General features: G+C 56.6%; 47 protein-coding genes, 1 tRNA gene, 1 other RNA gene and 1 pseudogene (1 of these 50 only partly in view). 35 read left to right on the top strand and 15 right to left on the bottom strand.

Annotation, left to right across the window (positions count from 1 at the left end; genetic code table 11):
- Positions 1-601: 601 nt before the first annotated feature.
- The gene (locus B5F90_RS07680) at positions 602-1,372 is read right to left on the bottom strand and encodes a metallophosphoesterase (protein WP_087362210.1); all 771 of its coding nucleotides are present in this window, start codon (positions 1,370-1,372) and stop codon (positions 602-604) included.
- A 198-nt stretch (positions 1,373-1,570) separates the two neighbouring features.
- On the opposite strand from B5F90_RS07680, the gene B5F90_RS07675 reads away from it, so the two are divergent.
- From B5F90_RS07675 to B5F90_RS07650, 7 genes and pseudogenes are all read left to right on the top strand, one after another.
- On the top strand, positions 1,571-3,100 hold the full coding sequence (locus B5F90_RS07675) for a hypothetical protein (RefSeq protein WP_087362209.1): 1,530 nt from the start codon (positions 1,571-1,573) through the stop codon (positions 3,098-3,100).
- Complete coding sequence (locus tag B5F90_RS07670; RefSeq protein ID WP_087362208.1) at positions 3,097-4,071, top strand: DnaB-like helicase C-terminal domain-containing protein; 975 nt, start codon at positions 3,097-3,099, stop codon at positions 4,069-4,071. The genes B5F90_RS07675 and B5F90_RS07670 overlap by 4 nt, the downstream gene beginning before the upstream one ends.
- Before the next feature lie 27 nt (positions 4,072-4,098).
- The gene (locus tag B5F90_RS10840) at positions 4,099-4,890 is read left to right on the top strand and encodes a hypothetical protein (protein WP_143256135.1); all 792 of its coding nucleotides are present in this window, start codon (positions 4,099-4,101) and stop codon (positions 4,888-4,890) included.
- 73 nt (positions 4,891-4,963) lie between these two features.
- Complete coding sequence (locus tag B5F90_RS07665) at positions 4,964-5,854, top strand: DUF6557 family protein (protein ID WP_143256134.1); 891 nt, start codon at positions 4,964-4,966, stop codon at positions 5,852-5,854.
- Between the two features lie 150 nt (positions 5,855-6,004).
- Complete coding sequence (locus tag B5F90_RS07660; RefSeq protein ID WP_087362241.1) at positions 6,005-6,556, top strand: hypothetical protein; 552 nt, start codon at positions 6,005-6,007, stop codon at positions 6,554-6,556.
- Between the two features lie 68 nt (positions 6,557-6,624).
- Positions 6,625-7,452, top strand: a complete 828-nt coding sequence (locus tag B5F90_RS07655) for a hypothetical protein (RefSeq protein WP_143256133.1) — start codon at positions 6,625-6,627, stop codon at positions 7,450-7,452.
- 23 nt (positions 7,453-7,475) lie between these two features.
- A pseudogene (locus B5F90_RS07650) lies at positions 7,476-7,709 on the top strand (hypothetical protein); the annotation flags it as partial.
- A gap of 80 nt (positions 7,710-7,789) precedes the next feature.
- On the opposite strand, the gene B5F90_RS07645 reads toward B5F90_RS07650, so the two are convergent.
- Both B5F90_RS07645 and B5F90_RS07640 read right to left on the bottom strand, forming a co-directional pair.
- Entirely contained in the window at positions 7,790-8,878 is a 1,089-nt protein-coding gene (locus B5F90_RS07645; protein WP_087362204.1) for a leucine-rich repeat domain-containing protein, read from the bottom strand.
- Positions 8,879-9,025: 147 nt separating this feature from the next.
- The gene (locus tag B5F90_RS07640; RefSeq protein WP_087362203.1) at positions 9,026-9,466 is read right to left on the bottom strand and encodes a hypothetical protein; all 441 of its coding nucleotides are present in this window, start codon (positions 9,464-9,466) and stop codon (positions 9,026-9,028) included.
- Positions 9,467-9,793: 327 nt separating this feature from the next.
- Between B5F90_RS07640 and B5F90_RS07635 the strand changes: the two genes are divergently transcribed.
- The 6 genes from B5F90_RS07635 (at position 9,794) to B5F90_RS07610 (ending at position 18,205) form a co-directional block, all read left to right on the top strand.
- Positions 9,794-10,756, top strand: a complete 963-nt coding sequence (locus B5F90_RS07635; protein WP_087362202.1) for a WYL domain-containing protein — start codon at positions 9,794-9,796, stop codon at positions 10,754-10,756.
- A gap of 5 nt (positions 10,757-10,761) precedes the next feature.
- On the top strand, positions 10,762-11,982 hold the full coding sequence (locus B5F90_RS07630; protein ID WP_143256131.1) for a WG repeat-containing protein: 1,221 nt from the start codon (positions 10,762-10,764) through the stop codon (positions 11,980-11,982).
- Positions 11,983-12,264: 282 nt separating this feature from the next.
- Positions 12,265-12,813 (top strand): hypothetical protein, encoded by a 549-nt coding sequence (locus tag B5F90_RS07625; RefSeq protein WP_087362200.1) that lies wholly within the window; start codon positions 12,265-12,267, stop codon positions 12,811-12,813.
- 314 nt (positions 12,814-13,127) lie between these two features.
- Complete coding sequence (locus B5F90_RS07620) at positions 13,128-13,664, top strand: HAD domain-containing protein (protein ID WP_087362199.1); 537 nt, start codon at positions 13,128-13,130, stop codon at positions 13,662-13,664.
- Positions 13,665-13,706: 42 nt separating this feature from the next.
- Entirely contained in the window at positions 13,707-15,641 is a 1,935-nt protein-coding gene (locus B5F90_RS07615; protein ID WP_087362198.1) for a DUF262 domain-containing protein, read from the top strand.
- Positions 15,638-18,205, top strand: coding sequence for a DUF262 domain-containing protein (locus B5F90_RS07610; protein ID WP_087362197.1), 2,568 nt, complete (start codon positions 15,638-15,640; stop codon positions 18,203-18,205). Before B5F90_RS07615 ends, B5F90_RS07610 begins: the two co-directional genes overlap by 4 nt.
- A 362-nt stretch (positions 18,206-18,567) precedes the next feature.
- Here B5F90_RS07610 and B5F90_RS07600 read toward each other — a convergent pair whose 3' ends face one another.
- From B5F90_RS07600 to B5F90_RS07590, 3 genes are all read right to left on the bottom strand, one after another.
- A complete protein-coding gene (locus B5F90_RS07600) occupies positions 18,568-19,059 on the bottom strand; it encodes a 3'-5' exonuclease (protein WP_087362195.1) in 492 nt (163 codons plus the stop codon).
- Positions 19,060-19,068: 9 nt separating this feature from the next.
- Entirely contained in the window at positions 19,069-19,404 is a 336-nt protein-coding gene (locus B5F90_RS07595) for a hypothetical protein (protein WP_087362194.1), read from the bottom strand.
- Positions 19,405-19,725: 321 nt separating this feature from the next.
- Entirely contained in the window at positions 19,726-20,637 is a 912-nt protein-coding gene (locus B5F90_RS07590) for a DNA-processing protein DprA (RefSeq protein WP_087362240.1), read from the bottom strand.
- A gap of 185 nt (positions 20,638-20,822) precedes the next feature.
- On the opposite strand from B5F90_RS07590, the gene B5F90_RS07585 reads away from it, so the two are divergent.
- Positions 20,823-21,278, top strand: a complete 456-nt coding sequence (locus tag B5F90_RS07585; RefSeq protein ID WP_087362193.1) for a DUF6557 family protein — start codon at positions 20,823-20,825, stop codon at positions 21,276-21,278.
- A gap of 98 nt (positions 21,279-21,376) precedes the next feature.
- Entirely contained in the window at positions 21,377-22,720 is a 1,344-nt protein-coding gene (locus B5F90_RS07580) for a DNA-processing protein DprA (protein WP_087362192.1), read from the top strand.
- 122 nt (positions 22,721-22,842) lie between these two features.
- Here B5F90_RS07580 and B5F90_RS07575 read toward each other — a convergent pair whose 3' ends face one another.
- The 3 genes from B5F90_RS07575 to B5F90_RS07565 all read right to left on the bottom strand — a co-directional run bounded on the left by B5F90_RS07575 (position 22,843) and on the right by B5F90_RS07565 (position 26,132).
- The gene (locus tag B5F90_RS07575) at positions 22,843-23,985 is read right to left on the bottom strand and encodes an ATP-binding protein (RefSeq protein WP_087362191.1); all 1,143 of its coding nucleotides are present in this window, start codon (positions 23,983-23,985) and stop codon (positions 22,843-22,845) included.
- A gap of 474 nt (positions 23,986-24,459) precedes the next feature.
- On the bottom strand, positions 24,460-24,786 hold the full coding sequence (locus B5F90_RS10995) for a hypothetical protein (protein WP_087362190.1): 327 nt from the start codon (positions 24,784-24,786) through the stop codon (positions 24,460-24,462).
- A gap of 119 nt (positions 24,787-24,905) precedes the next feature.
- The gene (locus tag B5F90_RS07565) at positions 24,906-26,132 is read right to left on the bottom strand and encodes a site-specific integrase (protein ID WP_087362189.1); all 1,227 of its coding nucleotides are present in this window, start codon (positions 26,130-26,132) and stop codon (positions 24,906-24,908) included.
- 155 nt (positions 26,133-26,287) lie between these two features.
- Here B5F90_RS07565 and B5F90_RS07560 point away from each other — a divergent pair, with 155 nt between their 5' ends.
- A complete protein-coding gene (locus tag B5F90_RS07560) occupies positions 26,288-26,686 on the top strand; it encodes a DUF2958 domain-containing protein (RefSeq protein WP_087362188.1) in 399 nt (132 codons plus the stop codon).
- A gap of 37 nt (positions 26,687-26,723) precedes the next feature.
- Here B5F90_RS07560 and B5F90_RS07555 read toward each other — a convergent pair whose 3' ends face one another.
- The 4 genes from B5F90_RS07555 to B5F90_RS07540 all read right to left on the bottom strand — a co-directional run bounded on the left by B5F90_RS07555 (position 26,724) and on the right by B5F90_RS07540 (position 28,977).
- On the bottom strand, positions 26,724-27,020 hold the full coding sequence (locus B5F90_RS07555; RefSeq protein WP_087362187.1) for a helix-turn-helix domain-containing protein: 297 nt from the start codon (positions 27,018-27,020) through the stop codon (positions 26,724-26,726).
- Positions 27,020-27,307: a helix-turn-helix domain-containing protein gene (locus B5F90_RS07550; protein ID WP_087362186.1), complete on the bottom strand. Its 288-nt coding sequence runs from the start codon at positions 27,305-27,307 to the stop codon at positions 27,020-27,022. Before B5F90_RS07550 ends, B5F90_RS07555 begins: the two co-directional genes overlap by 1 nt.
- A gap of 114 nt (positions 27,308-27,421) precedes the next feature.
- A complete protein-coding gene (locus tag B5F90_RS07545) occupies positions 27,422-28,639 on the bottom strand; it encodes a site-specific integrase (RefSeq protein ID WP_087362185.1) in 1,218 nt (405 codons plus the stop codon).
- Between the two features lie 247 nt (positions 28,640-28,886).
- A tRNA-Ser gene (locus B5F90_RS07540) sits at positions 28,887-28,977 on the bottom strand.
- A gap of 284 nt (positions 28,978-29,261) precedes the next feature.
- On the opposite strand from B5F90_RS07540, the gene sufB reads away from it, so the two are divergent.
- From sufB to B5F90_RS07495, 9 genes are all read left to right on the top strand, one after another.
- Entirely contained in the window at positions 29,262-30,707 is a 1,446-nt protein-coding gene (gene sufB / locus B5F90_RS07535; protein ID WP_087362184.1) for a Fe-S cluster assembly protein SufB, read from the top strand.
- Between the two features lie 112 nt (positions 30,708-30,819).
- Complete coding sequence (sufC, locus tag B5F90_RS07530; RefSeq protein WP_087362183.1) at positions 30,820-31,575, top strand: Fe-S cluster assembly ATPase SufC; 756 nt, start codon at positions 30,820-30,822, stop codon at positions 31,573-31,575.
- Positions 31,572-32,399, top strand: a complete 828-nt coding sequence (locus tag B5F90_RS07525) for a SufD family Fe-S cluster assembly protein (RefSeq protein WP_087362182.1) — start codon at positions 31,572-31,574, stop codon at positions 32,397-32,399. The genes sufC and B5F90_RS07525 overlap by 4 nt, the downstream gene beginning before the upstream one ends.
- Positions 32,400-32,472: 73 nt before the next feature.
- A complete protein-coding gene (locus B5F90_RS07520) occupies positions 32,473-33,690 on the top strand; it encodes a SufS family cysteine desulfurase (protein ID WP_087362181.1) in 1,218 nt (405 codons plus the stop codon).
- Positions 33,691-33,942: 252 nt separating this feature from the next.
- A complete protein-coding gene (gene tmk, locus B5F90_RS07515) occupies positions 33,943-34,620 on the top strand; it encodes a dTMP kinase (protein ID WP_087362180.1) in 678 nt (225 codons plus the stop codon).
- A gap of 99 nt (positions 34,621-34,719) precedes the next feature.
- Positions 34,720-35,829, top strand: a complete 1,110-nt coding sequence (locus B5F90_RS07510) for a BT_3928 family protein (RefSeq protein WP_087362179.1) — start codon at positions 34,720-34,722, stop codon at positions 35,827-35,829.
- 59 nt (positions 35,830-35,888) lie between these two features.
- Positions 35,889-36,920, top strand: a complete 1,032-nt coding sequence (locus B5F90_RS07505) for an efflux RND transporter periplasmic adaptor subunit (RefSeq protein WP_087362178.1) — start codon at positions 35,889-35,891, stop codon at positions 36,918-36,920.
- A gap of 31 nt (positions 36,921-36,951) precedes the next feature.
- Positions 36,952-39,981: an efflux RND transporter permease subunit gene (locus tag B5F90_RS07500; RefSeq protein WP_087362239.1), complete on the top strand. Its 3,030-nt coding sequence runs from the start codon at positions 36,952-36,954 to the stop codon at positions 39,979-39,981.
- The gene (locus B5F90_RS07495; protein ID WP_204229537.1) at positions 39,978-41,249 is read left to right on the top strand and encodes a TolC family protein; all 1,272 of its coding nucleotides are present in this window, start codon (positions 39,978-39,980) and stop codon (positions 41,247-41,249) included. The genes B5F90_RS07500 and B5F90_RS07495 overlap by 4 nt, the downstream gene beginning before the upstream one ends.
- A 332-nt stretch (positions 41,250-41,581) precedes the next feature.
- On the opposite strand, the gene B5F90_RS07490 is transcribed toward B5F90_RS07495, so the two are convergent.
- Positions 41,582-41,899 (bottom strand): hypothetical protein, encoded by a 318-nt coding sequence (locus B5F90_RS07490; RefSeq protein WP_087362177.1) that lies wholly within the window; start codon positions 41,897-41,899, stop codon positions 41,582-41,584.
- A 257-nt stretch (positions 41,900-42,156) separates the two neighbouring features.
- On the opposite strand from B5F90_RS07490, the gene B5F90_RS07485 reads away from it, so the two are divergent.
- The 3 genes from B5F90_RS07485 to B5F90_RS07470 all read left to right on the top strand — a co-directional run bounded on the left by B5F90_RS07485 (position 42,157) and on the right by B5F90_RS07470 (position 49,708).
- The gene (locus B5F90_RS07485) at positions 42,157-45,144 is read left to right on the top strand and encodes a tetratricopeptide repeat protein (protein WP_087362176.1); all 2,988 of its coding nucleotides are present in this window, start codon (positions 42,157-42,159) and stop codon (positions 45,142-45,144) included.
- A gap of 11 nt (positions 45,145-45,155) precedes the next feature.
- Complete coding sequence (locus B5F90_RS07480) at positions 45,156-47,006, top strand: hypothetical protein (RefSeq protein WP_087362237.1); 1,851 nt, start codon at positions 45,156-45,158, stop codon at positions 47,004-47,006.
- Between the two features lie 311 nt (positions 47,007-47,317).
- Positions 47,318-49,708, top strand: a complete 2,391-nt coding sequence (locus B5F90_RS07470) for a TonB-dependent receptor (protein ID WP_087362174.1) — start codon at positions 47,318-47,320, stop codon at positions 49,706-49,708.
- A 231-nt stretch (positions 49,709-49,939) separates the two neighbouring features.
- Here the strand turns inward: B5F90_RS07470 and ffs are convergent.
- Positions 49,940-50,038: signal recognition particle sRNA small type (gene ffs / locus B5F90_RS07465), an RNA gene on the bottom strand.
- 49 nt (positions 50,039-50,087) lie between these two features.
- Here ffs and mltG point away from each other — a divergent pair.
- From mltG to B5F90_RS07430, 7 genes are all read left to right on the top strand, one after another.
- Positions 50,088-51,104: an endolytic transglycosylase MltG gene (gene mltG, locus B5F90_RS07460; RefSeq protein ID WP_087362173.1), complete on the top strand. Its 1,017-nt coding sequence runs from the start codon at positions 50,088-50,090 to the stop codon at positions 51,102-51,104.
- A 67-nt stretch (positions 51,105-51,171) separates the two neighbouring features.
- Positions 51,172-51,774, top strand: coding sequence for an L-threonylcarbamoyladenylate synthase (locus tag B5F90_RS07455; protein WP_087362172.1), 603 nt, complete (start codon positions 51,172-51,174; stop codon positions 51,772-51,774).
- A 278-nt stretch (positions 51,775-52,052) separates the two neighbouring features.
- Complete coding sequence (locus B5F90_RS07450; RefSeq protein ID WP_087362171.1) at positions 52,053-52,634, top strand: DUF4199 domain-containing protein; 582 nt, start codon at positions 52,053-52,055, stop codon at positions 52,632-52,634.
- A gap of 4 nt (positions 52,635-52,638) precedes the next feature.
- Positions 52,639-53,595, top strand: coding sequence for a glycosyltransferase family 2 protein (locus B5F90_RS07445; protein ID WP_087362170.1), 957 nt, complete (start codon positions 52,639-52,641; stop codon positions 53,593-53,595).
- An 8-nt stretch (positions 53,596-53,603) separates the two neighbouring features.
- A complete protein-coding gene (locus tag B5F90_RS07440) occupies positions 53,604-54,068 on the top strand; it encodes a DUF4293 domain-containing protein (protein WP_204229536.1) in 465 nt (154 codons plus the stop codon).
- A 261-nt stretch (positions 54,069-54,329) separates the two neighbouring features.
- Positions 54,330-56,735, top strand: coding sequence for a DUF5689 domain-containing protein (locus B5F90_RS07435; protein ID WP_143256130.1), 2,406 nt, complete (start codon positions 54,330-54,332; stop codon positions 56,733-56,735).
- A gap of 131 nt (positions 56,736-56,866) precedes the next feature.
- Positions 56,867-57,671 carry the 5' portion of a DNA/RNA non-specific endonuclease gene (locus tag B5F90_RS07430; RefSeq protein WP_239307764.1) on the top strand. The gene runs 470 nt beyond the window's last position, so the window shows 805 of its 1,275 coding nt (coding positions 1-805); it begins with the start codon at positions 56,867-56,869; its stop codon lies beyond the right edge, outside the window.

Here is a 57,671-nt window from a genome sequence, read left to right as displayed (position 1 = left end):
ACTCCACCAATGAGTGTTTGTTTGTGCGCGAATTATTTTCTACTTTTACAACGTCTTGTGTAGCAATGCACTCGGCAGACATATTGAAAGTGTTTTCGCACTGTTCTTACCAAGAAATCTGACAAATGCCGGATTCTAACTCACAATACAATTAAATAATCAAATACAAAATTATATCCGTTTTTAAGGGACAAAACGGAAACAAAACTATATTTTTTTTGCAGTTCTGCATTTGTTTGTTTTCATTAGATTTCATTCTTTGCACTTGGTGACATCTTGGAGTATTCCAACAAACTGATTTTCTACTCATTCAACCCTTTGTAGAAATTCCGATTCCACCAAGATATCATGCAGCCAAAAGAAAAAAACATTACATAAATCAATATCTACATCGCTACATATACAATACTACTTTTTACCAATAGGCAGTCATCCTCTCCCGCCTAAATGCAGTTTAGTTTAATTTAGCCTATATATAGCTAATAAACCAAACTAAACTGGTTTTCCCTTTATAACTTCAATATACAGCCCAAAGAGAAAAATTCTTATTTTCCTTTTTTCTTTTCGCTGTACAATTTCTGTAGGAGTTCCTGTAATCGACTCATACGCCTTTCATCTCCATGATGTCGAGCAGGTGGAATATTGTGCCGTCATGGACGGTGGTCGCCGAAGCGTGGTAATGGCCGTAATACCATGCATGCAGCGGATATCCGTGCACGGTGAGCCAACGGTAAAGCCGTTCCAGATCACGGCGTTCGTGCCTGATGTCGTCGGCAAGCCACTCGTCGCCTGCGCAGAAGTGTTCCAGATTGCGTTTCGCCGCGGGCGGACAGAACGACGGGGCGCTGTGGGTAACGACAGTATCGATCCGCACATCCTCATCGATCAGAATGACGAGTTCCCGCTCGTCGTATCGGAACGCCTCGTCGCGCCAATAAAGCGGCAGACACCTCTTGCCCTGCATACGGTGCATGTCCATCATCGAGAGGCGGAAGTTGCGGTCAACCGATACTGCACCACCGATGCAGAGGATGTTGTGCGAACGGGTATGCACCACCGTATAGTCGGGGAGCGTCTTCATGCAGGGATAGTCGATCATCTCTCCATCGAAATACCGCGGGTCGTCATGGTTGCCCCGTACCATCAGCAGCAGGACATTCGCCTGTTCCAAGCGGGTGTGCAGTCTTTCCCGATAGAGCCGGTCGTAAAAGCGCCACGGTTCGAATCCGAAACCGCAATCCCCGGCCACGACAACCGTCGCGTCGGAAATGCCGTATTCGGTAATCTTCTCGGCAAGTGCTTCGAATTCGCCGTGGACGTCGCCGCAGGCGATGATGTTGTCGGGGCGCTCGCTCAAATCCAACCATTGCATGGCATTCGTTTTTCAGTTTCGACAATCATTACAAAGATACAAAATAACGGTTTCCTTATGCCTCATCGCGACATAAACCATGAAATGGCAGATGACATCATCCCCCGGGGACAATTATTTCGGCCATAAAAAAACCTGCGTCGTGATTTGGCTTATCCTCCGGTTATTTTTGTCGCGTAACCGATACGAAGAAAAACTATGACACTTTGCGAACTCATGCATAAGGTCGAATGGGCGGATTTGAAACCTTATATTGAACAGCATCTGCCGGAGCGACCCGAAACAAAACTCGCCGACTACGAGCGGTTGTTCGAGCAGTTGCAGAATACGGCCCCTGCCAGGTGGATTTTCCCGGTTACTTTCCGCTTCTTTCCGAATCCGGATGAGATTTATGCGAAAGATTGGGGCAACATTACCCATGATACGGTCGACTATCGGGACTTTTATGTTGCCGATCATGCATTCGGAGCCAGCCTGCCGGCCTGTCTGGCATCTAACGTCGAAAAGTATCGGCTGTCGTTCCGAGATGCGGAGTGGGCGGCTTACTGTGTCTGGGAGTTGATGCGGATCAACGGTTCACGGGACAAGGAGGATGAGCAACCCGTATACGTAGGCGGATTTCGGAACCGCCGACAGTCGTGGTTTCATCGGATTGCGCTGCGTCTAAACGCCCGAGGTTGCACCCGGAGGGTAAAGCGTCTGGCCCGGCGTCTGCGATACGAGCAGGAATCCGAGCAACCCGACAACAGGGCCATGTGCCGCCTGCGTCGGCGGGTGTGCCGCATCGAGGCTGCCATACTGAAAATCACGGGAACGGACATGGACAGGCTGGTAACCAAGCCTGTCTCGGAGAAAAAGATGGAGCGAGTCGGCGATCTGATTTTTCGACGGATGGTGTTGCTCAACCGAATGTTCACGGGCACGCCGGAAGAGGTAGAGCGAATGGAGCAGGTAAACGACCGGCTGCTGGAACTCACCCGGCAAATGTATAGCCGCAGCGCCGCGCTTTATCGCAAGGTGCTGACCGACACCCGGGACGAGGCATTCGACGACGACATAGTGGTAGAAGGTTCCTTAAAATACGACTGCGGCGACGAGACCTCCGTGTTGCCCATGCCGAATGACGGATATTACGGTTCGGACTTCTACCGGATGTTGCAGGTCATCGACTGGCTCTACATGCGCGAGGCCGAGGGCTTCAAGCTGGAAGCCATCGAGGAGACCGGGTACAAGAGCTGGGAACCGAAAGATGTTCCGGAGCAGAGCGATACCGAACTGGGATTCGAGGATTCGCTCAACGACGGTACGACCTGGGCCGAGGGGGCCTTGAGGCACCCTGCGCTCGAATCCATCTGCCTTTGCCATGCCGTGCACGACATCTGCACGCACAAATATTACTCCATTCCGGACCTGCTGCGAATGAATGATTTCTGGTGCGAGGTAAAGGTAACGCATCAGCACATTGTCGATCAGAGCGGCAGCCGGTGGAAATGGTGGGAGCACTGTTCGTTCGAGGAGTTCCGCGACAAACTGCGCACCGAGGCGGCACACCGCCCGGAACAGCTCCGCCTCGGCCAATACATCATGGCCCGTACCTCTCAACTGTTTCCCGACACGGTGCATCCTACGCTTTGGGGCGGAGCGGACGACTGCTTCAACGACGACGATCGGGTCGACGCCTATCTGCGCAGACTGTATGACACTCTCCAAAAACAGTTAGAATCATGAAACTGAGAGAACTGATTGTCCGCTTCCTGAGGAGCCTTACCTCCTACGGGGCCTGTCCCGACAAAAGCGACTATTTCGATAAAGCTTCGCGGAATCCCTATGAAGAGAATGCCAGAAACAAAAGCGCATTCAATGGCGTACCTTCTGGTTTTATGGCCCTCGATCGCGTAGCGATGGGCTGGCAGCCATCTGACCTGATCATCATTGCCGCACGGCCCAGTATGGGTAAAACAGCCTTCGCGCTTTCCATGACCCGTAACATAACAATAGACTACAACAAGCCCGTTGGTTACTTCTCGCTCGAAATGAGCGCACAACAATTGAAGATGCGTTTGTTAGCTGCCGAATCGGGACTCAATTTTCGCAATCTGTGCAACGGCCAACTGACTCCAGATCAAAGGAAGCATCTGGAAACCTCGCCCCTGACCAACGCCCCGCTCTTCATCGACGACACCCCTGCGCTGAGCATCACCGAGTTCCGATCTAAAGTCGAGAAACTCACGACCCAGCACGACATCCAATTGATCGTAATCGACTATCTGCAGCTTATGAACCTTGGCTGCCACGACAACAAAAGGAACCGCGAGCAAGAGATCGCTGTCATCTTGTGTTCGCTCAAGGCCGTCGCCAAAGAGTTCGATCTGCCGATCATCGTCCTATCCATGGTCAGCAGATCTTGTAGTTCAGCCAACAAACGCCCGCAGTTGAGCGACTTGGACTATTTGAAAGCCATCGACATTGAGCAGAATGTCGACCTCGTCATCTTTATCCACCGTCCCGAATATTACGGCATAACCGTCGATGAAAACGGCATGGCCACAGCAGGTGTGGCCGAGTTGATCATTGCCAAGCACCGTAACGGTGCCGTTACTGATATTAAACTTCGTTATCTAAAAGACCTGATGAGTTTTACCGAGATCGACGGTACCGATCAGCTGCCAGACGGATGTACCGCCACAACACTTGTTTAATTCAATGATAATTTGAGCCTGTGTAGCATGAAAATTTTCAAATATTTAGCTGCTTTAGTCTATAAGTATATATGGCGCAAAACTCAAAAAAGAAGCGATGCCCAGAAAAGCAACTCCGACATAACTGTAATTGCCGTAGGTAATGGCGGATATAATATTGCATATAACCTAATTCAAATGGGATGCTTCGATGATACAAGTTTTTTTGTTTGTGATACCAAGCCAAGCGACCTGACAAGACATGCGAGCAATGCCGATGAGACGTTTCTGCTGGACAGAATAAATGGTGATGTAAAATCTGCAGATACTACCCATGTTGATCATATCATCAAGAAAACCTCACAAAATGTCATTTTAGTAGGGGCATTCGGTGGTTTAACCGGCAGTAAGTATGTTCCACTTCTGGCGCTCGAGGCTGTTATGCAAGGCCGATTTGTATATTCAATTGTCACTTGGCCATTAAATACAGAAGGCCCTTCTTCCATCACTTTAACTAATAAGGCCATAAAACAGCTTGCAGCATCCAGTCGTGTAACCGTTATTCAAAACAACAATATATTGGTAGAATTAAAGGATCTTACGATCAGTCAAATTAATCAGCCGATTACTAATACGTTATCGGCCATATTGAAGAGATACTCTTTAGAAGAACTTGTTGACAATAATACCATAGACTTGCAGAGACTGATTCCAATCAAATACCAGGTCTTTACTGAAAATACAGATGATCAGGATACAGTTAAAAATACGTTGTTGGCAATCATCAACACCTTCCGTATAATGCCAAACGAAGAGCGGAAACGAATTTTTAATTCATAAACAATTCTGATGTAATGTAATTTGTGCGCCTACCTGTGCAGACTGTATGACACCTTTCAAAACAAATAGAATCATGAAACTGAAAGAACTGCTTGCCCGCTGCGATTTCGACAGCATCGTTCCGCACCTGCTGCGCATCTACCCCCGACACGCTACCCAGCTTCCCTGGTACAAGGAGGCCTATGACATTCTGCGCCATACGGAGAGCGTGGACAACGACGGCACCATCCGGATCGCATGGTGCAATGATGATGTCAAATACGGGGGCGAACCCTATATTCATATTAACAATTGCGAAGGGCAATCTTGGGAGGGCTGCCTCGGGGCGCAATTGGATGTGGCGGACGACGTACACATCGCTGATGCGGAGCTTGCGGCCCGTTGCCTGTGGAGCCTTACCTTCTACGGGTTCCGCCCCGACGAATGCGACTATTTCGATTGCTACAGGGCTCCGCGAAATCCCTATGAAGAGCAGGCCAAACGGCTGGAAGACGCACAATTCCGAAACTATGCACGCAAACGTCCCGGACGCTTCCATGCCCTTTCGACGGAAGAGTGGAAAATATACGACCGTCGCCAGAGTCGCCGCAACCGGCCGAAACGGATGCGCGACCACCGGCAGGAGGTGCGGATCAAACAGTTGAAACGCATGGGCTGCGTAGAGAACACAATCCGGCAAATCCTGGCACGTACGACGGAGATCAGCCGCGAGCAGCTCGCCTATCTGCCCGACACGCAACTGGTCCACGAGCCGGACTACCACTCGAGGGCCTATGATCCTTCACGTCGGATGGCTTATCTGCATGAAATTCTGGCCCGCTTGCTACGGTGGATGAAAACCGCGACCGCTACACGCGGATCGTGGCCGTATTGTCCGTCGCTCCGGAACATCCGCTGCAGCCCGATGAACGGGAGGCGTTCCGTCGCCTCATTGCGCTGCTTCCGCCCCATGCGCAGGTATTGAGCGCCATCGGGACACGGTCCGACCTCGGAGTGGAGGCGGAACTGCTGCTCGTAAAAAGTTTCTGAAAAAATTACAACAGTCACAGCCTATGTCATTATTTGGCGTAATCCAGCCTTATCTTTGTATCAGAAACCAATAAAACAGATGGATATGGTAAATAACGAACGGAGCGGCAATATCACGCCGCAGAATGAAAAGAGATGGAGCAACGACTTCATGCAGCAGATTATGGACGAAGAGGCATGGAAGAACCTCTCCGGTGATTTTCCGTGGAGCGAACAACTGCTCGAAAAGTACCAGGACAGGGTCGATTGGAACGAGGTGTCGGACAACGACAACATGCTCTGGACAGCGTCGATGCTGGAGAAGTTCAAGGAGCGCATCGACTGGGATGCCCTTTCGCGGAGCCGCCACAGATGTATTCTGACCGCCGGGATGTTCGAACGCTTCAAGGCGTATTGGAACTGGAAAATACTGTCATCGAACAGCGACGTAGAACTGGACTTCGAGCTGATCGACCGCTTCGCCGATCGCTGGGACTGGAGGGAACTGATCGACCGACACCGCGACGACCTCCTCAACCGCGAGTTTTTCGAACGTTACAAGACATACATTCCTGCTTCGGAACTGCAACATTCGCGTCTGTGGCATAACCTCGTCGATGAGCGTAAACTGCAGTTAGCCCGGGAAATCACGGTCTGAATCAGACCGTGCGGCCCGGCGGCTGAAGCCATCGGGATATTCGCGCCGATAAAAACACAGAAACCGATATGAGCACAAGTAAGAGAATCAGCATACACCGTTTACTGCACAGCCATGAATGGCCGGAGATAGAACGCTGTATTCGTACCTGCCATTTGTCGAGGCATAAAGGGCCGATGAAAAAATACAAGGAATGCTACGAGTCGCTGCTCGAGCATTTTCCGCAGCAATCGGTTCTGCGTATCAAGTTCAAACTCATGTATAGTGAGGGAGAATGGGATCTCTATGATGGGTATCGCTACGTCTACCCTGGAGCCAACACTCGCGAGGTGATTATGCTCGACCTGGACCCCTCCCAACAAATTTCCGAAGCGGAAGCGCTGGCCCGCTGGCTGGTTTGGATCGCAGAGAAATACGGAACGGAATGGAGAGTCATCCGGCCCCAATTCGAAGGCTACTTTTATTTTAGGGTTCCAAATCACTCATTTGGTAAAGTCATCTCACTCGATCCGCAAACCAACTGGGATTACTGGACTAAACCGAAGCGCTGGCGGACTCTTCCCGAAGAGACCCGCCGCTATCTCAAACGTCGGATGCCCGTGCAGAGGCTCTGGTTCGAATCGAATCCGGAGCGGGCCGACAATCGGCAAGAACTGATATGCCGTAACATCGAGACCCGCACCGAGGCGATTGCCGCCCTGCGCGGATGCCGGCACCTGTTCGTCTGTTTTTACAGTTCCCGAAAATACGGTGTAACTTGCGAAGAGACTTCCTCCATTCTCGACAGTCTGCATAAAGCAACGGGCTGCACACCGGAGGTCGTGTTCGACTCCGATACGTTGAGCTGGGTGGGATGGGTGTTGGCAGTCCAAGTATGGGCCGGGCTCGGAGAGTAAAAACAAATGGAAAAACAGAAGATATGAAATCAGGAAAAAAGCAATCGCGCGGCTCATCGAAGAGCAATACCGCCGTATTGTTCAACCGCTATGTATGGCTGGTCGACACGATCTACCGAGCCGGACGCATCTCGTTCGAGGAGATTAACGAGCAATGGGAGCGATCTTCACTCAACGACACGGGCGAAGAGTTGCCCTTGAAGACCTTCCACAACCACAAGAACGCCATCCAGCAGATGTTCGACATCAACATCGAATCGTGACATAACAAAACGCCTATTATTAAATGTCTCTTCTTCTTGGCAAGGAGTTCTTTCCCGATCTTTTGTCGATAAAATCACATTTCTATCAGTTTAACTTTATATATTATTTGTAATAATTTATATACATTTTTATCACCGCGAGGGATTACAATTTCTTTCAGAGCCGAACATCCTGCAAATGCTGAAGCAGGAGGCCAACAGTGGTGGTGGAGCGTAAAAAAACGGACAGATTGTAGTGATGTGCAGTCTGCAAATACATATTCAGAATAAAACCATGTATTTTTTGGTATATCAATGGTTGTCAGTGAAACACAGCCAAGAAACGCAGCAGAAAGAATACAGACTAACGATTCGGGGAGTTGAACGTTAGACAACGATTTACATCCCATAAAAGTCCTCGCTTCAATGACTTTGATAGATTGAGGAATATTAACAAATTGCAGTGCCTTGCAACAAGAAAATGCTCCTTCTCCAATTTTGGTTACAGAATCCGGAATATCGATGAATTGTAATGAAGTATTATTGTGGAATGCATTTCCCCCTATTTCTTTTATAGAATTAGGTAGTTTAATATTTGTCAATGAAATACAATTCATGAAAGCATAGTCGCCAATTTTAGTTACAGAGTTTGAAATAGTAATGGACTGTAAGGAGATGCATTCATTAAAAGTATCACTTGCTATTTCGGTTACAGAATTTGGGATATTGATGGCCTGCAGAGAAGTACATCCCCAAAAGGCTCCTCCTCCAACTTCTGTCACAGAATCGGGTATATTAATAGACTGTAATGAAGTACATCCCCTAAAGGCTTCTTCTCCAATTTCTGTCACAGAGTCGGGTATATTAATAGACTGTAATGAAGTACATCCCCAAAAGGCTCCTCCTCCAACTTCTGTCACAGAGTCGGGTATATTAATAGATTGTAATGAAGTACATTCCCCAAAGGCATAATATCCAATTTTGGTTACAGAATCAGGAATATCAATCGATTGCAAAGCGGTATTGTTATTAAAGGCTCCTTCGTCGATAATCTTAACTCCTTCCTGAATACGATATTCTGATAGATCGGGTATTTGCGGACCTTCCAGCAAAGTTAGTCGGTCTGCGCTGTACTCGGCGCCATAGGCGTCGATCCATGTAGAGGATTTTTTCATTTCTGTCATGATTTATTCGTTTTCCACAAAATAAAAGAGATGATATGCCAAATCGTGACACAACAAATAGAATATTTATCATTGTTTCTGTGACCGTTATTACAAAACGCTATCTGCTTCCCTCAGGATATTTTTCGATGGTCCGCAATACCATCATCATACATACAGGAATTTACTTATTACACCACTATCAACAAGCCGGCAAAGTGTATCATACTTATTCATCACGTCATGCAGATCCAAATGCTTTTCGTACTTTTTTATCCTGACATTTCTTTGGATAGAAGGGATTTTCAATATTACCGATACTCTTAAACCCCAATCTTCCGGAATATCTACATCACAGTATCCGTAGAAGCGAAACTCAATCATGTTATTACCTCCATTGACATTAAAAGTAAAAGCCAAATCAAAATCATATCCCGCTGATCCGGGCAATCTGTTGTTATAAATATTCAACTGTGAATCCCATAATTCCAGCCTTGCCATATCAGATAGTTCATATTGTCCTATTAACGTCCAGAACAATTTCAAAGTTTCGGATTTCTGATTTTCCCAAAAACTGTCATACCGGCTTCTATCCTCAAATTCAATCATTGCAAGTCATAATTATTTATCCGACATCAAAAATAGTTCTCACTTATGCTGTATGATGACACAAGTGAGAATATTCAGATAAAATTTTATCAGATGCGACTTATGTCAAAACCAAAGATGATAGCGTTACCCAAAACTGCGCAGGATTCTGATAAACTCAAGTTCTGATTTTTCCGCCTTCTTTTTCAAATATACGGCACAAAAAATACATTGTAACTTTATTGGAAAGTTTTTCGGTAAAACCTCAACTTGTGTCATGATTTGGCGCTTAGCTAAATTATCTTTGCATATAGATTTCGTTGAAAGAATAATAAAACCGATATCATTATGCGACAGAAACAAAACAGCCGAAGTTCATCGAAGAGCAATACCGCCGTGTTGTTCAACCGCTATGTCTGGCTGGTTGACACAATCTACCGAGCCGGACGCATCTCGTTCGAGGAGATCAACGCGCAATGGGAGCGGTCGTCGCTCAACGATACGGGCGAAGAGTTGCCCCTGAAGACCTTCCACAACCACAAGAACGCCATCCAGCAAATGTTCGACATCAACATCGAGTGCGACCGTCGGGACGGTTACCTTTACTACATCGAACACGCCGAGGACATGGAGCGGGGCGGCGTGCGGACATGGCTGCTGAACACCTTTGCCGTGAACCACCTTATCAACGAGAGCCACCACCTCAAGCGACGCATTCTCTTCGAGGAGATTCCATCCGGACAGCGCTTCCTGACACAGATTATCGAGGCGATGCGGGATAATCTGACCTTGGAGTTGACCTACCAAAGTTTCTGGAATAATACAGCCAGTACGTTCGAAGTGGCACCCTACTGCGTCAAGGTGTTTCGGCAACGGTGGTATGTTGTGGCTCGCAGTTTGAGCGACGAGCGGCTGCGTGTTTACGCTCTGGACCGTATCCAGGAGTTTCGCACGACAGAAAATGCCTTCACGCTGCCCGAAGATTTCGACCCCGAGGCCTATTTCGCCGATTCGTTCGGGGTGACCGTTGACGAGGATTGCTCCGTCGAGCGGGTACGTGTCCGGGTGCAGGGCATCCAACGGCAATATATCCGTACGTTGCCGCTGCACGCCTCGCAAAAGGAGGTCGAAACGACTGAAGATGTTTCCGTCTTTGAGTTTCACCTGCGTCCGACGCTCGATTTTCAGCAGGAACTGCTGACCCATGCCGTCAATGCGGAAGGGGACATCGAAGTGTTGGAACCCCAATGGTTGCGTGAGCACATGAAAGTCATCGGAGAGGATTTGTACCATAACCATCAAAACGTGTAACGACCATGTTGCAGGATCCGAGACAAATTACGGAACTTTATGGTGTGTGTAACAATTATGCCATATTCGCTATTGGAGATGAAAAAGACAGGCGTTACGGTATTATTGATCGCAACGGGGAGATTGTTGCAGAACCCGAATTTATAGAGTTCTCATTGCAATTAGGCAGATATGTACAGTGTTGTTGCACAACCGGATTGTCCCACAATCCCAGCTATCGGCTGTATGATATGACAATGGATGGATGGGTCTCTATAGATTCCAACAAGAGGCCTATGCCTATCCCGGGACATACTGGACTTTTCTATACCTATATTCAGCATAATCGCTGCGGAATCCAAGATTATAATGGTAATCAGATTATCCCAGAAATATATGCTACTATCTTCCGCATTGGAGAGTATTTTATGGTGCAGGATCCCAAAACTGAAAAATATGGGATTCTGACGGCGGAGGGGAAGATGGTAATCCCATGTATTCTTGCATTCGATCGTGTATCATACAGCGCCGGAAAAGTTCTTGTGCGGCAAGCCGACAAATGGTTCTATGTGAATAACTGTGGAGCACAAATGTTCGACTGGCATGAAATAGTGCTGCCAGACGATGTATTGGGAGTGAATTTATATAGTGATCGTATCTGTTATTACATCCCGTGCTGGAAAAAGTTGCGTGGATTGGATTATCGGGCGTGCGGTATGCTTGACACCTCCGGAACAGAGTTGTTACCTCCAATCTATTTCGTGATACATGGATTGAATGAAAAGTATTTCAGTGTAGGTGATGCAGAGACGTTCTTTTGCGGATTGACCGATTCTGACGGCAATACGATTATACCTGCAGACTCTGGTGTCTATGTCTGGACTCCGATAAAAGAGGATGAGAATATGTTTATATTCCAAACAGAAGGCAGTTCAAATCTGAATTCTGGAATAGTGAGAATTGGGCCGAACAAAGAAATACAAGAGGTTCTTCCTGCCCGATTTGTGTCCCCGCACTGGCTTCCCGATTCCGAAGCGCAAGGCCATGGATGCATTGTCCTTGCACAAAGTATATGCAGGCATCAAGAGGAGATCTTGCGTGCCGGGGTATTCTCTCTAACCGGAGAACAACTTGTGCCTTTCGAATACGACGATATCCTTTTGGGCAACGATCCCGAACGGATTGCCGTCTGCAAGGGCGGCGAATGGTTCTTCATCAACCTGAAAAACGAACGGACCCTGTTTTAGATTTTATGAGAACTAATTGCGAAGCCTTGCGCAGCAGGCAAAAAAGTTGTATATTTGAAACATGATATAAAATACAACGACATATTAACAGTTTCGACGGCTTGTTCTTTATCTCTTGAACCGACCAAGTAAAAGGATAACACCACAGAGCCGAAGCGTCGGATCTCGCGTGCTGCGCGGGCTTCGCTTTTTGTGGTATGGGTACCTTGGTCGGACCCTGGAGATAAAAAGTCGGGGGTCGCGCTCTTTTTACATCAATAAGAACCAAAACTTTTCTGTCAAATGAAAAATCCTGCATTCTATCCAAAAACAGTCGAACTAATTATCGATTGGCAGCAGGTCGAGTCGATTGCCGATCCCGATTTGCAATTGTTTTTCATGGAAGCAAAAAACTGTCTTGCCGATTTCTTCCCTTCCATGAAAGAAAATTCTGCTTTGGAAGATTCCTATACGGGAATAGGAGATTTGTTTTCCAAGAAGATTCCTCTCTATTTGCCGAAGCTTTTGTCAGCAGATATCGTATTCAAATACCTTTATGACCATTGGCCACTATGGTGCAGATTGTCCCGCATGGCAGCACTGTTTCACGATACCTGCCTCCGGCTTTTCGAACAAAACGGTAACTGGCTAAACGATTGGTATGGCTGTAAATGTGAAGACAGACGCATAAAATTCGGTGTGAGTAGTTGGTTCGAGGAAATGATGATAATGTTGCCGGCTAACCGTCTGCTTAGCTTACATACATGTGCCGAAGAATCGCGCTACTGGCATGGTCTGACAGAAAGGCTTTTGGTCCTGGAAGAAAGAAGAAACGAACGGGTCCTGTTTTAAGCATAATGACATCAACAAAATAATCTCATACAAAAAAGAGATTGAAATAATCTCTATACAAAATTCATAGCGATGAGAAATTTTGTTGCTACCCAAAAACTGTGATCATAAAAGGGATAGCCCCAAAAGCAATCGAAACAATTGCTGATCATGCAGAATGGTTCGGACATAAATCTGTCTGTCGACAGATATTAATGGATTTTTCATCTGAAAATCATTGCAACTAAATAATATCATCGAATAAAGTTTTACAGCCATGCCGCGAATTGGCATAGGGAGCACACATATTTGCGGCATATTTCAAAAAACGAGGAATGAATAACGTTATCTTTTTAGATTTCGACGGAGTACTGAATGCCTTTTATTATCCGAAGCAATTGGCGGATCGCGGACAGGCATGGAGGGATCGGTTCGGAGTATTGTTTGCTCCGGAATGTATCGCTCAACTGGGGCGTATCATCGAGGCTACCGACGCACATATCATCATCTCTTCCTCCTGGAAAATTCCGTTTGAAGGAGAAACGGATGAGACGGTATTGAACTGTCTGAAGGGAATGTGGGAAACACGCCAATATCCCGGTCGGATTGACGGAGCAATTCCCAACCTGACCTTCCAGGATATTTTGGATATGCATTGCGACGGCGATTTTATATGTCACAAGGGATTTGAGATTGAACAATGGTTGAGACAACATCCCGAATGTACCTCCTATGCAATACTTGATGATGAGGTGATTGCACTGCCCAAACATAAATCTCATTTTGTCCGAACCGACAAGGTGGTCGGGTTACAAAAAGAAGATGCTGATCAGGCTGTCGAAATATTGCTGAATCATTGTTATTATCAATGAGAATATTTATTTAATCAAAATTCGGATTATAAAACTACAGACATGAATACATTGGAGCTGAAATCCGTAGCCGAATTGCAAAATCTGGCATTTTACATTCCCGATTACCAGCGTGGATACCGTTGGACACGACGGCAAGTAGAAGATCTGCTGAATGACATTTTCGAGTTCAGCCAAAAAGAGAATGCCGGCATCTACTGCCTGCAACCTTTGGTGGTTATCAAAAGATCATCAGAGGAGCAACTGTTGGGCAGGGTGCACGCAGCCAAAGACCTGGATGAAGTAAAACGCATTTTGAACGGACAATGGGAAGTTGTAGACGGACAGCAACGTCTGACAACCATACGCCTGATTCTTGAGGTATTGGGTCAGTCTCGCTTTTATGATATTACATATCAGACAAGAAGGGATAGTGCTGAGTTTCTGAATGGAATCACAACGACAGAAGCAGAAAAAGAAGCAGAAAAAAACATCGACTTTTATCATATTTACGAGGCTTACAAAAAAATCGATGAATGGCTAAAGGAAATCGACGGAAAGCAAAAAGAGCGCTTTCAAAATGTTTTACTCCATCGAGTGAAATTTATTTGGTATGAAACCAAAGAGGATCCCAAAGAGGTATTCACCCGACTGAATATCGGAAAGATTTCATTGACCAACGCCGAGTTGATTAAGGCCCTGCTGTTAAACAAATCCAATTTTGGCAGCAGCGACGATGATAAAATCAGACTTTGGCAGCAGGAAATAGCCATGGAGTGGGACGTCATCGAATACGCGCTCCAGTCCAATGAGTTCTGGCTCTTTCTCAATGCCCCCGGCGATGAACGCCCCACGCGTATCGATTATGTTTTCGATATGATCTGCCGTTGCGACATGTTGGGATGCAAGGATGAGAAAGACACATCCGATGAATTCAGAACATTCCGCTATTTCTACCACTATCTTGCCGTGCAGAAGCAGAAAGAAATTTCGTTGGCACAAGCTGTCCGCACTATTTGGGAAAAAGTACGGGAAATATTCCAGACCTTGCAAGAGTGGTTCGACGACATGGAACTGTATCACTATGTCGGTTATCTGATATGTATGGGCAGAAGGGTTGATGAGATCTACAAACAATGGAACGACTCTGATAATAAATCCGGATTCATAGAAAAATACCTAACAGAAGAAATCAAGAAAACCATTCCATACAAGGATATAGAAAATACGGTTTACGAAGTCAAGCAGGAAGGCTCCCAATTTAAGGGTGGAAGCAAGACAAACTGTCGCCCCATCCTGTTGTTGCACAACCTTCAGACGGTCATCAATCAGAACAGGATATTGAGCGCCAATGCAAAGTACAAAAACGGAGTATTCTACAAGTTCCCATTCCATTTATACAAATTAGAAGGGTGGGATGTGGAGCACATCGATTCGAATACCGAAAATGGCTTGGACAATATTAAATCGCAGCGTGAATGGTTGCTCAACGCCTATTTTGGTCTTCAAGACAAGACCCTTCGAGACCAAATTCAAAAATTTTTCAAGCAATACGCAGGTAAAGCTTACGAACAAAGTGAGGATTCAGCCAAACAGACGGCACGCGATGAGGCATTTACTGAACTGAAACATCAAATAGAAGATGTCGGTGGCAATGACCGATTGAGCCAGAATGAAAAGAACAAAATATGGAATTTCACCCTGCTGGATTCATCGACCAATCGGAGTTACGGCAACGCCATTTTCCCGGCCAAACGCAGGATCATTATCGGCAAGGACCAAGGGAAAAAGTTCAATTCATCGACAATCGACGAGAATGGGCAAATTGTTCTCGGTTCAGCCGAAAATAGTCCCTCCGCGTTCATCCCACCCTGCACCAGATATGTATTCCTGAAATATTACAACACGGCCTCATTCGACCCCAATGTATGGGCCCGGAACGATGCCGAGGCCTACAAAGACAACATAATAGAGGTCCTTAAAAATTTTCTGTCATGAGCAAGAACAACGATAAGGTTTCATTCTGGAAACTTCTGAGCGAGAAAAAGATAATCATACCCATTATCCAACGCGATTATGCCCAGGGACGGGAAGGCCAGGAGTTTTTGCGCGAACGTTTTCTCGGGCAGTTGTTCGACGCCCTGAAGGACAACGCCAATCCTCTGGTGCTTGACTTCGTGTATGGCAGCGTGGAAAACAATACGCTCTATCCACTGGACGGCCAGCAACGTCTTACTACTCTATGGCTGCTTCACTGGTATCTGGCATTGTGCGCCGGAACGTTGTCTGAAGACAAGACGGTGCTTGAAAGATTTTCCTACGAGACGCGAATCTCTTCCAGAACATTCTGCCAGAAACTTTGCGGCGTCACCCAGTCCTATCAGCCGCAGACGCACGGTATAGCCACCTTTGTACGCAACCAAACCTGGTTCTACTCGGCCTACGAGCAGGATCCGACCATCCAGTCGATGCTGTGCATGCTGAATGGGACGAATATTTCGGACAGCAACAAGATGGATATTACCGACGGCATTGAAGAATACTGTATCAAAACAGGCCTTACAAAAGAAAAGGCTAAAGAGCTGCTGAAGCGATTAAAGGGAGAGGCTGCCCCCATCGATTTCTACCTGTTGAACATGGAAGACAAGAACATGCCGCTTGCCGACGATCTCTACATCAAGATGAACGCCCGTGGCAAAGTACTGACAGACTTCGAGAATTTCAAAGTAGACCTTCTGAAATACAAATTATCGGACCGGGACTACCTGATACCGGAAAACGATACCAGTGAAAACAGCTTCAGCCTGCTGCTTGATACCCGGTGGACAGACCTGTTCTGGCCATACCGTTCGGCCGAATATCATATTGACGAGATATACCTGAATTTCCTCAACCGTTTTTTCCTCAACTGGTACATCGCCCGCTGCAACACGGACGCCACACCAAAAGAGGTAACAGCCCGCGATTTCTACAAGCAACTGTCAGCAGCCATAAACGGTAAAAACAAGGACTACCGCTACCAGAGTATCTCCATCTACAATCAGGTGCTTACCCGTGAGTGTATCGCCTCACTTCAGACCTGCCTGAACCGCCTGTGCGACCTTTATCAGAATGCAGAAGGAGGAGATAACAAACAGAAACTACAGGCAATAGATGCACTTTTCATGCCATATTGGGAGGAATTTGCCGAGAATGGGGAGAGCGACAAGGCAAACAAAATCTTCAGCTTCATTCCCAGATATGCGACAGACGACAATACGAATACCCCGGTTCCAATCACCCTGAAGCAACAAGTCGTTTTTCATGCCATTTGCGTTTATCTTACCAACTGCAAGGAGGTCGAAACGGATAAATTGAAAGATTGGGTACATTTTGTCTGGAATATGGCAGAAAACAACTACATGGACAGTGAACAGAGTGTCGGTGCCATTCGGTTCTTCGACACGGAACTCAATAAACTACCGAAGATAGAGAATAACGAAGCTCCAGATCAAGCCTCCGATAACATTATCGATTATCTGGCCGGGATAGACGAGGGGCAGATAAAACAGATAAAAAAACTATTCGGCCGCAGGCAATTGCTCGAAGAAATCGCAAAAGCCAAACAAATTAAACAAGATCCCGACTGGAAAAATATAATTCATGAAGCCGAAAAGGCAGCCTTCTTCAAAGGGGCTATTGCCTTTCTGTTCAACAACGAAAAGGGCGAAACGGATTGGAACAATTTCGATACGAAATGGAGAACTGCCAAAAAACTGTTCGACAAAGGCGGAGTTAAGGCCGACAAGATCGTGTATGCCATGCAGACTCTATACAGCTACTGCAATGATTGGGACTCACAATTCAATAAGGATGCCAAAATATTCAACGGTAAAGCAAATACCTGGAAAGATCAGATTCTGACAAAGGTGGTTGGAGACAACAAATATGTATATGCAGAGCCGGTTCACCATCTGTTGATGGGAGAAGGCCATTCGACAGAGCGGAAGCTAGACAGACGGCTGCGGCTATTGTCCAGCGAATCCTTGATCAACCATCTTGTAAAGGATAACTCCCAAGGTCAGGATATGTACATACGATACCCTCATGATTCTTTATACTACTGTGGAAGGAAATACGGAGTCATGTTGAATTATGAAAAACGTGACCAATGTCTGAATGAATTGCTGAAAAACAATAAAATAGAACTTGTCACAGATTGGAACAAGAAGATAGACATAGAAAAGGACGAATATGGTGACAAAGATGTCGTATTCTGGGGCGATTTGAATATCCATTTTGTCTATCATACGAAGAACGGCCACTCTTTGCATCTGCAATGGTATCGAGGAGGTAGTTCGACAGAGTATGACATTTATCTGATGAACGAGGATTGGGAATACAAAGAACGCACTACACACATGGAAAAAGAACATGGTGATCGAAAGCGATTTTACTGTTTCAACTTCAACATTGACAAATCTTCCGGCAAATCGTTGGCAGACCAATTCTGCTCACAAGTAGAAACGGAATTTGCGGAATTTATAGAACAAGCATCCCATAAGAAGAATCCGGCTGAATAAGCCGGATTCTTCTTTGGTTACAACATGGTTACAAAGCCGGAGCATGCCGACCCTTTAGAGGACCATTCGGGTGTCGCGCACAATTAGTAGCTGTCATCGAGGAAATGCTATTGAACGATTGCCCGCAGTATTTACAGGTATATCGACTCTTCTCACTCCCTTCATAGAGTTTATGCCTGCCTTTTAATGGGCCGTTAGGATGTCGCGAACAGTTGGTTGCGGTCAGGGACGATACTGAGGAAAACTTTTGTCCACAGTATTCACAATAGAAGTTTGCCATGGGTTAGAGAATTAAATGGGTTAAACAATATAACGTTTTTCAGCCAAATGACATTTATATTATCCTGATATTTTCATATATTTCACAGAATTATTTTCGCTATTTCGGCACAAGCCAATGCATCGGCCAAGGCGTGATGGTGATTCTTCAGATCGAACCCGATGTGTCCGGCAACCGTATCCAGTCGGTGGTCAGGTAGTTCCGGAAATACTTTGCGCGATTGTCGGCACGTACAGAAAAATTCATAATCAGGATAAGGCATTCTGTAATATGCAAAAACACTCCGCAGACAACTTTCATCGAACGGACTGTTATGGGCTACCAACGGCAAACCCGTGAGAGCCGGGGCTATTTTCTGCCATACCACAGGAAAAGGATCGGCCTGGTCCGTATCGCGATGAGTCAAACCATGAATTTCCGTGGTCCAGTCGCAATAATAATTCGGGGCTGGGCGAATCAACTCATAAAACGTGTCCGATATCTTCTGATTTTTTACTATTACAATCCCAACGCTGCATACGCTTTCGCGGTGGCTGTTGGCCGTTTCAAAATCTATTGCCGCAAAATCATTCATGTTATTCCGTTATGATGGTTCTACCTCAAAAAGCATGTCTGTCGTGATTCGATCGGTTGTATCATCCGACTCGAAACCCCATATCAGATCTTCCGAGCAAAGGTCGCGTATGGTACTTAATATTTGTTGGATTTCATCCAGTGTAAACCCCGAAGCCGAGGTTATACGCACTGCCATACGCCCACAAGGCCTGATTTCTTGTTTGGCAAAATGTGTCCGGATTTCAGCACAGAGGTCAGTTCCCGTATCGGCAGACAATCTGCACACGGAAAACAATTTTGTGGTGCTTTCGCCCATCATTGTGAAAATATCCTCCAGATCTAAGGATATAACTGTCTGCTTCATTTCTTTTTTCCTGCAAATCTATCGATCGGATATGCCAAACGACAGCTCTGCAGATAAAAATAAATTCTTAATCATTCGGTTTTGTCCTTTCGATACCTGTGTCGCAATTCGGCATAAGTATATTTTATTTTTAAGAAACAAAAAGTCCATAGCCTGCGTTGTAATCCGGCATGGATGTTTCTGCTGAAACCCGGTCAGAAGAAAGAGGTTCATACCCTTGCATATTACCTGCCGGGGTCAGTCGCATTCAAGTTGAATAAGGTACTTCCTGGCAGGGATAATTTACCCGTACCATCCCTCTTCAAGTGTTTTCTGCTCCAGTTATTCCAACACAAGCATATTGCAGTCATCCAATGCAAGCCGCTGCCCCGGAATAATCGGAACCGCCCGGCCGCTGTCCAACAGATATTCATTTCCGGAGTTCCGTTCGTTCCACTCGGCGAACGACACCGCATAAATACTGCTCTCCCATCCGTCGTAGGAGTACTCGTTATATTCCTGGGCAAAATGCACGGCATACATGGTTCCGCTGACCACGGGACATTGGGCCACGATAACGGATTGGGTCAACACCACCTGCATCCGGCAACGGGCAACCAACCTCGTCGGGTTGGCTTTCACGCCGAAGGGATGCTCCGACAGAACAGCCCCTCCATTTGCCAGAATTTCGTCCTGCAAGGCCTTATTCGATTTGGGATAAACGATATCCAGACCCGACGCCACGATGGCAACCGTCTGTCCGCCCGCATCAAGGCAGCCGCGATGAGCGGCCGTATCGCACCCCTCGGCCAGTCCGCTGATAACGACATGTCCAGCACCACCTATTTGCTCGGCCATGCGGCTTGCCGCAGCCAGTCCATCCCTATCTGCAGCACGGGAGCCTATGATTATCACATTGTCTTCTCGGTTCAACAGTTCCCTATTTCCCAACACATGGATGAGAGGAGGTGCATCATTTCCCAAACCGCAGAAATGGCGCGGATATTCATCGGCATAATACGGAATGGTCTCGACGCCGGCTTTCGCCTGCCTTTCCAATATATATCGGGCCTTGTCCAATTCGCGGCGCGATTTTTGGGCAATCTCCCTCAAATAACCGTTTGTCTGAACATCTCCCGGCATTTGCTTCGGGATAGTTCCCTGCAATTGCAGAGCCAGCAATTCATCTACATGCGGCACGGATGCCAGCCACTCTGCCATTCGTTTCTTATGCTGCTCTTGCAGTTCATTCATCTTGTTTACCCGTTCATTCATTTTTCCAAATAATTTACGACTTCAAGACAAATGTATTTTTCACCTCTGCCAAATCAGAACACATCCGGTTATAATTCTATTTAGCCTTGATTTGGCATATCCTGCGGCGAACTTTGTGTTGCCGGTTGTCCTGCAAGACAACTTTTCATCGAATTCAAATAGGTATGACATTCCACAAACTACTCATGCAATACGATTTTGCTGAAATTTATCCGATATTTACCGCCTTGTGGCAAAACAATGAGCCCAAATCTGCCAGCCCTATCAACATGGACGGATGGAGAGAAACTTACTATAAGATTCGGAAGTTGAACGATAAACCGTCCGGTTATTACATCTGCCTGAATTGCCGTTGGGAAGGGTGCAACCCGATGGTTGACATGAACTGCCTCGTCTGTGATAAGGTAGACGACCGCCCGATCGGCCCTGTAGCGCTTCACACGTCGTGGCCCGAAATTTTGGGGATGGAGATTATCGTGGATGCCGATGTGCGGATTTCGCCGCAAGAACTGACGGCCGGACTTCTATGGGAGATTACCTACTACGGAGGTTCGGAGAAGATGGTAAAAGCCAACGTCAAGAAGCGGTTCTCTTGCAACGGATATTCCCTGCGCGATTGAACCTGCGAAAAATACAGGAAAATGCAAGAACCGGCCGCTTATGCTGCAATTCAGCATAAGCGGCTGTTATTTTTGTCGGAAACCAAAATTCAACACCTATGGCAAATAATAAAATCATTACGCTCGAACCTTCCGACCCGGGTTATCCGTGGATATTCCGTGCTATGGGCAAGGAGATGCCGCAGAAAATCTGGGCACAAGGAGATGTCGGGTTGTTGAAACATCCCCGGTTAGTGGCAGTAGCAGCCGCGCGAACGGACGATCAGAATGATTTCGTACGGATGTACGACATGGGCTTCAACTGTGTGGCGTACGACTATGTCATGGTCGGACTGGTTGCCGACATTGCTTTGCTTCGGGGCGCCACACTTCGCGGCAACAAGTGCATTGTCCTTCTTGCGTCCGGGTTGAATCGGATAGGTTCCATGACGAAACAATACCTTTGCGAGGATATTCTGAGCAATGGCGGCCTGTTGCTCTCCGTGCAGCCGCCGGAAGGGAAGTCCTCTCCGTCGCATACGAAGGCCTGCATCCGTTTGCAAGTCGCTTTGGCCAATCCGATTATCGTCATTCAACATACCCCGAGCAGCAATACGAGGTATGCAATGAAAATCGCCCGGAAATTCGGGAAAAGGCTTTTTACCTGTGGCAGCAACGATGGCCCGGCCTGCCAATCCCTGCTGACGGGCGGCGGTGCCGATGATATTTTTGATGCAACGGCACCCATGACGGCGGAGAATGAGCGTCGCCTGCTGCAGCTGGAGGAGGAGTGGCAGCGCATGCAGGCAGAGGAGCGGGCCAAAGAGATGGAAGAATGGGCCAGACATCCCGCCAGGGAGGGAATGTCCTATGCCTTCAGGGCTGCCAACAATATTCATTGGGATCGGACTGAAAATGCAAACGATATGCGTGACAAGTCTGCCGCTACGGAAGACCGCTCGGCAGAGGTTTTTGAAAAAGAGATGGAAGCCGAATATCAAGAATACAAGCTATGGTGCAGGCACGGCATGTCGAAGGACGACTGGTCGGCATTTCAAAATCTGGTCTATCGCCGGGAGATGGCCGCATGGCAAACTTTTGTTTTTAACGGTGGTCTCGGATCGGACTTCGACGGGGAATTTATTTTCCCCATTCTCCAGTTTAAGATCGACCGGATGGCCGATTACTGGCGCCACTTCTCGCACTGCATGAATGGCGACTATGTCCTTTCCCAGTTGGAACTGGCAAGCCGGCTGCTGCAGATCATTATCAAAGAAGGGAATGAAGGCGAGGATATGGAACGCTTACCGGCCCGTGTCAACCTCCGCAATAAGGAACGTTTCAAAGTCCGACACCACGGAGGAGGGTTCTACTTGGGGGAAGAACAGGAGGTCCGTTTCAATAAGGCCTTCTGCATCCTCTTCCGGCTGCTGCAGGACAATATCCTCTGCTGGTGGGACTGATCCTCAGGAAATACCAGAGCACATTTTCAGTTAGTTTAAAGCAAAAGCCGCACGACATGGCGGCTTTTGTAACATGACCCAAGCAATTACCAGCCTGCGCAGCTGATTCCAACCGGCAATATTTAATGCCCCCATACTCCGTGCAACTCCCGCTTCAGCCACTCTTTCATTACCGGATCGGGAATTACCACCTGGCGTTTCTCGACCTCGATAAGCTCTTTCTTGACCAACGCCCGCTTTACAATGCTGACATTGGCCGACGAGCCGAGCTGGTATTTCTGCAAAACCTCCTGCGTGGTAAACCCACTGTGAACCCCATCTATGACAGCTCGCAGGAAATTCATCTGATAGGTAGTAAGGCTTTCGGTCTGCTTCTCGAACAACGGCGTGTTCTGGTCGATAATATCCTGACAGGCTGCCTCGAAATCCTGCTCCGTTGCGACTTTGTCAGTATGAATCCATACCAACCATGCCAACTGCTGTACATACGAAGAGTGATTATCTACTATTTGACATATTTTTCCTGCCAGTTCTCTTGAAATCTGCTTGCCCGTGGCCTCGAAACGTCCGCAGATGTAATCGATCCAATCCGGCGTGGCGATCTTCTGCAAATAGATGGCATCGCCGAACTTGTAAAACGGCAGGCTCTTTTTCTCGAACAGTTCGTTCATCAGATGTTTCTTGCTGCCGAACAAACAATAAGAGACCGATTTCTGCAACTGCCATACGGAACGCAGCCGCTTCTGGAAGGTCTTGGAATCCTTGAACTCGGCGATCTGCTGAAATTCGTCGATGCAGATGACGATATTATAACCTTTTTTCTGCGCTATCTTTTCGGGAAGCTGCAGGATTTCGTCGATGTCGCTGCTCTTGGGATTCAGTTCAAGCGATATGGAAAAATCCGTCATCGGATCTGTGCCCATTGAGATTTTGGGACTGATACGGGAAAGAAACAGTTTGATATTCTCCAGCCATTCATCCACCTTCGAAGAGGTCTGTTTGAGAACGGCGGACGCAAAAGCATCGTAAAAATCCCGGTCGCTGCGACACGAGAAAATGTCGATATAAACGATTTTCAAATTATCGGACTGTGCCAGGCGAGACACCTTCTGCACCAAAGAAGTTTTACCCCAGCGACGGGGTGAAATCAGCACGGTATTTACACCATGCCGGAAATTCAACAGCAGGCGTTCTGTTTCTTTCTCCCGGTCGGTAAAGTTATCGCCTGAGGTCGCAACGCCGAATATAAAAGGTTTGTTCTCCATATATGCGCAAGAGTTATACAGCACAAATATAAGTAATATTTTTATTACTAACAACGCTATTACTAATACGGGTATTATAACCGTTTTTAAGACATAACTCGCATTGGCTACCTCATTCGAACTTTCGTGTCATAATAGGATGTCCGATGAAAAAGGATGACGACAGCATTATCGAACGGGAAACCTACTGGAAACGGGTTCTGTTGTCGCATACGCACGGGTACAATAGGAATTGACTTCTGGCATGATACTGTTCGCAAGATTCCGACGTTGAAACGCGAAAGAACTTTGCCGAACCGTACTTTCTATTTAAAGGAAGTTACGCAACTTCGTAACAAACACCCGACACTCTTTTTGTACAATAGCAAAACAACTGTCGGAACAAGTCTTGACCATTATGGCTATTTTTTACGTTGGGAAGCCGGGCTATCAGTATAGCCCGGCTTCCACGTTCAGATAAATATTCTTGTTCTCTCAGCTCGCGGTTTGTCCGAATCGTTCCGCCCCGGAATTATATACAAGAATCACGGAGGGTTCTTTGGGTTTGCCTTGACGGTAATGTTCGCTCAGAGTATGCACTACCCATTCCCTGAAAGCCTTTGCCCGGTAGGTTCCGGTGCGGAAACTCATGTAGATGATCGATTCGAGCCCATACAGCGTCCCGAAGCCGCTCTGACCGTTCCAGGAAGGATGGGTTACGTCCCGCTCACGCAACATACCGCTTTTGAACACGGTTCTCAGATTATTGCGGACGGCGGCCTCGTACACGCCGAACAACCGTGCGATTTGGCTCTGTGTCATCCAGACATTGCCATCGACCAGTCGGACTGCAACCGTACAAGGCCCCTAGTCGTTATCGGTTATCTCAATAGAACCGAGATCTTCTATCTGTTTCTTCATAGTCAGTTCTCTTTATCGGATTATGCTATTGGGAATTTTTCTGCAATCTTTTGGCTTAGGGCGTCCATGTCACGACCGATCTTGTCGTTGGTGATTTTGGCGTAGATCTGGGTGGTGGTGATGTGTTTGTGTCCGAGCATCTTGCTGACCGTCTCCAGCGGAACACCCTGCGAGAGGGTGACCGTGGTCGAGAAGGTATGCCTTGCTTCATGCATCGTCGGATTGAATGACAACCCGGCATGGCGTGCCACATGTCGTAGGGACATATTCATGGATTTACGACTTTTGACCGGAAACACGCAGCCTCCCGGCAAGTGCAAGTGTCTGTACCTCTCAACGAGCCGTTTGGCCACCGGCAGCAGCTTGACCCGAAACTGCGTTCCCGTTTTCTGGCGATGGTCCACGATCCACAGATCACCCTGTTCATCCGTGTGAATATCGTCATTAGTGAGTTTCTTTACATCGGCATAAGCAAGCCCCGTGAAGCAGCAAAACACGAATATGTCCCGGACGATGGCCGTCTTGTAATTGGGGACATAGACATTCATCACGGCCTGCAGTTCCGATTCGGAAAGGAAACGCCGGTCGCGGTAGGTGACGTTGATATGGAATCCGGCAAACGGATCGGAGGTGATCCAGCCGTTCTTGAAAGCGGTGTAGGTCATCAGCTTCAGTTTTTTGACCGGAGTATGGATACTGCCGGGAAGCATATGACGAACAGCCGAAAGGTAAACTACATACTTTTCGATAAATTCACGCTTCAACTCCCGGAAAGGGACATCCTCCAGCTTGTATTCGTATTGCAGGAATGCGCCAAGATAACGGCGGGCACGGGTATAGTTCACGAGGGTTCCCTTTGCCCGGTCTTTGCCGACGCGCTTCTCGGCGAACTCTTTCAGGTAGTCGTCGAAGGTTTGTAACAGGAGTTGATATCCGTCCCCGAAACCCAGCCAGGCATTCCTGACCTTCTCGGCCGTGACGTAAGAATCCCGGTCGCAGATACGCTGGTACTGCTTGCCGATGTTGGTCTTGATGTTTTCCAGTTTCTCGTTGATACGCTGGGCTACGACGCTTTTGCCCGATGCTTTGTTGGCTTTGGTGTCCCACAGTTTGGGAGGGACAGACAGTTTGCAACTGAACTGCGAGATGGTTCCGTTGATGGTGATGCGCCCCATGATGGGTGCTTTGCCGTTCTGTTCGGCCTGTCGTTTCAGATAGAACAGAACCTTGAAAGTGCTTCTTGCCATAACTCTAAAAACTTTACTGTTAATACGTTCGTTAGAGTTATTTGTTGTTGTGAAATCTGGCGCAAGAAACTGAAAAACAAACCATTAAAAACGAAGTCCGGAAAAAGCTGCGGTAACGATCTAGTAACGCAACTCTTTCCGAACTTTGCCTCCTCATGCGGCTGAACCGCTCTTTTACCTCCGAAACAAACTCGTCAAAACACTATCTCCGTGCGTTTTATACGTTATTGCTCCTGTCATGTCTTTTTAAGGACGATCCCATCGGGTCCCAGGACGGAAAAGGGCTCTATGCCGAAGTCCTTGTCAAATACTTTAACCCCTGCGGCAGCGGGACGTGGCTCATCACCGAGGCCGAACGCGAAGGCGACGACTGGCGCCTCTACGGATATTGCCACATTTTCGAGTGGGAGTGGGGGTATCTGCTCCTCTCGGAGCTGGAGTCGCTGCGGCTGCCCTTCGGACTAAGCGTTGAACGCGACCTTTATACCGGCGGGAAATACCTCCGCGATTTTCTCTCCGAAGAGGAGATCCGACAGTTGGAGGCGTTGGGCTGAAAAAACAGGAGCAACGGGTTGCCCGTTGCTCCTTGTCTTATCGCTGAATCGGTTTGACGAGATTCTTTTCGAGAATCTTCGCAATCTCGGACATCGGGTAGAGGAACTTTCCGCCGAGGGTCGTGTAGGGGATAATCCGCTCGTCGCGGTAGGTCTGCAGCGACCGTTGGCTCAATCCGAAGAGGTTCCGCACCTCCTCGCTGGTGAGGTAGCTCTCCGCATTAAGATGTGAGGGCAGGGTCTCGATCATCGCCTCGATCCGGTCGAGTGCCGCCAGTGCCTTCTCCTGAAGCTCCCTGTACTCCGGAGATCTCCGCGTAACCCACTCTTCCATTATGCTCGGGATTTGACCAGATTGGCATCGAGTATGCGTTGGATGTCGCTCTCTCGGAAATAGACCTTGTTGCCGATCATCGAGTAGGGGATCTTCCGCTGCCGCCGGTAGTATTGCAGTACCCGTTTCGAGACGCGCAGCATGCCGCATACCTCCTCCTGGGTCAGCCAGCCTCCGGGTTTGCGGGGCATGGTCTTCGTGGCCAGATGGGCCGTCCGGCTCTGAATCCGGTTGACGATTGCCTTCAACTCCTCGAAGGCGGCCGCCTCAATCAGTTTGCATTCCATAGTACACCTTATTATTTACGGGGCTCCGATTCCCGAAACCCGCCCGCAAAATAGGGCGGAATTCCGGAAAAGGTGCCGGGTGTCCTTTACAGACCTCGCATGTCCGACATCGGGCTACAACGCCATGTTTTCGGCGACGGCCTCCATGTCGCGCATGATTGACGAGTCGAGGACCTTCGCATAGCGGCGCGTCATGTTGACGTTGGCATGGCCGAGCATCTTGGCGACGTTGTCGATCGTGGCGCCGCTGGCCAGCGTCAGGGTTGCAAACGTATGGCGCGCGCAATGCGTCGAAAGATTCTTGCGGATGCCGCAGATGTCGGCCAGCTCCTTCAAGTAGGAGTTCATCTTCTGGTTGCTGCATACGGGAAGTAAAACACCGTGTGTCTGGCAGTAGGGGTGGTCCCTGTAGCGGTCGATAATCTTTTGTGCCTCGTCAAGCAGCGGGATGTTGCACATGTTTTTGGTCTTCTGTCGCGCCTTGCGAATCCAGATTTTGCCGTGGATGTCCGCCACCAGATGCTCGGGCCTGAGCTGTTGAACGTCCGTAAAGGCCAGCCCCGTCAGACAACAGAAACAGAAGATGTCGCGGACCTGAGCCAGCCGGGTGATGGTAATCTCCTTGTTGAGCATGGCTTTCAGCTCCTGTTTCTCAAGAAACTCGCGTTCGACCGGCTCGAAATGAAAGTGAACCTGGGCAAAGGGGTCCTTCTTCATCCAGCCTTTGGCCAGTGCAATGCGGATAATCTTTTTGAAGTTCAGCAGGTACTTGGTGGTCGTGTTGTGGCAGCACCGCCGGACGGTCTTGAGAAAAAATTCGAAGTCCTCGATAAACTGATTCGTGACCTCATCCAGATAGCAGTCCTCTTTCTTATAGTTCTTTTGCAGGAACTCCTCGGTCAACCGCAGCGTGGTTTCGTAGCGAATCACCGTTGCCGGAGCGAGACTGATGCCCGACAGCGCCCTGCACTTTTCGTTGTGGGCGCGGAAGACCTCCATCAGCGTGTGACGGTCCGACTGCTCCTTGCCCAGATAGCGATTCAGAATGATTTGGGCGGATACCTCTTTCTTGTCGAGCTCAAGGTCCCTTTGAATCCGCAGAATGTTGGCGGAAATGGCGTCCAGGTACAGGTTCAAATCCTTTCCGCCGCGGCTTTTTTCGTTGGCTTTTCCTTTTGCCGAGTTCCAGGCGTGCGGCTCGATGAAGCGCTTGATTGAGGCGTCAGCGCGTTCTCCGTTGATTGTCAGACGCATAAACACGGGAGCCTCACCTCGTTTGTTGGTCTTGTCCCGCCGAATGTAAAACAACAGTCCGAATGTTGTCCTTTCCATAAGTACACCGAATTAAGGGTTACAAAATTAGTTTCCCAAGTGTCTCATGTCAAGAGGAAGACCGCTGCAAACAGGTGCAAACCAAACTGTTACGAGTAATTCGGTGTACTTTTTCGGCCCGGAAAAAGGTACACCGAATAGGCCACAGGTAACCCGCTTTCCGATGCCTTTTTCTGCATTCCGGCCCAAATAAAAAACCATGTAAATTCGTGATTTACAGGGTTTTGCAATCTTTTGCGTTGCTTCTTGGCGGAGAGTGGGGGATTCGAACCCCCGGTACAGTAATCCCGTACGGCAGTTTAGCAAACTGCTGGTTTCAGCCACTCACCCAACTCTCCGGGCAGCTGAAACGTCGTTTCCGAACGTTAAGCGGGGACAAAAGTAAGTCAAAATTGGCGAAGTACCAAATAAAACCGGGATAAATTTTGTTTTCCGCTCCGGGGCTCGGCGCCCGTGCCGTCCGGCCGGGGCGGAAAACGGGCGTGCGAGGCGTCTCTGGCGGGCCTGCTCCGCAGTCTGCGGCCCTGCGTCTGTGAGATTTCTCGTTGCGGAATCATTATTGCAGGGAGCGCTGTTGAATTATCGACGGATTTTTGTACCTTTGTCCGATATTTTGCAGACAATGGCAGAGAACGAAAAAGAGATACTGGAAAACCTCGGGGAGCAGGAGTACAAGTACGGCTTCACCTCCGACATCGAGACCGAAACCATCGGCAAGGGCCTCTCGGAGGAGGTCGTGCGGCTGATTTCGGCCAAGAAGGGCGAACCCGAGTGGATGACCGAGCGCCGCGTGAAGGCCTACCGCCACTGGCTGACGCTCGACCCCCCGACGTGGGCCCACCTGACGATTCCCGAAATCGACTTTCAGGACGTGATTTACTATGCGGCCCCCAAACCGCAGAAGAAGCTGGGCTCGATGGATGAAGTCGACCCCGAACTCAAGCGGACCTTCGACCGCCTGGGCATTCCCCTCGAGGAGCAGATGGCGCTGGCCGGAGTGGCTGTCGACGCCGTGATGGACTCCGTCTCGGTGAAGACCACCTTCAAGCAGACGCTCGCCGAGCGGGGCATCATCTTCTGCTCGATGGCCGAGGCCGTGCGCGACTACCCGGAGCTGGTGAAGAAGTATCTGGGCAGCGTGGTCCCCTATACCGACAACTTCTATGCGGCGCTCAACGCCGCCGTCTTCTCCGACGGCTCGTTCTGCTACATCCCCAAGGGTGTGCGCTGTCCGATGGAGCTGTCGACCTACTTCCGCATCAACGCTGCCGGCACGGGGCAGTTCGAGCGGACGCTCATCGTCGCCGACGAGGGGGCCTATGTGAGCTATCTGGAGGGTTGCACCGCACCGCGGCGCGACGAGAACCAGCTGCATGCCGCCGTGGTTGAGATTGTCGTCGAGCGCGACGCCGAGGTGAAGTACTCGACCGTGCAGAACTGGTACCCGGGCGACCGCGAGGGGCGGGGCGGCATCTACAACTTCGTCACCAAGCGCGGCCTCTGCCGCGAAAACGCCCGCCTGTCGTGGACGCAGGTCGAGACCGGCTCGGCCATCACGTGGAAGTATCCGAGCTGCGTGCTGGCGGGCGACAACTCGGTGGGCGAGTTCTACTCGGTGGCCATGACGAACAACTACCAGCAGGCCGACACCGGCACGAAGATGATACACGTGGGGCGCAACACGCGCAGCCGCATCGTCTCGAAGGGTATCTCGGCGGGCCTCAGCCAGAACTCCTACCGGGGTCTGGTCCGTGTGGCCCGGGGTGCAGAGAACGCCCGCAACTATTCGCAGTGCGACTCGCTGCTCATCGGCGACCGCTGCGGCGCGCACACCTTCCCCGTAATCGACGTGCGCAACCGCTCGGCGGTGGTCGAACACGAGGCCACGACCTCGAAGATTTCCGACGACCAGCTCTTCTACTGCAACCAGCGCGGTCTGTCGACCGAGGATGCCGTGGGGCTGATTGTCAACGGCTATGCCAAGGAGGTGCTGGCCAAGCTCCCGATGGAGTTCGCCGTCGAGGCGCAGAAGCTGCTGGCGCTCAGCCTTGAAAATACGGTGGGGTAGCCCCCGCCCGCCCGGCTGCGGACGGAAAGGCGGCCGCGCCTGCGATGCGGCGAGGTGCCTCCTTCGGCCCGCGGGCCGGAAATGTGAAACAGAAAAAACGGACAGAAAAGATATGTTAAGCGTAAAAAATCTGCATGCCTCCGTCGAAGGCAAGGAGATTCTCAAGGGAATCGACCTCGAGGTCAAGGCGGGCGAGGTGCATGCCATCATGGGACCCAACGGCTCAGGCAAGTCGACGCTCGCGTCGGTGCTCGCGGGCAACGAGAAGTTCACCGTCACGGCCGGTTCGGCCACCTTCATGGGGCACGACCTGCTCTCGATGCCCATCGAGGAGCGCGCCCGTCTGGGGCTCTTCCTCGGATTCCAGTACCCGGTCGAGATTCCGGGCGTCTCGATGGCCAACTTCATGAAGCTGGCCGTCAACGAGCAGCGCCGTTACCGCGGTGAGGAGCCCCTTACGGCGGCCGAGTTCATGCGCCTGATGCGCGAGAAGAGCGCCGTGGTCGAGCTCGACGCGAAGCTCACGGCCCGCTCGGTCAACGAGGGTTTCTCGGGCGGCGAGAAGAAGAAGAACGAGATTTTCCAGATGGCGATGCTCGACCCCAAGCTGGCGATTCTCGACGAGACGGACTCGGGCCTCGACATCGACGCCCTGCGCATCGTCGCCACGGGCGTTACGCGGCTCCATACGCCGCAGAATGCGACGGTGGTCATCACCCACTACCAGCGCCTGCTGGACTACATCGTCCCCGACGTGGTGCATGTCCTCTACCGGGGCCGCATCATCTACTCGGGTGACAAGACGCTGGCCCTCAAGCTCGAAAAGGAGGGATACGACTGGCTTATCAACGATTACGCGGAGGAATGATACGGCTCGATGAACTTTTGTGCGGCGGGGCCTTCCGCCTCTTCGAGGGCGAGCGGCTCGACATCCGTCACACGGAGCCGGCGCCCCTGGTGGCGGCCGGCGCCCCGAAGCTGAGCGTCGTGGTTGCACCCGACGCCGCGGCGTCGCTCGTGCTGCTCTACGACCGGCCGCTCGAGGCCTCGGTCGAGGTCGAGCTCGGGCGCGATGCGCACCTGGAGCTGTGCGTGCTCTTTACGGCCGAGGCCTTCGTCGAGGTGGAGGTGCGGCAGCAGGGGCGGAGCGAGTGTCACCTGACGACGCTCCAGCTCGCGGGGTCGAACCTCGTCTGCCGCGTCGGGCTGCAGGAGCCCGGTGCGTCGAATACGCTCCACGGGGCCTTCCTGGCCGGTGCGGGCGAGCACTGCGTGGCCGACATCCGCATCGACCATGCGGTGAGCGATTGCCGCAGCGAGTCGTGCGTCAAGGGGGTTGCCTCGGGCGACGGCGTGGGTGAATTCCGGGGGCTGGTCTACGTGGCGGCAGACGCGCAGCGCACCGATGCGCGGCAGACGAGCCGCAACGTCGTGCTGGGCGACGAGGCCCGCATCACGACGCGTCCCCAGCTGGAGATTTATGCCGACGACGTGAAGTGCTCGCACGGCGCGACGGTCGGACAGATGGACGAGGATGCGCTGCTCTACATGCGGCAGCGCGGTCTGAGCGAGGCGCAGGCCCGGGCGCTGCTGATGGAGGGCTTCGTGGCCGACGTGGTGCGCCGCTGCGGCGTGGAGCAGCTCCACGAGGTGCTCATGCGCGGCGTGGGCGAGAAGCTCGAACGGATGTGATGGCGCGGCGCGCGGCGCGGATGAGGAGCATGTGCGGCGCCGCGGCAGCCGGTGGAAAGTGAAAGGAGATACTATGTTAGAGGTTGAAAAGATACGCGGGGAGTTCCCCATTCTCGAACGCCGGGTCTACGACCGGCCGCTGGTCTATCTCGACAACGGCGCAACGGCGCAGAAGCCCCGCTGTGTGATTGATACGGTCGACTACCTGCACCGGGAGCTGAACGCCAACATCCATCGCGGCGTGCACTTCCTCTCGGAAGAGGCGACCGAACGCTACGAGCAGGCGCGGCAGCGCATTGCCGGCTTCATCGGAGCGGCCGAAAAGGAGGAGGTCGTCTTCACGGCCGGAGCCACCGCTTCGCTCAATACGGTGGCCTACGCCTGGGGCGGCCGCTTCGTGCACGAGGGTGACAACATCGTCATCAGCGAGATGGAGCACCACTCGAATCTGGTGCCGTGGCAGATGCTCGCCGAGCGGTGCGGCGCCGAAATCCGCGTGCTGCCCTTCGACGACGAGGGGCGGCTGATGACCGAGCGGCTCGCGGGGCTGCTCGACCGGCGGACGAAGGTGGTGGCCGTGACGCAGGCCTCCAATACGCTCGGCACGCGCCCCGAGCTGCGGCCCATCATCGATGCGGCCCATGCGGTGGGCGCCGTGGCGGTGGTGGACGGCTGCCAGGGCGTGGTGCACGGCGGTGTCGACGTGCAGGCGCTCGACTGCGACTTCTACGCCTTCTCGGGCCACAAGCTCTACGGCCCGACGGGCATCGGCGTGCTCTACGGCAAGCGGGCGCTGCTCGAGGCGATGCCCCCCTTCCTCGGGGGCGGCGACATGGTCGACCGCGTCTCGTTCGCCCGGACGACCTATGCCCCCGTGCCGCTCAAGTTCGAGGCCGGCACGGCCAACTTCGTCGGAGCCATCGCACTGGGCGAGGCGGTGAAGTTCGTGCAGCAGTTTGCCCCGGCCGACATCGAGGCCCACGAGGCGGAGCTGCTGCGCCGCGCCACGGAGCGCCTCTCGGCCATCGAGGGGCTGCGCATCTACGGCACGACGGCCGACAAGTGCGCCCTCGTCTCGTTCAACGTCGAGGGGGCTCATCCCTACGACATGGGGATGATTCTCGACAAGCTCGGCATCGCCGTCCGTACGGGACAGCACTGCGCCGAGCCGGTGATGACCCACTACGGGGTGACGGGCATGTGCCGTGCGTCGTTCGCCCTCTACAATACGCTCGCCGAGGCCGACGCGCTGGCCGACGGCGTAGCCCGTGCCGTGCGGATGCTGCGTTGAGCTGCCGGGGGGGAGCTGAGCGGCGTGCCGATGCTGCTGCGGGCGGATGTTGTGCCGAGTTGCGGGCGGATGCCAGGCCGAGTTGCGGGCGGATGCCAGGCCGAGTTGCGGCGGATGTTGAGCCGATGTTGCGGCGGGCGGGCCGCCGTACGGAGAGCAGGCTGCGGCATCTGCGGCTTAGCGGAATCCGGACACTGGCTGCCGCGGCGGCTGCGGCCGGGCGGCGGAACCCTGATAATAAATGAACCGACCATGTTAATCGTACTCGAAGGTTTGGACGGCGCCGGGAAATCGACCCAGGTAGCCCTGCTGCGCCAGCTCTTTGCCGAGCGCGGCGTGGAGAGCCGTTACGTGCACTTCCCGCGCTTCGATGCGCCTGTCTACGGCGAACTCATCGCCCGCTTCCTGCGCGGCGAATTCGGCGGCGTGGAGGCGGTGGACCCCTATCTGGTGGCGCTCCTCTTTGCGGGCGACCGCGCCGAGGCGGCACCCCAAATCCGGGAGTGGCTCGCCGCCGGCGATGCCGTCATCTTCGACCGCTACGTCTACTCGAACATCGCCTACCAGTGCGCCAAGCTGCCCGAGGGGGAGCCGCGCCGGAGGCTGGCCCGGTGGATTCTCAGCCTGGAGTTCGAACACAACCGTCTGCCGCGTCCCGACCTCTCGCTCTTCCTCGACGTCCCCTTCGCCTTCACCGAAGAGCGTCTCCGCTCGGCGCGCGAGGGCGACGACCGCGCCTATCTGCACGGTGCGGCCGACATCCACGAATCGTCGCTCGCGCTGCAGCGCACCGTGCGCGACGTCTACCTCGAGGCGGCGGCCGGCGATGCGACGCTGCGCATCGTCGACTGCGGCGACGGCGAGGGGCGCATGGCTTCGCCCGAGACCATCGCCCGCCGCATCCGCACCCTTGTCGAACTGCTGCTCTGACCCGCTTCCGCAACGAAAACCTCCGCAACGAAAACCTCCGCCCAAACACCCTCCCGACCCGCTCGATACCCTCACGACCCTCCAACCCCCGCTCCCGCAATGAGAAGCTCCCGCATCTTCAAAATCATCGCCAACATCTGTCGGCTCATCCTCGCCTGCACGTTCATCCTCTCGGGCTTCACCAAGGTGGTCGACCCGTGGGGCACGGCCCTCAAGGTGAACGAATACCTCACCATCTACGGCATGGAGTTCCTCCAGCCGGCAAGCATGGCCTTCTCCATCTGGCTGTGCGGCGCCGAGCTGATGATGGGCTGCATGCTGCTCTTCAAGGTCCGCATCCGCCTCATCTCGATTTTCGCCCTCGCCTCGATGCTCTTCTTCACGGTGCTCACGCTGCTCAGCGCCACGGTCATCCCGGTCGAGGACTGCGGCTGCTTCGGCGACGCCATCCGCCTCACGCCGTGGGAGACCTTCCTCAAGAACCTCGTCCTGCTGCCGATGGCCGTGGTGGTGTGGTGGCGCTACCGCCCCGACAAGGTCTTCGCCTTCAAGCCCGTCGAGATTGTGCTCACCTGCCTCTTCTTCTTCCTGTCGATGGCGCTGGGCACCTACTGCTACCGCCACCTGCCGCTGGTGGACTTCCTCCCCTACAAGGTGGGGGTCAACATCTGGCAGGAGATGCACGCCTCCGAGGCCGAGGCGGGCGAGGTGGAGACGGTGCTCGTCTACCGCAACCTCGAAACGGGCCGCCTGCGCGAATTTTCGCTCGAGGATACCGAGTGGCAGGATACCACCCGGTGGGAGTGGGTCGATACGCGGACCGAGAGCGACTCGTCGCCCGTGCGCCCCATCATCGGGGAGTTCGCCCTGCACGATGCCGAGGGCGACGCGACCGAAGAGCTGCTGACGGCCCCCGGGCGCGTGTGGTTCCTCTGCGTCACCTCGTTCGAGCGGATGCCCCGCGGCTGCGCCCGGCGTTTGGACCGGCTGGTCGGGCAGGCGCTGGCGGCCGGCGAGCGGGTCGTATGCCTCACGCCCGAACCCCTCGACGGGGTGACGTGGCATGCCTTCGGAACGGCGGGCGAGGTGCGCTGCTACAACATCGACGCCTCGACGATGAAGACCATGCTGCGCGCCGACAACGGCGTGGTGGAGCTCGTCGACGGGGTCATCCGCGCTAAAAGGAACTGTCGGGATGTTCGTCCGTAAGGGCGGGCGCGGCGACACGGTATGAAAGTTGATTCCGGAGAACCGGAATCAACTTTTTTATGCGTTCACTGCTCCTCCTCTGCTTCGTGCCGCTGCTGGGCGGCTGCCGCGGCGGCGACGTCCCCGCGGCCGATGCCGTGCGTCCGGTCAAGACCGAGACGGCAAGTGATGCGGCCTTCATCGACCGCGATTTCGTCGGTCTGGCCACCCCCGACGATGCCGTCAATCTGGCCTTCAAGCTCTCGGGACAGCTCCTTGCGGTCCCCGTGGCGCAGGGGCAGGAGGTGCGGCGCGGCGAGCTGCTTGCCGAGCTGGACCCGCGCGACGTGAGGCTGCAGGTCGATGCCGGCCGCTCGGCCTTCGAGCAGGCGCGCTCCAACCTGCAGCGCATCGGGCGGCTGCTCGAACACGGCGCCGTCTCGCAGCAGGAGTACGAGGCCGCGCAGACCAACTACGTGCAGGTGAAGTCCTCGTACGACAACATGCTCGACCTGTTGGGCGAGACGCGTCTGCGCGCGCCCTTCAACAGCGTCGTCGAGGCGGTCTACGTCGATACCTACCAGCGCGTGCAGGCCGGCGAAACGGTCCTCCGTCTGGTGGGGCCCCGCACCACGACCGTCAAGTTCACCCTCCCCGAATCGGGGCTGCGGCTGCTGGCCTCGCCCCGGACGAGCTTCTACGTCGAATTCGACAACTACCGCGGCGTGAAGTTCCCCGCGCGGCTCAAGGAGTACGCCAAGACCTCGTCCGACGCCTCGGGATTTCCCGTCTCGCTGCGTCTGGACGACTCGCTGACGCAGCGCTGGCCCGTCTCGCCCGGCATGTCGTGCACCATCACCCTGCGGAGCGCCGACCCGGTGACCGACGCCGTCTCGCTGCCGCTCACGGCCGTTTGTGCCCCGGCCCAGGGGGGCGAATATGTCTGGGTGGTGGGGCCGGGCGATACGGTCCGCCGCCACCGCGTGCGTCTGGGCGAGCTCTACGGACGCGACCGGGTGATTGTCGACAGCGGCGTGATGCCCGGCCAGCGGGTCGTCGTGGCGGGGGTCTACCGCCTGCAGGAGGGCGACCGCGTGCGGATACTGGATTGAGCCGGCCCTCCTCTTCGAAATGCTCCCGACGATGAATCTTCCCGAATATACGCTCCGCCGCCGCAAGGTGGTCTGGTTCCTGCTTCTGGTGCTGCTTGCGGGCGGCGCCGCGAGCTTCGCCTCGCTCGAAAAGAAGGAGGACGCCCTCTTCGTCATCAAGAGCGCCATGCTCGTCTGCACCTATCCTGGCGCCACGCCCGAGCAGGTCGAGGAGCTGGTCACCGAACCCGTCGAACGCGAGGTGCAGGCCATGCGTGCCGTCCACAAGGTGACCTCCGAGTCGGGCTACGGGGTGGCGAAGGTGCTCGTCGAGCTGGACCCGGCCACCCGCGCCGCCGAGATTCCGCAGCTCTGGGACGAGCTGCGGCGCCGCGTGCTCGACGTGCAGCCGACGCTGCCCGAGGGGGTCTCGCCGATTCGCGTGGCCGACGACTTCGGCGACCTCTACGGAATCTACTACGGACTCTCGGCCGACGAGGGCTTCACCTGGAGCGAGCTGCGCCAGTGGGCCCAGCGCATCAAGCGCGAGCTGGTGACGCTCGACGGCGTGCAGAAGGTGGCGCTCTTCGGCGAGCAGACCCCCGTGGTGAACCTCTACGTGAGTCTGGCGGCGCTGGCCAACTTCTCGATTCGCCCCGAGACGGTCGTCGCGACCATCGCGCGGCAGAACACCCTGGTCGAGAGCGGTCTGAAGCAGGCGGGGCTCATGCAGGTGCGCCTGCTCGAGGACGGGACCTACCGCACGACGGAGGACATCGCCGACCAGCTGCTCATCTCGTCGACGGGCAAGCAGTACCGGCTGGGCGACGTGGCGCGCGTCGAGCGCGGATACGTCTCGCCGCCGCAGAGCCTCATGCGCGTCAACGGCCGCCGGGCCATCGGCATCGGCATCTCGACCGAAGCGGGGGTCGACGTCGTCCGGAGCGGCCGCGCCGTGGGGCGGGTGCTCGAGTCGCTGCGCAGCCGGATGCCCGTCGGGCTGGAGCTCACGGAGCTCTATCCCGAGGACCGCATCGCCCGCGAGGCCAACACCGCCTTTGCCCTCAACCTGGCCGAGTCGCTGGCCATCGTCGTGGCGCTCATCATGCTCCTGATGGGGGTGCGGGCCGGGGTGCTCATCGGCAGCTCGCTGCTCTTCTCCATCGGCGGCACGCTGCTGCTCATGCTCCTGCTGGGCGAGGGGCTCAACCGCACGTCGCTCGCCGGCTTCATCATCGCCATGGGGATGCTGGTCGACAACGCCATCGTGGTGACCGACAACGCCCGGCAGGCGATGCTGCGCGGCGTTGCGTGCCGCCGCGCGCTGGTCGAGGGTGCCAATGGCCCCCGCTGGAGCCTGCTGGGGGCGACGCTCATCGCCATCGTCTCCTTCCTGCCGCTCTATCTGGCGCCGTCGGCCGTGGCCGAAATCGTCAAGCCGCTCTTCGTCGTGCTGGCCGTCTCGCTGCTGCTCAGCTGGCTGCTGGCCCTCACGCAGACGCCGCTCATGGGCGAGCTGCTGCTCCGCACGGAGCCCCGCACGGGCGGCGGAGAGGGGGCCTTCTTCCGCCGCTTCAATCGTCTGCTCGGCGCGCTGCTGCGCCACCGCTGGCGGACGGTTGCCGTCGCGCTGCTGCTCTTCGCCCTCTCGCTCTGGACGATGGGGCGCATGCCGCAGAACTTCTTCCCCGAGATGGACAAGCCCTACTTCCGCGCCGACGTGCTGCTGCCCGAGGGCTACGGCATCCGCTCGACGGAGCAGGTCATCGAGCGGATGGAGGGGTGGCTGCGCCGCCGCCCGGAGGTGAAGAACGTCTCGGCAACGATGGGCTCCACGCCGCCGCGCTACTACCTGGCCAGCGGCAGCGTGACCATGAAGCCCAACTTCGGCAACCTGCTCGTCGAGCTCCGCGACCGCCGTCAGACGCGGCAGGTCGAGGAGGAGTTCGGCCGCTACGTCCGCGCGGAGTTTCCCGACGTGTGGCTGCGCTCGTCGCTCTTCAAGCTCTCGCCCGTGCCCGATGCGGTCATCGAGTTCGGCTTCGTGGGGCACGACCCCGAGGTGCTGTGCCGCCTCACGGAGCAGGTGGAGCGCATCATGTGGCGGACGCCCGGCACGGAGAACATCCGCAACAGCTGGGGCAACCGCATCCCCACGTGGATGCCCGTCTATTCGCAGATGAAGGGGCAGCGCATCGGCGTGAACCGCAGCCAGATGGCGCAGGACCTCACGGTGGCCACGCAGGGCTTCCCGCTGGGCGAGTTCCGCGAGGGGGACCTCATCATGCCCATTCTGCTCAAGGACGAGAATCTGGCCGACTACAACCTCACCAACCTGCAGACGCTTCCGCTCTTCACCCCCGCCGGGCGGGTCTTCTCGCTGGGGCAGGCCACCGACGACTTCCGCTTCGACTTCCGCACGGGGGTCATCCGCCGCTACAACCGCGAGCGGGTGATGAAGGCGCAGTGCGACCCGGCGCCGGGGGTCAACGCCGCGCGCCTCTTTGCGACGCTGCGCGACGAGGTGCGGCGCACGGTCGAGCTCCCCGAGGGCTACACGCTCCGCATCTTCGGCGAGGAGGAGAGCCGCGAGGAGTCGAACGCCGCCCTGATGAAGTACCTGCCGCTGACGGCCGCGGCCATCTTCTTCATCCTGCTGCTCCTCTTCGGCAACTACCGCGACCCGGTGGCCGTGCTGCTGCTGGCGCCGCTGCTCTTCATCGGCGTGGTGGCGGGGCTGCTCGTCACGGGGCGCACGTTCAACTTCTTCGCGCTGCTGGGGCTCATCGGGCTGGCGGGCATGTATGTCAAGAACGCCGTGGTGCTCGTCGCCCGCATCGGCGAACTGCGCAGCGGCGGGATGGCTCCCGGCGAGGCGTTGGCCGAGGCGACGCGCAGCCGCATCGTGCCGGTGGTGAGCGCCTCGGGAACGACCGTTCTGGGCATGCTGCCGCTGCTCTTCGACTCGATGTTCGGGGCGATGGCCGCCACCATCATGGGCGGTCTGCTGGCCGCCACGCTGCTCACGATTCTGGTGCTGCCGGTGGTCTATGCCCTCTTCCACAAAATCCGTCTGTCATGAAACATTCCCGCCGGCTTCTGCCGCTCCTTCTGCTTGTCCTGCTCCTTGCCGCACGGATACCGCTGCGGGGGCAGACCCTCCTCGACGACTACCGCCGCGACGTGCTCCGCTACAGCCGCGCGCTGAAGATGGCCGCGTCGGCCAGCCGTGCGGCCGGCGAACGGCTGGCCGTGGCCCGCACGGGCTACCTGCCCCGGCTGTCGCTCGACGGCAGTTTCTCGGTGGCGATGCGCCGCAGCGAGGGGGCGAAGCCGTGGAGCTTCGGGGTGACGCCCCAGCTGGTGCAGACGCTCTACGGTGGCGGGGCGGTCCGCGCGGCGGTCGACGAGGCGTCGCTCGGGAGCGACATCGCCCTCTGCGACGAGGAGTTCACCCGCTTCGAGGTCTGCTATTCGGCCGAGTACACCTACTGGAACCTCTCGGCCATGGAGGAGTTCGCCGCCTCGATGCGCCGCTACGTGGGGCTGATTCGCTCGCTCAAGGAGGTGGTCGACTACCGCTTTAGCGAGGGCTACGTCGCGCGCAGCGACGTGCTGATGATTGACGCGCGGCTGAGCGAGGCGGCCTACGAACTGCTCACGGCCGAGCGCAACCTGGCGGTGGCGCGCCACAACTTCAACCTGCTGCGCGGCGCCGCGGGCGAACAGCAGGCCCGACTGGCGCAGAGCATCCGCGATACGCTGCCGCTGCCGGCGCGGGTGGCGGCCGACGAGGTGCTGGAGCGCCGTGCGGACCTCAGGGCCGCACGTCTGGCCGGCGAGCGGGCCGCGGCCGGTGTGCGGGCGGTGCGCTCGGAATACAACCCCCGGCTGAGCGTCGGGGTGGGGGCGTCGTGGCGGCCCCACTCGCCCAACCGCACGGGCTCCACGCTGCTCGACGGCGAGGCCTTCGTGCAGCTCTCGGTGCCGATTTTCCACGGCGGCGAGCGTCGCCGGGCGGTGCGGGCCGCACGGACCGAGCAGGCGCGCACCGTGTGGCAGGAGGCGCAGCTGCGCGACGACGTCGTGCGCGAGGAGATGAACGGCTGGACGACGATGGCCCAGGCCCGCGCGCAGGTCGTCGCCTCGGAGCAGAGCCTGCGCATCGCGGGCGAGAACCTCGAAATCAGCACCTACTCTTACGGCGAGGGGCAGGCCTCGATTCTCGACGTGCTGCAGGCGCAGCTGAGTTGGATTCAGCTCTATACGAACGCCATCCAGTCGCGCTACAACTATGCCGTGGCGGTGGCCGACTACCGGCGCATCACCGCCACGCCGGCGGAGGAGTAGGGTGGCGGCAGTCGCGGTGCGAAGAGCCGCACGGTGGAGGAGTAGGGTGGCGGCGGTCGCGGTGCGAAGAGCCGCACGGCCCCTGCGGCGCTCATGAAGCGGGGCCCGGAGTGCCGCAGACGGCTCCCCGGGCCCCGCCGGGCTCCATTCGGCATTCCGAACCCCGCTTGACTTTCCGGGCCTCAGTCGGTTCTGCCCGGGCCCTTAGTCGGTTCCGCCCGGCCCCGTTCGGTCCCGTCCGGCCCCGCTGGGCTTTCCGGCCACGGTTCGGCCACGCTGGGCCGACTTCGGCTCCCTTTGCGGGGGCGGGGCGGGAGCGGGGACGGGAGGGGTCACCCCTTGTCGGGCTCGGTGCTCACGATGACAATCTCGCAGCTGACGGGGGCAATCCGCCCCAGCATGCGGGTCGTGCCGCAGGCCTGCTCGTGGGTGAGCCGCAGGGCGTGGCTCACGGCCGTCTGCTCCTGCTCGCGGCGGCAGGCGACGTTGAAGTGGAGGCGGAACGAGGTGAAGAGGCTCTCGTCGCGCAGCGAGTCGGTGTCGAGCTCGCCCGAGAGGCTGATTTCGAAGTTGCTCGGGCGGACGTGGCTCTGCTCCATGAGGCGCAGCGCGACGCGCCCGGCGGCGCAGGCACCCGCGCGGAGCAGCATCCCGTGGGGGGGGGCAGCTCCGTGCAGGCGGTCTCCGGTTCGGGCCGGAAGGTCGAATCGGCATTCATGCGAAGTGTGATTTTTTCGGTCATGGTCGACAGGATTTTGTGTTACCTCTCCATCGCGGGCAATAATCGTTCCCCGATGGTGTGCGGATGGCCAAAAAGTATTATCTTTGAGCCATCCTTTGCGAAGCCCGCCGCCCTCCGCTTCCGGAGACGCATGCGGCACGGGGGCTTCGCCCAAAAACGAATGCTATGCGCGGAAAACTGATTTGGTCGCTGCTGCTGGGCTCCCTTGCGTGGATGCAGACGCAGGCGGCGACACCCGAGGCTCTGGCCGCCCTCGAGCGCGGCCGCGAACTCTTCGACCACGGCCGTTGGAGCGACGCCCGGCTCGAATTCCTCAAGGCGCGCGAGGGGGTTACCCCGGCCGACTACCACGCCCTCCAGAGCATCGACTACCACCTGGCGGCCTGCGCCGTCGAGCTGGGCAGCCGCGATGCCGAAGCGGCGCTGCTGGACTTCGAGCAGCGCTACCCGGGCTCGGTCTTCGCCAACGACGTGCGCTTCTCGCTGGGCTCCTACTACTGCACGCAGTCCGATTTCGAACGGGCCCGCGACTGCTTCGAACGGACCGACTACAAGGCGCTCGACCGCTCGCGCCGCGAGCAGTACGACGTGCGGATGGGCTACGTCGCCTTCACCGAGGGGCGCTATGACCAGGCCTACGACTACTTCGACCGCATCGGCAGCCGCAGCCGCTACATCGACCATGCCCGCTACTACAAGGCCTACATCGACTATGCCGAGGGACGCTACGGACGGGCCCGCCAGGGCTTCGAGCAGCTGGCCCGCAGCGAGGCCTACGGCCCCGTGGTGCCCTACTACCTGCTGCAAATCGAGTTCCGCGAGGGGAACTACCGCTACGTGGTCGACCACGGCGACGAGCTGATGCGCAAGGCCGTGCCGGCGCGCCGCGCCGAGCTGGCGCGCGTGGTGGCCGAGTCGTGGTTCCATCTGGGCGACTACAACCGCACGCTCGAGTACCTGGCCGTGTTCGAGGAGTCGGGCGGCGAGCCGGGACGCGACGAGAACTACCTCAAGGGCTTCTCGCTCTACCGCACGGCCCGCTACGCCGAGGCCGAGGAGCCGCTCCGCAAGGCGTGCGGCGCCGACGACGCCCTGACGCAGAACGCCTCGTACCACCTGGCCGACTGCTGCCTGCGTAACGGCGACAAGCAGTCGGCGATGGAGGCCTTCGCCATGGCGGCCAACGAGCAGTTCGACTCCACGATTGCCGAGGATGCCCTCTTCAACTACGGCAAGCTGCAGTACGAGCTGGGCGGCGGCGCCTTCAACGGGGCCATCAACGTGCTGAGCCGCTACGTGGAGCGTTACCCCTCGTCGCCGCGCGCGGCCGAGGCGCGGACGCTGCTGGTGGCGGCCTACTACAATTCGCGTGACTACGATGCCGCCTACGAGGCCATCCGCGCCGTGCCGGAGCCCGATGCCGAGATTCGCGCCGCACTCCAGAAAATCGCCTACTTCCGTGCGCTGGAGGCCTACTCGGCGGGTGACCTGGCGGCCGCCCAGCGCTCGCTGGATGAATCCGAGCGGGTGAACGTCAGCCCGAAATATGCGGCGCTCGGCAACTTCTGGCAGGGCGAAATCGCCTTTGCGCAGGGCGACCGCGCCACCGCCGCTTCGCGCTACAACGCCTACCTGAAGCGGGCGCCCCGCAGCGAACGCGAATATGCGCTGGCGTGGTACAATCTGGGCTACTGCGACTTCGACCGCGGACGGATGAGCCAGGCGCGCGCCTCGTTCGAGAAGTTCCTCGCGCTCCGTACGGCCCCGGCCCGCTACCGCGCCGACGCCTGCAACCGTCTGGGCGACACCTACTATTCGGAGCGGTCGTTCGACCGTGCGCTCGAGGCCTATGCCCGCGCCGAGGCTGCCGGTGGCGACGCCTCCGCGACGCGCTACGCCCGCTACCAGCGGGCCGTGACGCTCGGCATCGTGGGGCGCAACGACGAGAAAATCGCCGTGCTGCGCCAGCTGGCCGCCGACCGCGGGGGAGAGTATGCCGATGCGGCCGCCTACGAGCTGGGACGCACCTACATCGCACAGCAGCGTTACGACGAGGGGGCCCGGGCGCTCGAACGCTTCGTCGAGGAGTACCCCTCCTCGCCGCGCGTGACGCAGGCCCTCTCGGACCTGGGTCTGGCCTACCTCAATCTGGGTGACCGCGCGCGGTCGCTCTCCAGCTACGAGCGGGTGGTGAGCACCTCGCCCCACTCGCCCGAGGCGAAGGAGGCGATGCAGGGCATCCGCGAAATCTATGTCGAGCAGGGCAACGTCGACGGCTACTTCGCCTACGCCGAGCGGGTGGGGGCCGAGAGCGACCTGACGGCCCTCTCGCGCGACTCGCTCACGTTTGCCGCCGCGCAGAAGCTCTACCTGGCCGACCGGGTGGAGGATGCGGCCAAGTCGCTGCGCAGTTACGTGAACAACTATCCGAAGGGGTATTACCTCAACGACGCGCTCTATTACCTGAGCGACTGCTACCTGCGCAGCGGCGAGCGCGAATATGCTATCGAGAGCCTCACGGAGCTTGCCTCGCGCGGACAGCATCCCTACCGGGTGACGGTCCTCGAGAAGCTCTCCGAGCTGACCTACGCCGAGAAGCGCTACGACGAGGCTGCGGCGGCCTACCGCCAGCTCTACGATGCGGCGCCGACCGCCTCGGGGCGCGAGGATGCCATGACGGGCTACGTGCGGGCGACGCTCGCCGGGGGCGATACGGCCAAAATCGAGGCGATGGCGGCCGACGTTGCGGCCCATCCCGACGCCGGGGCCACGGCGCTGCGCGAGTCGAAGTATGCGCTGGCCGGCCTGCTCCGCGAGCGGGGCGACGGCGACGCGGCGCTGAAGCTCTACCGCGAGCTTGCCGCGGAGGTGCGCACGAAGGAGGGCTGCGAGGCGGCCTACCGCCTCATCGAGGCGCAGTTCGCCTCGGGCGACCTGGAGGGGTGCGAGAAGGCGGTCTTCGCCTTTGCCGACCGGGAGCCCGCCTCCTCCTACTGGCTGGCCAAGGCCTACATCCTGCTGGGTGACCTCTACGTGCGCCGGGGCGACGGCTTCCAGGCCCGCGCCACCTACCAGAGCGTGGCCGACGGATACTCGCCCGCCGACGACGGCATCGTCGACGAGGCGAAGAAGCGAATCGAAAAACTGAATTGAGCAAGAGCAAGATGAAGAGATTGTTGCTGGCCGTCGCCCTGTTGACGGCATTCCCCTGCGCGACGATGGCGCAGGTGGAGAAGCAGGTCGAGGTGACCAAGGCCTATGTCCCGAAGGTGGAGCAGGCCGCGAAGCTGGCCATCGAACCCGACATGACCGATACGGTGCAGATGCGCCCCGAAATCGACTATACGATTACGCCGCTGTCGCTCGAGACGACTCTCGATACGCGGCCGATTCGCCCGGCGTCGGTCACCTACTGGGAGTTCAACCGTCCGCTGCCCTTCTATCTGAAGGTCGGTGCGGGCTATCCGCTCAATTCGGTGCTGGACTTCTACGCCGCCACGCAGAATCCCGATACGGGCTATGCGCTGGGCTACATCAACCACAAGGGGCGCTATGCCGACATCCGGAACTGCTTCGATGTGAAGAATAACTCGCTCTGGATGGAAAACCGCGCGGGCGTGGCTGCCGGCAAGTATCTGGGACGCCACCTGCTCGAGGGGCACGTCAGCTACGAGAACCGCCTGCTGCACCGCTACGGAGTCTACCTCGCTCCGTGGCATGAGGATATGCGCCCGTGGATGGAGAAGCCGGTTGCCGGTTCGAAGGTCAACTACGGTGAGTTCGCCCTGAAGGTGCGTTTCGGCGACGACTTCAAGGATATGGAGCGCCTCAACTTCGACGTCACGCTCGACGGGTTGCTCTTCCGCGACCATTCGTGGGCCTATGACTATCCGTCGAAGGCGCAGCAGACCAACCTCGGGGCGAAGGCCCGCCTCGGGCGCCGCTTCGGCCGCCATCTGCTCCTGCTGCAGGGCGGGTACGACTACCTGGGCGGCGGACGCAGCTACGACTTCTACTCGGAGAACATCGTCCGCGCCGGGGCCCGCTACGGCTACGAGGGCGGGGTAGTGGCACTTGAGGTGGGGGCCGACTACACGTGGGACAAAATCGCGGGAGCCTCCTCGCGCAGCTACATCTTCCCCTATGCCCGGTTCGAATTCAACATCGGCACCGAGAAGCTGCGCCCCTTCCTTGACGTCGACGGAGGACTGCACGACAACAGCTTCCGCTCGCTCACGCGGATGAATCCCTACGTGACGGCGCCTACCCGGTTCAATGCGCACTGGGAGAAGTTGAACGTGTCGGAGCCCCTGCAGCTTGCCTTCCGGCAGAAGAGTTCGGCCGACTACAACGTGCGGCTGGGCATTCACGGCTCCATCTTCCGCAAGATGCTCTCCTACCGCATCTATGCCGGCTTCTCGGTGCGCGACGACCATCCCTACTGGTATTCGCTCTCGGCTCGGGAATTCGAGCGCCTGTCGGACGAAGGTGGGGATGAGTCCATCCTCGCGGCCTTCAACGGCTACTTCATCCCCGTCTTCGGGCGACAGACCGTCACCTCGTTCCACGGCGAGGTTGAGTTCCGTCCGGTGAGCAGCTTCCTGCTCTCGCTCGAGGCGCACGGCTATGCCTACAACAACGACCTGGCGCTCCAGACGGGCGAGCCTCGCTTCCGGGGCGCGGTCAAGGCCCGCTACGAAGGAGGCAAGGTGTCGTTCGGCGTGGGGCTCCACATGCAGAGCAAGCGGAAGTGGTCAACACTTTACGAGGCCATGCTAACCCCCCAGCTTGGCAGTCCCGAATACATTTATGCACACTACTTCTCGCCCGACTACTTGGGCTCGTTCGAGGCTCCCTTCGCCTTCGACCTGCGGGCCGATGTGGTGTGGAAGGTCAGCGGACGCGTGACGCTCTTCGCCGAGGGGCGCAACCTGCTCGACCGGCGGCTCTACGACTACGCCTGGTATCCCGAGTACGGCGCCAACTTCACGGCGGGCGTCATCCTCAACTTCTGAGCCGCCCGTCAGGCCGCCATCGAAGCGTCCGGGCCACCCGTTGAGCCGCCGGGCTGTCCGTCCGGGCCGCCCGTCCGAGCTGCCCACTGAGCCGCCGCCGGGTCGTCCGCCGGGTCGTCCGCCGGGTTCTCCGTCGGGGTCGCCCACCAAGCCATCCGTTCAGACCGTCCGACGGGTTCCCCGCCGAGCCGCCCGCGCGCGGCATCCTTTGCGACGCAATGCATGCAACTCCGGTCCGAAAAGGGCCGGAGTTTGCCGTATCATTGTCCGATGTATCTGATAATGCATTGTTTTTTCACTACATTTGTAGTATGAAAACCGTTCGCCTGCTTCTTTCGTTCGCCGCGGCGCTGCTCTCCCTCTCCGCCGCAGCCGCTCCGAAGGGCTACCCGGTCCGGGGCCGTGTCATCGACCGCAATACGCGCCAGCCGGTGCCCTATGCCTCGGTGGTGGTCTCCGATGCCGGAAACCGCGGCGCTTCGACCGACTCGGCCGGCATGTTCACCATCGAGCGGGTCGAGCCCGGCATCCGGCGCTTCGTCATCTCGTCGCTCGGCTACCGGACCTTCCTCACGTCGGAGTATCTAGTTTCGGCGGCGACCCCCTTCGTCGAGGTGGAGCTCGAGGAGGCCCCCGGCGCCATCGAGGCGGTGACGGTCACGCCGTCGCCCTTCCGGCGGACGGTCGAGAGCCCCGTGGCGATGCACGTCATCGGCGTGCGCGAAATCGAGAAGAGCCCCGGCTCGAACCGCGACATCTCGCGCATCGTGCGCTCCTATCCCGGCGTCGCCTTCTCGCCCGTGGGCTACCGCAACGACCTGATTGTCCGCGGCGGAGGCCCCTCGGAGAACCGCTTCTACATGGACGGCATCGAGATTCCGAACATCAACCACTTCGCCACGCAGGGCGCCACGGGAGGCCCGGTGAGCATTCTCAACTCGGACCTCGTGCGCGAAATCAGCTTCTATACGGGGGCCTTCCCCGTCGACCGCTCCGGAGCGCTCAGCTCGGTGCTCGACTTCCGGCTCAAGGACGGCGATATGGATAAGCAGAGCTTCAAGGCGACGCTGGGCGCCTCGGAGGTCTCGCTCAGCGGCCGCGGCCACATTGGGCGCAAGACCACCTACCTCTTCTCGTTGCGGCAGTCCTACCTCCAGCTGCTCTTCAAGATGCTGGGGCTCCCCTTCCTGCCCAACTTCATCGACGGGCAGTTCAAGGTCAAGAGCCGCCTGACGGAGCGTGACGAGCTTGTGGTGCTGGGGCTGGCGGGCATCGACGACATGAAGCTCAACACCGACCAGAAGGGCGAGGAGGCCGAATACCTGCTCAGCTACCTGCCCCGCATCCAGCAGGAGACCTTCACCGTGGGGGCCACCTACCGCCACTATGCGGGCATCCATACGCAGTCCGTCGCGCTGAGCCACACCTATCTGAACAACCGCAACCTGAAGTACCGCAACAACGACTCCTCGACCGAGGAGAACCTGACGCTGCGCCTGCGCTCCGTCGAGCAGAAGAGCACGCTGCGGGCCGACAACCGCTCGCAGCTGGGGCGCTGGACGCTGCGCGCCGGCGCCGAGCTGACCTACTCGACCTATACGAACACCACGCTGCAGCGCCTCTTCCACAGCGCCGAGCAGGGGAGCGAGCTCTCCGACTATCGCACGTGGCTCGGCATGGTGGGGTGGGGCGCCTTCGTCGGCGCCGACTACAAGTCGCCCAACGAGCGCTTCACGGCCTCGGCCGGCGTGCGGGCCGACGGCTGCGACTACTCCTCGTCGACGAGCGCCTTCTGGCGCAACCTCTCGCCGCGCCTCTCGCTCTCGTATGCCTTTTCGCACGCCTGGTCGCTCAGCGGCAGCGCGGGCCTCTACTACCAGCTGCCTCCCTATACGGCCCTCGGCTTCAAGGACGGCGGCGCGCTGGTCAACCTCGGGCTCGACTACATGCGCGTGACGGAGGGCTCGCTGGGGGTCAAGTGGAACCTGCGCGACCGGCTGATGCTCTCGCTCGAGGGGTTCTACAAGTTCTACGACCGGGTGCCGCTGTCGGTGGCCGACGGCGTGCCCCTCACCTGCAAGGGGAACGACTACGGCGTGGTGGGCAACGAACAGCTGCTCTCCACGGCCGAAGGACGCTCCTACGGTCTGGAGGCGATGGTCAGCTGGCAGCTGCCCGACCGGGTCAACGTCGTGGGGTCGTTCACGCTCTACCGCAGCGAATACCGCAGCGACCGCCACGCCCCCTACATCGCCTCGGCGTGGAACAACCGCTTCGTGGCCAACGTGAGCGGCACCTACGACTTCCCGCGCAACTGGAGCGTCGGCCTGAAGCTGAGCGCCGTGGGCGGGGCGCCCTATACGCCCTACGACGTCGACAAGTCGTCGCTCAAGGAGGCGTGGGATGCCCAGGGACGTCCCTACTACGATTATGACCGCTACAACGCCGAGCGGCTCGATGCCTTTGCGCAGCTCGACCTGCGCATCGACAAGGTCTTCTACTTCCGGCGCTGCATGCTCGGCATCTACATCGACCTGCAGAACATCACGGTGAGCAAGCTGCGCCAGCCCGACGTGCTGATGAGCACCGGGGTGGTGGAGAATCCCACGGCGCCCCTTGCTGAACAGCGCTACCGGATGAAATACATCGCGCAGGAGAGCGGAACGCTCCTCCCGACGCTGGGTGTGACCGTCGAGTTCTGAGCCGGCCGCCGCGTGTCGGGCCGGGCGAGAGAGAGAATCCGGAGAAAGGGTGGAGAAGATGGAGGATGGGCAGACCTGCCGCAAGGAGCTGCGCGCGGGGCGGGCGGCTGCTGAGCGCGGCCGTGGCAACTGGGCACGCAGGGCACAACAGGGCTCGGCAGAACGCCGCAGGGTACAACAAGGTACTGGAAGGTGCCGGAGGATGCCGCAGGTTGCGGCAGGGCACAAAAAAATGGGTAAGCTACTTATATCGCACCGCTACGACCACATACCCTTGCTCGATTCCTCGCCTGGGGGATTCTGTGGGAGCTGGTCGTATAAGACTTACCCGCGACAAAAGTAGGAATATTTTCCTATCTTTGCAAGAAATTTTCGTCGAATGCACAAAAAAGCGCTTCTTTTCATCACGCTCGTCGCCCTCGTTGTGGTGATGGCCGGGGCGGCCCTCGTCGTCCGCAACCAGTTCTACGGCAGTGCCGTACACGAGGAGTCCGACCTCTACGTCAGCTCGCGGTGCGACTACGCCGCCCTGCGCGACACGCTCGCGCGGCATATCGGCCACCGCTGGGCCTTCGACCGCTATGCCTCCCGTCTGGAGCTCGGGCGGAGCTTCAAGCCGGGCCGCTACCTGCTCCGGCCCGGGATGAACGTCATCGAGGTGGCCCGCATGCTTAAGCTCGGGGAGCAGACCCCCGTGCGCATCACCTTCAACAACGTCCGCACCCCGGCGCAGCTGGCAGGAAAGCTCGGCCGGCAGTTCGACGCCGACTCGGCCTCCTTCGCGCAGGTGCTCACCTCCGATTCGCTGGCCCGGACGCTGGGCTTCGACAGCGTGACGCTCTTCTCGATGTTCATCCCCAACACCTACGAATTCTACTGGACCGCCTCGCCGCAGGAGTTCGTCATCCGCATGAAGCGCGAATACGACCGCTTCTGGGCTGCGGGCCGCGACGAGAAGCGCGACCGCAGCGGCCTGAGCCGGCTGGAGGTGATGACCCTCGCCTCGATTGTCTACGAGGAGACGCGCAAGGTCGACGAGATGCCCCGCATTGCCGGCGTCTACATCAACCGCCTGCGCCGGGGCATTCCCCTGCAGGCCGACCCCACGGTCAAGTATGCCATGCAGGATTTCGGGCTGCGGCGGATTCTCTACAAACACCTGAAGTACCCCTCGCCCTACAACACCTATGTGAACAAGGGGCTCCCCCCTTCGCCCATCTGCATGCCGAGCATCGATGCCATCGATGCGGTGCTGGGCTACGAGCGCCACGACTACCTCTTTTTCTGCGCCCGTCCGACCTTCGACGGCTACCACAACTTCGCCCGCACGCTGCGCGAGCACAACGCCAACGCACGGGCTTACAGCGCCGAACTCAACCGCCGTCGGATAAAGTGACGCGCCGTGCGGCGAAAAAGGGGCCTCGGCGGCCGTTTTTGAATAAAAAATTGCTACCTTTGTTCGCATGATAACAAAGATTTACGCACAGAATCCCTCGGAGCGGGAGCTGGCCCGGGTCGTGGCCGTGTTGGAGCACGACGGGGTTATCATCTATCCGACGGACAGCGTCTACGCCTTCGGCTGCTCGCTGCGGAGTCCCAAGGGGCTCGAACGGCTGCGCCGCATCCGGGGTAAGAGCGAGGGCGAGCTCTCCGTCGTCTTCGGGAGTCTGGCCCAGGTGGCCGAGTACTGCCGGGTCGACAACGCCACCTTCCGGACGCTGAAGCGGAATCTGCCGGGGCCCTTCACCTTCGTGCTCGAGGCCTCGTCGCGCATGCCCGACAAGGCGCTCGAACGCCGCAAGACCATCGGCGTGCGCATCCCGGCCCATCCCGTGGCGCGGGCCATCGTCGAGGCGCTGGGTGCGCCGCTGGCGACGGCTTCGGTGCGCGACGATGACGAGGTGGTGGAGTACACGACCGACCCCGAGCTGATTCACGAGCGCTACGGCCGCGAGGTGGAGCTGGTCATCGACGGCGGCATGGGCGACAACGTCCCCACGACGGTCGTCGACCTGACGGGCGACGAGCCCGAGGTGCTGCGCGAAGGCAAGGGCGAACTGCGCTGAGCCGGGGCCGGCTGCCGGGGGGGGCGAAAGCAGGATACCGGGCCGCCGGGGGCCAAAAGCAGGGGAGGCGAAAGCAAGGAGCCGGGCAGCCGGGGACCGACGGCGGGATGCCAGGCCGCAGGATGAGACTGAACGCTGGGCCGATTCCGGGGGCCGATGGCAGGGAAAAGCCGAACGCCGGGGGGCAGTAGGGTGGTTGCCCGACACTGGCCGCAGCCGGGGAACCGAAAGCAAGGGGACCGACAGTCGGGCGTAGAGAAAAAAGCGAAAAAAGATATATGGGAAAGACAAGTTTCTGGAACGATGCCGCCAAGTACGGGGCGATGGTCGGCCTGCTGCTGGCCGTCTCGACCGTCGTGGAGAACAGCATCGTCCTCTCGGGCCGGCTGTGGCTCTACATGCTGCTGATGGTCGAGTGGGTGGTGGCCGTGGTGCTGCACTACTACCTGCTCCACCGCTTTACGCGGCGGCGCGCCATGCAGCGCGACGAGACCGAGGGTTTCTCCTTCGGCGAAGCCTATGGCTTCATCGCGGCCATGTCGGCGCTCGGAGGCATCATCTCGGGAGCCGTGCAGTACATCTATGTCTACGGCATCATCGGCTACGGCCGCTACATCGAGCGCTCGGCCGACGCCCTCTATTCAATCATGGCCCGCAACGGCAACGTCTCGGCTTCGATGGAGAACCTCCTCTCGCAGTCGGTGGCCCAGATGCAGCAGTCGCCCGAACCGTCGGTCTTCTCGGCCGTGGGCGGCGGCGTGCTCACCAGCCTGCTCTTCGGTCTGGTCTTCGGTCTGTTCATCGCCTCGACGGTTTCGCGTCCCGCCAAACCGTTCGGAGGTCCTGAAGGTAATGTGTAACGTGATGGAAAAACTCGATTTGTCAATCGTCGTCCCCCTCTACAACGAGGCGGAGTCGCTGCCCGAGCTGGTGGCGTGGATTGACCGTGTGGCCCGGGCCAACAACCTCTCTTACGAGGCGATTCTGGTCGACGACGGCTCGAAGGACGGCTCGTGGAAGGTCATCGAATCGCTCAGGCGGAGCTATCCCGCCGTGCGCGGCATCGGCTTTGCCCGCAACTATGGCAAGTCGGCCGCCCTCTACTGCGGCTTCGAGGCGGCCCGCGGCGAGGTGGTCATCACGATGGATGCCGACCTGCAGGATTCGCCCGACGAGATTCCCGCCCTGCGTCGCATGATTCTCGACGAGGGATACGACCTGGTCTCGGGCTGGAAGAAGAAGCGCTACGACCCGCTGGGCAAGCGCCTCCCCAGCAAGTTCTTCAACTGGACGGCGCGGACGGTCTCGGGCATCCGCCTCCACGACTTCAACTGCGGTCTGAAGGCCTACCGCCTCAAGGTGGTCAAGTCCATCGAGGTCTACGGCGAGATGCACCGCTACATCCCCTTCCTGGCCAAGCAGGCGGGCTTCACGCGCATCGGCGAGAAGGTCGTCGAGCACCATGCCCGCAAGTACGGCCACTCGAAATTCGGCATGGAGCGCATGGTCAAGGGCTATCTGGACCTCATCACCGTCTGGTTCATGTCGCACTTCGGCCGCTCGCCCATGTACTTCTTCGGCGGTCTGGGAACGCTCATGTTCCTCTTCGGCGGCGTGACCACGCTGTGGGTCATCGCTACGAAAATCTACCGGCAGCTGCACGACATCCCCGTGCGCGCGGTGACCGACCAGCCGCTCTTCTATCTGGCGATTCTTGCCGTGATTCTCGGCGTGCAGCTCTTCCTGGCGGGCTTCCTCGGCGAGCTGATTAACCGGGGCTCGAGCGACCGCAACAAATATCTGATTGACCGAAAACTCTGAAACGTATTATGATACAACGAATCCAAACAATCTATCTGCTCGTGGCCGGGGTGCTCATGGGGCTTACGCTCCTGCTGCCTCTGGCGTGGTTCGGCGGCGATGCCGGGTCGTTCGAGCTGCGCGCCTTCGCGCTCAAAAGCCTCGACGGCTCGCTGCACCAGAGCACCTGGTACATGGGCGTGCTGCAGGCGGTCTCCTGCCTGCTTCCGCTGGTGACGATTTTCCTCTACCGCCGGCGGCTGCTCCAAATCCGCCTGTGCGCCGTGGCGATGGTGCTCATGGTGGGCGTGGTAGTCATGGAGGCCATCTACTACTTCCTCAGCGTACGGCTCTTCGCCGACTTCGCCTTCCACACCCAGGGCTTCCGGCCGGCCATTGCGCTGCCGCTCGTCAGCCTCTTCTTCATGTACCTGGCCGCCCGCGCGATTTTCCGCGACGAGCTGATGGTCCGTGCCGCCGACCGCATCCGCTAAGTCGGCCGCTCCGCTCTCCGCATTCTGTACTTTGGTACAAAATGCGGACTTTTTGCCCCAAATCGTCTCTTGAGGACGCTCCGGACGGAATTGTGGAGAGCGGGGTATTAAATGTGTGTTAAATGCTGGGGATGCCGGCTTGCTTTGTCGAAAAATAATTTTATCTTTACAGCGTGAAATAGGCTCCATAATGTAACCCGTTATGGGACAAATACGAATAATTATAAGACCTCACATATTCATTAATTTTTTTACTTTTTTATGAAACGATTGAATTTTTGGAGGACATTGTTCTTCTCGATGATGGCTGTGACGGCCTTCGTCGCATGTTCGAGCGATGATTCGGAGGGCTCTGGCGTAGAACCCTCAATTACGGTCAACGGAAAAGAGGCCGTGACGGTTGCTCATGACCTTTCCGCCGGTACGACCGAAGCCGTCGAAGTTGTTTCTGCCGGAAAGTGGACCCTGGTCTCGAAGACCGAGGGCTCGGATACCTGGTGTACTCCCAGCGTGAACGGCGGCAACGGCGGTACGACGCAACTTACCTTTGAGCTGGGAGCCACAGAAGAGGCGCGCACGGCTGTCTTCGACCTCTCGGCTACGGGCGAGCTGATGGGCTATCCCATCACCAAGCACGCCACGGTGACCGTGATGCAGAACGGCTCGGGCTCGACCACCGGTGAGACCAACGTGGCCGAGGTTCGTGCGCTGGTTGCAGCGATGAACCCCACGATGACCAAGGTGGACGCTTCGGCCGAGATTCTGGCTCTGGGCGACATCATCGGTGTTATCTCGGGCGACCCGGGCGAGACGCCCAACATGGGCAACAAGTACCTGACGGTCATCCAGGATGTCGACAATGCCGAGAACTCGGGTCTGATGATTAACCACAACAACGTGTCGACCTGGAAGACGGGCCAGTTGCTGAAGATTTCGCTTGCCGGCGCGCAGGTGCAGAAGTACAACGGTACGCTCCAGCTCAGCCTTTCGAACAGCGCTACGGTAACCGTGCTTGAGGAGGGTGTCGAGATTACGCCGGTCGAGCTCGCTTCGCCCGCCGACATCGCCAAGTACGAGTCGCAGCTGGTGACGCTGCCCAACGTGCAGACCGCTTCGGAGTATGCCGAAGGGACTACCTATGCTCAGCAGTACAATGCCAACTTCGTAACCGACAAGGGTGAGTCGTTTGTCGTTCGCACCAACAAGACCGGTAACGAGGGCTTCGGCGCCACCGCTATCTCGAACCTCAGCGGTCCGATTGTCGGCGTGGCCAACTGCTATCAGAGTGATAACGCCGGTGCCGTAACGGTACAGCTCTTCCCGCGCAATGCCGAGGATGTTGCCGGTCTGACGAACCCCCGCTTCACGATTCAGAGCTCGTCGGCTACCATCTCCGAGATTCTTGCCGGCGGCGAGGGTGCCTACAAGGTGGAGAATGCAACGGTGATGGCCGTTACGCAGCGTTCGTTCGTTATCCAGGATGCTACGGGTGCAATCCTCGTATTCCGCGGCTACAACAAGGAGATTCCCGAGGTGGGCTCGGTTGTTACGCTCGACGGTCAGGTTACGACCTACAACCAGGCGCTGCAGTTCGCCGCTTCGGCTACGGTGACCAAGACCGGTACGACGACCGTTACGGAGCCTTCGGCCACCGAGGTCAACGCTTCGAACATCCAGTCGATTATCGACGCCAACAAGGTTGTCTTCGTGAAGCTGCCGGGTGAGCTCTACAAGGATGGCGACTTCTACAACATGAACCTCTCGTTCGACTCGTCGCATTCGGGTTCGATTGAAGCTCCGGCCGAAAGCCTCAACATCGACAGCTACCTCAATCAGGTGGTGGATGCCTACGGCTGGTTCATCTACACGACCGGCAACGGCGCTCGCTTCACGATTGCCGCCACGAAGCTCGTCTCCAACACCACCACGCCGAGCGTGAAGTTCGACAAGACGTCGCTCTCCTTCGCCGCAACGGGCGCCGAGCCCCAGAAGGTGGGCTTCACCGCTCAGAACATCACGGGCAGCGTCGATATGGACATCGTGGGTACCGATGCCGACAAGTTCAGCATCACCGCGCAGGACGCTTCGTCGGTAACGGTATCGGTTGCCGGTGACAACACCACCGATGCCGCCTTCACGGCCCAGCTGGTTGCCAAGGTCGGCAGCGAGACGCTCGCTACGGTAGAGCTGACGCAGGCCAAGGCTGCCGCTGCAGGAGCCGAGACCATCGAGCTTGATTTCTCGACCTCGTCGTACGACATTCCCGGGTCCAGCAGTGCAACCGAGCAAACCTTCTCTACGGGTGGCTATACCTTCAAGTACCGTTATCTGAAGTACTACACCGATGGCAACTACGTGATGTTCGAAGCAAAATCGAATGAGGGCAGCTATCTGACCGTTCCTGCCGTTTCGGGCAAGAAACTCGTTAAGGTTACGATTACGAACCGCAAGGGTGCCTCGTCTACGGCTCAGGTCGCAATCTATCCGGAGGACTCTACCACCGCTGTTGCCGGCGGCGAGGCTTCCAAGTGGCCGGAGGATGCTCAGAAGCTTGCATCGGATTTGACCTTTAATCTGACGGGTACCGATGCCGGTGTTGCCTATCGCATCTATGCCATCAAGGGTAAGAATGCACAGGCTGTAAAGGTTGTTCTGGAATACGAGTAACCGCTGCCGGCATTCCATCCGCAGTCGAGGAAACCGACTTTTAAACCAACCACTCTTGGCGGGGGTAACACTCCGCCAAGAGTTTGGTTTCTTTACATGTCTTTTTTCTGAAATTTCATCGGTTTTTTATCATGCTGAAATTCAAACCGGTAATTCTGTCTGTCATCCTGCTGTCGATACTCACGATATTCGTGGGTTGCGGCGACGAGTCGCAGGGCTCCGCCAGTTCGAAAGCCTGGCTCGCGGCCGGAACCGTGAACTGCAACGCCACGACAAACAGCATCCAGACCCAGGGCGACCGGAATCTGACCTGTACGGCAACCATCCTGACGCAGGGCGACACCGAGTGGTGCTCGTTCGACCTTGCCTCCTCCGTTCTGGAGACTACGGTTGCCGTCGGCAAGCCCATCTACATCTACATGAAGAAGAACACCGCCGCGTCGGACCGTGAGGCGACGCTCCGCGTGCTTTTCTCCGACGGCTATACGGCCGATTTCACCATGACGCAGACCTCGTTCTCCGTCTCGGCCGACTACGACCGCGCCTGGGGCGAACAGCCCCTCTACCGTGCGGAGGCCGATTATGTCTACAAAACCTACTATACGACCCTGTCGAACGGCAAGCGCGTACGCAACTACTCCATCTGCTACGACCTCGACCGCCACGTCTCGAACTGGGTCGCCTATCCGCAGCATGCGAGCTACTGGACCGGCCGCAGCTACGAGGTCGGCGGTACCACCCAGGGGCGCACCAACGCCTGGGCCTACGACGATACGCAGACCGAATACACCTCGTCGAGCCCCTACTACCGGGTGGTCAGCCGCAACGTGACGCAGCCCGCCATCGCGGAGCAGGACCAGCAGTACATCATCCGCAGCTATGGCCAGGGCGGCTACCAGCGCGGTCACATGCTCTCCTCGGCATCGCGATACAATA

Origin of the sequence: Alistipes sp. An31A, from assembly GCF_002159425.1 — a bacterium.
In the GTDB taxonomy this organism is placed as follows: domain Bacteria; phylum Bacteroidota; class Bacteroidia; order Bacteroidales; family Rikenellaceae; genus Alistipes; species Alistipes excrementigallinarum.
The sequence above is the reverse complement of the archived record's forward strand: the minus strand, read 5'-3'. Positions and strand labels throughout refer to the sequence as shown.

Coding starts and splice junctions, on each gene's coding strand:
- B5F90_RS10840 (WP_143256135.1), top strand. CDS start 4,099: ATGAAAATTTTCAAATATTTAGCTGCTTTAGTCTATAAGTATATATGG.
- B5F90_RS07545 (WP_087362185.1), bottom strand. CDS start 28,639: ATGGAAAGGACAACATTCGGACTGTTGTTTTACATTCGGCGGGACAAG.
- B5F90_RS07550 (WP_087362186.1), bottom strand. CDS start 27,307: ATGGAATGCAAACTGATTGAGGCGGCCGCCTTCGAGGAGTTGAAGGCA.
- B5F90_RS07445 (WP_087362170.1), top strand. CDS start 52,639: ATGGAAAAACTCGATTTGTCAATCGTCGTCCCCCTCTACAACGAGGCG.
- B5F90_RS07625 (WP_087362200.1), top strand. CDS start 12,265: ATGAAAAATCCTGCATTCTATCCAAAAACAGTCGAACTAATTATCGAT.
- B5F90_RS07560 (WP_087362188.1), top strand. CDS start 26,288: ATGCGGCTGAACCGCTCTTTTACCTCCGAAACAAACTCGTCAAAACAC.
- B5F90_RS07675 (WP_087362209.1), top strand. CDS start 1,571: ATGACACTTTGCGAACTCATGCATAAGGTCGAATGGGCGGATTTGAAA.
- B5F90_RS07435 (WP_143256130.1), top strand. CDS start 54,330: ATGAAACGATTGAATTTTTGGAGGACATTGTTCTTCTCGATGATGGCT.
- B5F90_RS10995 (WP_087362190.1), bottom strand. CDS start 24,786: ATGACACAGAGCCAAATCGCACGGTTGTTCGGCGTGTACGAGGCCGCC.
- B5F90_RS07450 (WP_087362171.1), top strand. CDS start 52,053: ATGGGAAAGACAAGTTTCTGGAACGATGCCGCCAAGTACGGGGCGATG.
- B5F90_RS07670 (WP_087362208.1), top strand. CDS start 3,097: ATGAAACTGAGAGAACTGATTGTCCGCTTCCTGAGGAGCCTTACCTCC.
- B5F90_RS07655 (WP_143256133.1), top strand. CDS start 6,625: ATGAGCACAAGTAAGAGAATCAGCATACACCGTTTACTGCACAGCCAT.
- B5F90_RS07630 (WP_143256131.1), top strand. CDS start 10,762: ATGTTGCAGGATCCGAGACAAATTACGGAACTTTATGGTGTGTGTAAC.
- B5F90_RS07480 (WP_087362237.1), top strand. CDS start 45,156: ATGAAGAGATTGTTGCTGGCCGTCGCCCTGTTGACGGCATTCCCCTGC.
- B5F90_RS07455 (WP_087362172.1), top strand. CDS start 51,172: ATGATAACAAAGATTTACGCACAGAATCCCTCGGAGCGGGAGCTGGCC.
- B5F90_RS07520 (WP_087362181.1), top strand. CDS start 32,473: ATGTTAGAGGTTGAAAAGATACGCGGGGAGTTCCCCATTCTCGAACGC.
- B5F90_RS07470 (WP_087362174.1), top strand. CDS start 47,318: ATGAAAACCGTTCGCCTGCTTCTTTCGTTCGCCGCGGCGCTGCTCTCC.
- B5F90_RS07620 (WP_087362199.1), top strand. CDS start 13,128: ATGAATAACGTTATCTTTTTAGATTTCGACGGAGTACTGAATGCCTTT.
- B5F90_RS07665 (WP_143256134.1), top strand. CDS start 4,964: ATGAAACTGAAAGAACTGCTTGCCCGCTGCGATTTCGACAGCATCGTT.
- B5F90_RS07640 (WP_087362203.1), bottom strand. CDS start 9,466: ATGATTGAATTTGAGGATAGAAGCCGGTATGACAGTTTTTGGGAAAAT.
- B5F90_RS07505 (WP_087362178.1), top strand. CDS start 35,889: ATGCGTTCACTGCTCCTCCTCTGCTTCGTGCCGCTGCTGGGCGGCTGC.
- mltG (WP_087362173.1), top strand. CDS start 50,088: ATGCACAAAAAAGCGCTTCTTTTCATCACGCTCGTCGCCCTCGTTGTG.
- B5F90_RS07645 (WP_087362204.1), bottom strand. CDS start 8,878: ATGACAGAAATGAAAAAATCCTCTACATGGATCGACGCCTATGGCGCC.
- sufB (WP_087362184.1), top strand. CDS start 29,262: ATGGCAGAGAACGAAAAAGAGATACTGGAAAACCTCGGGGAGCAGGAG.
- sufC (WP_087362183.1), top strand. CDS start 30,820: ATGTTAAGCGTAAAAAATCTGCATGCCTCCGTCGAAGGCAAGGAGATT.
- B5F90_RS07485 (WP_087362176.1), top strand. CDS start 42,157: ATGCGCGGAAAACTGATTTGGTCGCTGCTGCTGGGCTCCCTTGCGTGG.
- B5F90_RS07495 (WP_204229537.1), top strand. CDS start 39,978: ATGAAACATTCCCGCCGGCTTCTGCCGCTCCTTCTGCTTGTCCTGCTC.
- B5F90_RS07565 (WP_087362189.1), bottom strand. CDS start 26,132: ATGGCAAGAAGCACTTTCAAGGTTCTGTTCTATCTGAAACGACAGGCC.
- B5F90_RS07600 (WP_087362195.1), bottom strand. CDS start 19,059: ATGAATGATTTTGCGGCAATAGATTTTGAAACGGCCAACAGCCACCGC.
- B5F90_RS07595 (WP_087362194.1), bottom strand. CDS start 19,404: ATGAAGCAGACAGTTATATCCTTAGATCTGGAGGATATTTTCACAATG.
- B5F90_RS07680 (WP_087362210.1), bottom strand. CDS start 1,372: ATGCAATGGTTGGATTTGAGCGAGCGCCCCGACAACATCATCGCCTGC.
- B5F90_RS07555 (WP_087362187.1), bottom strand. CDS start 27,020: ATGGAAGAGTGGGTTACGCGGAGATCTCCGGAGTACAGGGAGCTTCAG.
- B5F90_RS07585 (WP_087362193.1), top strand. CDS start 20,823: ATGACATTCCACAAACTACTCATGCAATACGATTTTGCTGAAATTTAT.
- B5F90_RS07635 (WP_087362202.1), top strand. CDS start 9,794: ATGCGACAGAAACAAAACAGCCGAAGTTCATCGAAGAGCAATACCGCC.
- B5F90_RS07590 (WP_087362240.1), bottom strand. CDS start 20,637: ATGAATGAACTGCAAGAGCAGCATAAGAAACGAATGGCAGAGTGGCTG.
- B5F90_RS07500 (WP_087362239.1), top strand. CDS start 36,952: ATGAATCTTCCCGAATATACGCTCCGCCGCCGCAAGGTGGTCTGGTTC.
- B5F90_RS07440 (WP_204229536.1), top strand. CDS start 53,604: ATGATACAACGAATCCAAACAATCTATCTGCTCGTGGCCGGGGTGCTC.
- B5F90_RS07490 (WP_087362177.1), bottom strand. CDS start 41,899: ATGCTGCTCCGCGCGGGTGCCTGCGCCGCCGGGCGCGTCGCGCTGCGC.
- B5F90_RS07580 (WP_087362192.1), top strand. CDS start 21,377: ATGGCAAATAATAAAATCATTACGCTCGAACCTTCCGACCCGGGTTAT.
- B5F90_RS07610 (WP_087362197.1), top strand. CDS start 15,638: ATGAGCAAGAACAACGATAAGGTTTCATTCTGGAAACTTCTGAGCGAG.
- B5F90_RS07660 (WP_087362241.1), top strand. CDS start 6,005: ATGGTAAATAACGAACGGAGCGGCAATATCACGCCGCAGAATGAAAAG.
- tmk (WP_087362180.1), top strand. CDS start 33,943: ATGTTAATCGTACTCGAAGGTTTGGACGGCGCCGGGAAATCGACCCAG.
- B5F90_RS07615 (WP_087362198.1), top strand. CDS start 13,707: ATGAATACATTGGAGCTGAAATCCGTAGCCGAATTGCAAAATCTGGCA.
- B5F90_RS07510 (WP_087362179.1), top strand. CDS start 34,720: ATGAGAAGCTCCCGCATCTTCAAAATCATCGCCAACATCTGTCGGCTC.
- B5F90_RS07575 (WP_087362191.1), bottom strand. CDS start 23,985: ATGGAGAACAAACCTTTTATATTCGGCGTTGCGACCTCAGGCGATAAC.
- B5F90_RS07525 (WP_087362182.1), top strand. CDS start 31,572: ATGATACGGCTCGATGAACTTTTGTGCGGCGGGGCCTTCCGCCTCTTC.